At 67.2% G+C, this 53,637-nt stretch carries 61 protein-coding genes and 1 pseudogene (1 of these 62 only partly in view); 26 read left to right on the plus strand and 36 right to left on the minus strand.

Annotation, left to right across the window (positions count from 1 at the left end; all coding sequences use genetic code 11):
- Positions 1-203 (plus strand): annotated as a pseudogene (locus RKE40_RS17290) (C4-dicarboxylate ABC transporter); the annotation flags it as partial.
- Between the two features lie 106 nt (positions 204-309).
- On the opposite strand, the gene RKE40_RS17295 reads toward RKE40_RS17290, so the two are convergent.
- Both RKE40_RS17295 and RKE40_RS17300 read right to left on the minus strand, forming a co-directional pair.
- Positions 310-699 (minus strand): porin family protein, encoded by a 390-nt coding sequence (locus tag RKE40_RS17295; RefSeq protein ID WP_316019473.1) that lies wholly within the window; start codon positions 697-699, stop codon positions 310-312.
- 51 nt (positions 700-750) lie between these two features.
- Entirely contained in the window at positions 751-1,209 is a 459-nt protein-coding gene (locus RKE40_RS17300; protein ID WP_316019474.1) for an Lrp/AsnC family transcriptional regulator, read from the minus strand.
- A gap of 112 nt (positions 1,210-1,321) precedes the next feature.
- Here RKE40_RS17300 and RKE40_RS17305 point away from each other — a divergent pair, with 112 nt between their 5' ends.
- On the plus strand, positions 1,322-1,633 hold the full coding sequence (locus RKE40_RS17305) for a cupin (protein ID WP_316019475.1): 312 nt from the start codon (positions 1,322-1,324) through the stop codon (positions 1,631-1,633).
- Positions 1,634-1,756: 123 nt separating this feature from the next.
- Here RKE40_RS17305 and RKE40_RS17310 read toward each other — a convergent pair whose 3' ends face one another.
- Positions 1,757-2,851: a TRAP transporter substrate-binding protein gene (locus tag RKE40_RS17310; protein ID WP_066470518.1), complete on the minus strand. Its 1,095-nt coding sequence runs from the start codon at positions 2,849-2,851 to the stop codon at positions 1,757-1,759.
- A 276-nt stretch (positions 2,852-3,127) separates the two neighbouring features.
- A complete protein-coding gene (locus tag RKE40_RS17315; protein ID WP_316019476.1) occupies positions 3,128-4,213 on the minus strand; it encodes a TRAP transporter substrate-binding protein in 1,086 nt (361 codons plus the stop codon).
- Positions 4,214-4,547: 334 nt separating this feature from the next.
- Here RKE40_RS17315 and speB point away from each other — a divergent pair, with 334 nt between their 5' ends.
- Positions 4,548-5,600, plus strand: a complete 1,053-nt coding sequence (gene speB, locus RKE40_RS17320) for an agmatinase (protein WP_316019477.1) — start codon at positions 4,548-4,550, stop codon at positions 5,598-5,600.
- A 327-nt stretch (positions 5,601-5,927) separates the two neighbouring features.
- Positions 5,928-7,157 (plus strand): MFS transporter, encoded by a 1,230-nt coding sequence (locus RKE40_RS17325; RefSeq protein ID WP_390893417.1) that lies wholly within the window; start codon positions 5,928-5,930, stop codon positions 7,155-7,157.
- A gap of 12 nt (positions 7,158-7,169) precedes the next feature.
- Here the strand turns inward: RKE40_RS17325 and RKE40_RS17330 are convergent, their stop codons facing one another.
- Positions 7,170-7,772, minus strand: a complete 603-nt coding sequence (locus RKE40_RS17330; protein WP_316019478.1) for a TetR/AcrR family transcriptional regulator — start codon at positions 7,770-7,772, stop codon at positions 7,170-7,172.
- A gap of 216 nt (positions 7,773-7,988) precedes the next feature.
- Here RKE40_RS17330 and RKE40_RS17335 point away from each other — a divergent pair, with 216 nt between their 5' ends.
- The 8 genes from RKE40_RS17335 (at position 7,989) to RKE40_RS17370 (ending at position 12,929) form a co-directional block, all read left to right on the plus strand.
- Entirely contained in the window at positions 7,989-8,168 is a 180-nt protein-coding gene (locus RKE40_RS17335; protein ID WP_316019479.1) for a hypothetical protein, read from the plus strand.
- Between the two features lie 119 nt (positions 8,169-8,287).
- The gene (locus tag RKE40_RS17340) at positions 8,288-8,866 is read left to right on the plus strand and encodes a hypothetical protein (RefSeq protein WP_316019480.1); all 579 of its coding nucleotides are present in this window, start codon (positions 8,288-8,290) and stop codon (positions 8,864-8,866) included.
- 204 nt (positions 8,867-9,070) lie between these two features.
- Positions 9,071-9,613 (plus strand): hypothetical protein, encoded by a 543-nt coding sequence (locus RKE40_RS17345; RefSeq protein WP_316019481.1) that lies wholly within the window; start codon positions 9,071-9,073, stop codon positions 9,611-9,613.
- Positions 9,614-10,021: 408 nt separating this feature from the next.
- Complete coding sequence (locus tag RKE40_RS17350; protein WP_316019482.1) at positions 10,022-10,795, plus strand: transporter substrate-binding domain-containing protein; 774 nt, start codon at positions 10,022-10,024, stop codon at positions 10,793-10,795.
- 71 nt (positions 10,796-10,866) lie between these two features.
- Complete coding sequence (locus RKE40_RS17355; protein WP_316019483.1) at positions 10,867-11,577, plus strand: ABC transporter permease; 711 nt, start codon at positions 10,867-10,869, stop codon at positions 11,575-11,577.
- The gene (locus RKE40_RS17360; protein ID WP_316019484.1) at positions 11,574-12,290 is read left to right on the plus strand and encodes an ABC transporter permease; all 717 of its coding nucleotides are present in this window, start codon (positions 11,574-11,576) and stop codon (positions 12,288-12,290) included. The genes RKE40_RS17355 and RKE40_RS17360 overlap by 4 nt, the downstream gene beginning before the upstream one ends.
- A 97-nt stretch (positions 12,291-12,387) precedes the next feature.
- On the plus strand, positions 12,388-12,642 hold the full coding sequence (locus tag RKE40_RS17365) for a type II toxin-antitoxin system ParD family antitoxin (protein WP_316019485.1): 255 nt from the start codon (positions 12,388-12,390) through the stop codon (positions 12,640-12,642).
- Positions 12,642-12,929, plus strand: coding sequence for a type II toxin-antitoxin system RelE/ParE family toxin (locus RKE40_RS17370; protein WP_316019486.1), 288 nt, complete (start codon positions 12,642-12,644; stop codon positions 12,927-12,929). The genes RKE40_RS17365 and RKE40_RS17370 overlap by 1 nt, the downstream gene beginning before the upstream one ends.
- A gap of 24 nt (positions 12,930-12,953) precedes the next feature.
- Here RKE40_RS17370 and map read toward each other — a convergent pair whose 3' ends face one another.
- Positions 12,954-13,706, minus strand: coding sequence for a type I methionyl aminopeptidase (map, locus tag RKE40_RS17375; RefSeq protein WP_316019487.1), 753 nt, complete (start codon positions 13,704-13,706; stop codon positions 12,954-12,956).
- 178 nt (positions 13,707-13,884) lie between these two features.
- On the opposite strand from map, the gene RKE40_RS17380 reads away from it, so the two are divergent.
- Positions 13,885-14,751 carry an NAD(P)-dependent oxidoreductase gene (locus tag RKE40_RS17380; protein WP_316019488.1) on the plus strand — a complete coding sequence of 289 codons (867 nt, stop codon included), beginning with the start codon at positions 13,885-13,887 and terminating at the stop codon, positions 14,749-14,751.
- A gap of 85 nt (positions 14,752-14,836) precedes the next feature.
- Here the strand turns inward: RKE40_RS17380 and RKE40_RS17385 are convergent, their stop codons facing one another.
- Genes RKE40_RS17385 through RKE40_RS17405 form a run of 5 tightly spaced genes read right to left on the minus strand, consistent with a single transcriptional unit; the run spans position 14,837 to position 17,451 of the window.
- Positions 14,837-15,478, minus strand: a complete 642-nt coding sequence (locus tag RKE40_RS17385; protein WP_316019489.1) for a uracil-DNA glycosylase family protein — start codon at positions 15,476-15,478, stop codon at positions 14,837-14,839.
- A gap of 10 nt (positions 15,479-15,488) precedes the next feature.
- The gene (locus tag RKE40_RS17390; RefSeq protein ID WP_316019490.1) at positions 15,489-15,854 is read right to left on the minus strand and encodes a VOC family protein; all 366 of its coding nucleotides are present in this window, start codon (positions 15,852-15,854) and stop codon (positions 15,489-15,491) included.
- Positions 15,855-15,904: 50 nt separating this feature from the next.
- Positions 15,905-16,366 carry a hypothetical protein gene (locus RKE40_RS17395; protein ID WP_316019491.1) on the minus strand — a complete coding sequence of 154 codons (462 nt, stop codon included), beginning with the start codon at positions 16,364-16,366 and terminating at the stop codon, positions 15,905-15,907.
- A 5-nt stretch (positions 16,367-16,371) separates the two neighbouring features.
- Positions 16,372-16,836 (minus strand): hypothetical protein, encoded by a 465-nt coding sequence (locus RKE40_RS17400; RefSeq protein WP_316019492.1) that lies wholly within the window; start codon positions 16,834-16,836, stop codon positions 16,372-16,374.
- A gap of 3 nt (positions 16,837-16,839) precedes the next feature.
- Positions 16,840-17,451: a glutathione S-transferase family protein gene (locus tag RKE40_RS17405; protein WP_316019546.1), complete on the minus strand. Its 612-nt coding sequence runs from the start codon at positions 17,449-17,451 to the stop codon at positions 16,840-16,842.
- A gap of 190 nt (positions 17,452-17,641) precedes the next feature.
- Here RKE40_RS17405 and RKE40_RS17410 point away from each other — a divergent pair, with 190 nt between their 5' ends.
- Positions 17,642-17,791, plus strand: a complete 150-nt coding sequence (locus RKE40_RS17410) for a hypothetical protein (protein WP_316019493.1) — start codon at positions 17,642-17,644, stop codon at positions 17,789-17,791.
- Positions 17,792-17,797: 6 nt separating this feature from the next.
- On the opposite strand, the gene RKE40_RS17415 is transcribed toward RKE40_RS17410, so the two are convergent.
- Together RKE40_RS17415 and RKE40_RS17420 are read right to left on the minus strand one after the other, a co-directional pair.
- Complete coding sequence (locus RKE40_RS17415) at positions 17,798-18,721, minus strand: AEC family transporter (protein ID WP_316019494.1); 924 nt, start codon at positions 18,719-18,721, stop codon at positions 17,798-17,800.
- A 186-nt stretch (positions 18,722-18,907) separates the two neighbouring features.
- On the minus strand, positions 18,908-19,573 hold the full coding sequence (locus tag RKE40_RS17420) for a thermonuclease family protein (RefSeq protein ID WP_316019495.1): 666 nt from the start codon (positions 19,571-19,573) through the stop codon (positions 18,908-18,910).
- Between RKE40_RS17420 and RKE40_RS17425 the strand changes: the two genes are divergently transcribed.
- Positions 19,544-21,064, plus strand: a complete 1,521-nt coding sequence (locus tag RKE40_RS17425) for a sensor histidine kinase (RefSeq protein ID WP_316019496.1) — start codon at positions 19,544-19,546, stop codon at positions 21,062-21,064. The two genes, RKE40_RS17420 and RKE40_RS17425, sit on opposite strands and share 30 nt — an antisense overlap.
- Positions 21,065-21,085: 21 nt before the next feature.
- Here RKE40_RS17425 and RKE40_RS17430 read toward each other — a convergent pair whose 3' ends face one another.
- Positions 21,086-21,433 (minus strand): winged helix-turn-helix transcriptional regulator, encoded by a 348-nt coding sequence (locus RKE40_RS17430; protein ID WP_316019497.1) that lies wholly within the window; start codon positions 21,431-21,433, stop codon positions 21,086-21,088.
- 211 nt (positions 21,434-21,644) lie between these two features.
- On the opposite strand from RKE40_RS17430, the gene RKE40_RS17435 reads away from it, so the two are divergent.
- Positions 21,645-22,349 carry a glutathione S-transferase family protein gene (locus RKE40_RS17435; RefSeq protein ID WP_316019498.1) on the plus strand — a complete coding sequence of 235 codons (705 nt, stop codon included), beginning with the start codon at positions 21,645-21,647 and terminating at the stop codon, positions 22,347-22,349.
- A gap of 47 nt (positions 22,350-22,396) precedes the next feature.
- Here RKE40_RS17435 and cobT read toward each other — a convergent pair whose 3' ends face one another.
- A complete protein-coding gene (gene cobT / locus RKE40_RS17440) occupies positions 22,397-23,419 on the minus strand; it encodes a nicotinate-nucleotide--dimethylbenzimidazole phosphoribosyltransferase (protein ID WP_316019499.1) in 1,023 nt (340 codons plus the stop codon).
- 114 nt (positions 23,420-23,533) lie between these two features.
- On the opposite strand from cobT, the gene RKE40_RS17445 reads away from it, so the two are divergent.
- Both RKE40_RS17445 and RKE40_RS17450 read left to right on the plus strand, forming a co-directional pair.
- Complete coding sequence (locus tag RKE40_RS17445) at positions 23,534-24,379, plus strand: adenosylcobinamide-GDP ribazoletransferase (protein WP_316019500.1); 846 nt, start codon at positions 23,534-23,536, stop codon at positions 24,377-24,379.
- Entirely contained in the window at positions 24,376-24,576 is a 201-nt protein-coding gene (locus RKE40_RS17450; protein WP_316019501.1) for a DUF1289 domain-containing protein, read from the plus strand. Before RKE40_RS17445 ends, RKE40_RS17450 begins: the two co-directional genes overlap by 4 nt.
- Here the strand turns inward: RKE40_RS17450 and RKE40_RS17455 are convergent.
- Both RKE40_RS17455 and RKE40_RS17460 read right to left on the minus strand, forming a co-directional pair.
- A complete protein-coding gene (locus RKE40_RS17455) occupies positions 24,533-24,937 on the minus strand; it encodes a GNAT family N-acetyltransferase (RefSeq protein ID WP_316019547.1) in 405 nt (134 codons plus the stop codon). The genes RKE40_RS17450 and RKE40_RS17455 overlap by 44 nt on opposite strands.
- 77 nt (positions 24,938-25,014) lie before the next feature.
- Complete coding sequence (locus tag RKE40_RS17460) at positions 25,015-25,848, minus strand: sulfite exporter TauE/SafE family protein (protein ID WP_316019502.1); 834 nt, start codon at positions 25,846-25,848, stop codon at positions 25,015-25,017.
- Positions 25,849-26,184: 336 nt separating this feature from the next.
- Here RKE40_RS17460 and RKE40_RS17465 point away from each other — a divergent pair, with 336 nt between their 5' ends.
- Positions 26,185-27,828, plus strand: a complete 1,644-nt coding sequence (locus tag RKE40_RS17465; protein WP_316019503.1) for an arylsulfatase — start codon at positions 26,185-26,187, stop codon at positions 27,826-27,828.
- Positions 27,829-27,915: 87 nt separating this feature from the next.
- On the opposite strand, the gene RKE40_RS17470 is transcribed toward RKE40_RS17465, so the two are convergent.
- The 10 genes from RKE40_RS17470 to RKE40_RS17515 form a co-directional block, all read right to left on the minus strand.
- A complete protein-coding gene (locus RKE40_RS17470) occupies positions 27,916-28,374 on the minus strand; it encodes a PaaI family thioesterase (protein WP_316019504.1) in 459 nt (152 codons plus the stop codon).
- 14 nt (positions 28,375-28,388) lie between these two features.
- Positions 28,389-29,390 carry a tRNA dihydrouridine(20/20a) synthase DusA gene (dusA, locus tag RKE40_RS17475; RefSeq protein ID WP_316019505.1) on the minus strand — a complete coding sequence of 334 codons (1,002 nt, stop codon included), beginning with the start codon at positions 29,388-29,390 and terminating at the stop codon, positions 28,389-28,391.
- Between the two features lie 196 nt (positions 29,391-29,586).
- On the minus strand, positions 29,587-29,892 hold the full coding sequence (locus RKE40_RS17480; protein ID WP_316019506.1) for a hypothetical protein: 306 nt from the start codon (positions 29,890-29,892) through the stop codon (positions 29,587-29,589).
- Positions 29,893-29,939: 47 nt separating this feature from the next.
- Positions 29,940-31,487 carry an aspartate ammonia-lyase gene (locus tag RKE40_RS17485; protein ID WP_390893418.1) on the minus strand — a complete coding sequence of 516 codons (1,548 nt, stop codon included), beginning with the start codon at positions 31,485-31,487 and terminating at the stop codon, positions 29,940-29,942.
- 17 nt (positions 31,488-31,504) lie between these two features.
- Entirely contained in the window at positions 31,505-32,185 is a 681-nt protein-coding gene (locus RKE40_RS17490; RefSeq protein ID WP_316019507.1) for an orotate phosphoribosyltransferase, read from the minus strand.
- The gene (gene pyrC, locus RKE40_RS17495) at positions 32,182-33,276 is read right to left on the minus strand and encodes a dihydroorotase (RefSeq protein ID WP_316019508.1); all 1,095 of its coding nucleotides are present in this window, start codon (positions 33,274-33,276) and stop codon (positions 32,182-32,184) included. Before pyrC ends, RKE40_RS17490 begins: the two co-directional genes overlap by 4 nt.
- Positions 33,273-34,568 (minus strand): Zn-dependent hydrolase, encoded by a 1,296-nt coding sequence (locus RKE40_RS17500; protein WP_316019509.1) that lies wholly within the window; start codon positions 34,566-34,568, stop codon positions 33,273-33,275. Before RKE40_RS17500 ends, pyrC begins: the two co-directional genes overlap by 4 nt.
- Positions 34,565-35,551, minus strand: a complete 987-nt coding sequence (locus RKE40_RS17505) for a dihydroorotate dehydrogenase (protein ID WP_316019510.1) — start codon at positions 35,549-35,551, stop codon at positions 34,565-34,567. Before RKE40_RS17505 ends, RKE40_RS17500 begins: the two co-directional genes overlap by 4 nt.
- The gene (locus tag RKE40_RS17510; protein ID WP_316019511.1) at positions 35,548-36,426 is read right to left on the minus strand and encodes a dihydroorotate dehydrogenase electron transfer subunit; all 879 of its coding nucleotides are present in this window, start codon (positions 36,424-36,426) and stop codon (positions 35,548-35,550) included. The genes RKE40_RS17505 and RKE40_RS17510 overlap by 4 nt, the downstream gene beginning before the upstream one ends.
- 20 nt (positions 36,427-36,446) lie before the next feature.
- Positions 36,447-37,694 carry an MFS transporter gene (locus RKE40_RS17515; protein WP_316019512.1) on the minus strand — a complete coding sequence of 416 codons (1,248 nt, stop codon included), beginning with the start codon at positions 37,692-37,694 and terminating at the stop codon, positions 36,447-36,449.
- Positions 37,695-38,130: 436 nt separating this feature from the next.
- Here RKE40_RS17515 and RKE40_RS17520 point away from each other — a divergent pair, with 436 nt between their 5' ends.
- Both RKE40_RS17520 and RKE40_RS17525 read left to right on the plus strand, forming a co-directional pair.
- Positions 38,131-38,841: an orotate phosphoribosyltransferase gene (locus RKE40_RS17520; protein ID WP_291634963.1), complete on the plus strand. Its 711-nt coding sequence runs from the start codon at positions 38,131-38,133 to the stop codon at positions 38,839-38,841.
- 11 nt (positions 38,842-38,852) lie between these two features.
- Positions 38,853-39,494: a TIGR00725 family protein gene (locus tag RKE40_RS17525; protein ID WP_316019513.1), complete on the plus strand. Its 642-nt coding sequence runs from the start codon at positions 38,853-38,855 to the stop codon at positions 39,492-39,494.
- Here the strand turns inward: RKE40_RS17525 and RKE40_RS17530 are convergent.
- The 8 genes from RKE40_RS17530 to RKE40_RS17565 form a co-directional block, all read right to left on the minus strand.
- Positions 39,480-40,406: a helix-turn-helix domain-containing protein gene (locus RKE40_RS17530; RefSeq protein WP_316019514.1), complete on the minus strand. Its 927-nt coding sequence runs from the start codon at positions 40,404-40,406 to the stop codon at positions 39,480-39,482. The two genes, RKE40_RS17525 and RKE40_RS17530, sit on opposite strands and share 15 nt — an antisense overlap.
- 123 nt (positions 40,407-40,529) lie before the next feature.
- Positions 40,530-41,288 (minus strand): precorrin-6A synthase (deacetylating), encoded by a 759-nt coding sequence (cobF, locus tag RKE40_RS17535; protein ID WP_316019515.1) that lies wholly within the window; start codon positions 41,286-41,288, stop codon positions 40,530-40,532.
- Positions 41,289-41,474: 186 nt separating this feature from the next.
- Complete coding sequence (locus tag RKE40_RS17540; protein WP_316019516.1) at positions 41,475-42,620, minus strand: amidohydrolase; 1,146 nt, start codon at positions 42,618-42,620, stop codon at positions 41,475-41,477.
- Positions 42,621-42,725: 105 nt separating this feature from the next.
- Entirely contained in the window at positions 42,726-43,748 is a 1,023-nt protein-coding gene (locus RKE40_RS17545; protein WP_316019517.1) for a DNA topoisomerase IB, read from the minus strand.
- Positions 43,749-43,907: 159 nt separating this feature from the next.
- The gene (locus tag RKE40_RS17550) at positions 43,908-44,738 is read right to left on the minus strand and encodes an ABC transporter permease (RefSeq protein ID WP_316019518.1); all 831 of its coding nucleotides are present in this window, start codon (positions 44,736-44,738) and stop codon (positions 43,908-43,910) included.
- 4 nt (positions 44,739-44,742) lie between these two features.
- Complete coding sequence (locus RKE40_RS17555; protein ID WP_316019519.1) at positions 44,743-45,633, minus strand: ABC transporter permease; 891 nt, start codon at positions 45,631-45,633, stop codon at positions 44,743-44,745.
- Positions 45,630-46,703 (minus strand): ABC transporter ATP-binding protein, encoded by a 1,074-nt coding sequence (locus RKE40_RS17560; protein ID WP_316019520.1) that lies wholly within the window; start codon positions 46,701-46,703, stop codon positions 45,630-45,632. Before RKE40_RS17560 ends, RKE40_RS17555 begins: the two co-directional genes overlap by 4 nt.
- Before the next feature lie 102 nt (positions 46,704-46,805).
- Positions 46,806-47,996, minus strand: a complete 1,191-nt coding sequence (locus RKE40_RS17565) for an extracellular solute-binding protein (RefSeq protein WP_316019521.1) — start codon at positions 47,994-47,996, stop codon at positions 46,806-46,808.
- A gap of 166 nt (positions 47,997-48,162) precedes the next feature.
- Here RKE40_RS17565 and RKE40_RS17570 point away from each other — a divergent pair, with 166 nt between their 5' ends.
- Positions 48,163-48,858 carry a GntR family transcriptional regulator gene (locus RKE40_RS17570; RefSeq protein ID WP_316019522.1) on the plus strand — a complete coding sequence of 232 codons (696 nt, stop codon included), beginning with the start codon at positions 48,163-48,165 and terminating at the stop codon, positions 48,856-48,858.
- A gap of 55 nt (positions 48,859-48,913) precedes the next feature.
- Positions 48,914-50,110 carry a mannonate dehydratase gene (uxuA, locus tag RKE40_RS17575; RefSeq protein WP_316019523.1) on the plus strand — a complete coding sequence of 399 codons (1,197 nt, stop codon included), beginning with the start codon at positions 48,914-48,916 and terminating at the stop codon, positions 50,108-50,110.
- A 33-nt stretch (positions 50,111-50,143) separates the two neighbouring features.
- Here the strand turns inward: uxuA and RKE40_RS17580 are convergent, their stop codons facing one another.
- Positions 50,144-51,286 carry an alpha-D-ribose 1-methylphosphonate 5-triphosphate diphosphatase gene (locus tag RKE40_RS17580; RefSeq protein WP_316019524.1) on the minus strand — a complete coding sequence of 381 codons (1,143 nt, stop codon included), beginning with the start codon at positions 51,284-51,286 and terminating at the stop codon, positions 50,144-50,146.
- Positions 51,287-51,464: 178 nt separating this feature from the next.
- On the opposite strand from RKE40_RS17580, the gene RKE40_RS17585 reads away from it, so the two are divergent.
- The 3 genes in view from RKE40_RS17585 to phnE are tightly spaced (each overlapping or abutting the next) and all read left to right on the plus strand, a layout consistent with a single transcriptional unit that may run on beyond the window.
- The gene (locus RKE40_RS17585) at positions 51,465-52,334 is read left to right on the plus strand and encodes a PhnD/SsuA/transferrin family substrate-binding protein (RefSeq protein WP_316019525.1); all 870 of its coding nucleotides are present in this window, start codon (positions 51,465-51,467) and stop codon (positions 52,332-52,334) included.
- Complete coding sequence (locus RKE40_RS17590; protein WP_316019549.1) at positions 52,334-53,161, plus strand: phosphonate ABC transporter ATP-binding protein; 828 nt, start codon at positions 52,334-52,336, stop codon at positions 53,159-53,161. The genes RKE40_RS17585 and RKE40_RS17590 overlap by 1 nt, the downstream gene beginning before the upstream one ends.
- Positions 53,158-53,637, plus strand: the 5' portion of a protein-coding gene (phnE, locus tag RKE40_RS17595) for a phosphonate ABC transporter, permease protein PhnE (RefSeq protein WP_316019526.1). 327 nt of this gene lie beyond the right edge of the window; only the first 480 of its 807 coding nucleotides appear in the window; it begins with the start codon at positions 53,158-53,160; the stop codon falls past the right edge of the window. Before RKE40_RS17590 ends, phnE begins: the two co-directional genes overlap by 4 nt.

The following is a 53,637-nucleotide window of genomic DNA, read 5'->3' on the forward strand; positions in this document are numbered from 1 at the left end:
TGATCCAGTGCATCATGGTCGCGCTCGTCTGCCTCTTCCCGCAGATGGTCATGCACTACAAGTCATCCGCCGTGCAGCTCGACCAGCAGCAGATCAACAAACAGTTCGACTCAATCCAGATACCGGGGCTGGGCGGCAGCGGGCCGGGCGGCGGGCTGCCGGGGCTCGACCTCAACGCGCCGCCGACGCTCAACCTGCAATAGGCTGGACAGGCAGAAACGAAGAAGCCCCGGATCGCAGCGATCCGGGGCTTTTCCTATTCGAAGAGTTCGCTGACGGCCGGGTCGGCCGGGCGGCAGATGCCGCCGCTCACCAGCGCTGCCAGCTGCCGTCGTTGAGATTGTTGTCGCGCCGGACACGGCCGCTGATCACGGCGCGCATCTCGCCGACCGGCGTCGGACTGCGCGCCTCGCCATAGAGCATCGCGTCGGCCGACGAGCCAAAGCCGTTGCGTGAGCTCTTGCCGAACTCGGCACGCACGCCACCGCCGATCCGGACGCAGGAGGTCGAACCCTCGATCCGGACGAAGCCCGGCCCATATTCGGGACAGGGACGGGTCGCCTGTTTCGACGGCAGCGGCGCCGCGGCGGGCTTGGTTTTGGCTGGGCCACGGCCCGGGATGGGTTCGCCGATGGACTGGGCCGCGGCGAGCGCAGGCAGGCCCAGGGTCGCGAGGAGGATGGCGACTGGCAGCTTCATGAGAGCCCCTATTGCGAAGGCGACCAGTGTAGCGCGTCAAACAAGGCCCTGCTAGGACAGCCCGCGACCACCTCTTGCGCCCCCTGCCAGGATCGGCGCCGTCTCGATCTCGCCGACACCGGGCACGGCGCTCAACCTATCGACAAGCGCGGACAGCGCCGGGGCATCCTCGGTCTCGACGACCAGCATTGCGTCGACCGGGCCGGCCAGCGAATAGCAGGCGAGGATCTCCGGCCAGTTCCTGAAACGATCGAGCACGGTCGCGCAGGGCCTTGTGCGGATGCGCAGCGAGAGCATTGCGCGCGTCATCGGCGTCTTTTGCCGGTCGGCGAGCCGCACCGTGTAGCCCAGGATGACGCCGTCGCGCTCCAGCCTCGCCATGCGCTCCTGGATTGCGGTGCGCGAGAGACCGGCCTCGCGCGCCAGAGCCGTGAAGGAGGCGCGGGCGTCGACCTCGAGCAGCGCGAGCAGCTTCCGGTCGATGGCATCGCGCTCACCGTCGTTTCGCACGCTACCTCCCCCCAGAAACCGCCGAACGCAGGTGCAACCGGCGTCTTGCCTATGGCACGGGCCCTGCCGCCCGTGAAGATTCAGGGCCTCTTCCAACAACGGAGAAGCGGGAATGAGGACGATCAAGCCGCGGGAATTCAGCGGCATCCGCGCCTGGCAGGCGCTCGACATCGAACGCATCGACGACGCCACCATCCGGCTGCACTGGACCGACCAGCCTTACAAGTGGCACGTCAATGACGGGCCGGAGGTCTTCGTCGTCCTCGACGGCGCGGTCGACATGCACACCCGCTCCGGCGGCGTCGAAAGCGTGGAACGACTCGCGCCCGGCGACATCTTCCATGCCCAGGACGGCGACGCCCATGTCGCCCACCCGGTCGGCCCGGCGCGTGTCCTGGTGATCGAGCGCGCCGGCAGCGTGTAGGGCGGGCGCAATCCGGGAAGAGGAGCCGCTGCGCGCTCCCGCCGGCACGGCACCGGAACGAAAAACCCCGGCCTTGCGGCCGGGGCATCAAGTTGGCCGGCGAACCGGCAGTCGCCTCCGGCTTCAGAGCTGATTGGCGGCGCGGGCGCGGATCAGGAAATTGTCATAGGTGTATTCGGCGATCTGGAACCAGAGATACTCGTCGCCGCGGAAGGCCGACATCGCCTCGTAGACCTTCTTGAAATCGGGGTTCTTGGCGCTCGCCTCGGCATAGACCTCCTTGGAGGCCTTGAGGCAGGCTTCGAGGATCTCCTGCGAGAACGGTCGCAGCTGCGCGCCGCCGCCGACCAGCCGCTTCAGCGCCGCCGGATTGCGGGCATCGTATTTCGCCTGCATGTCGACATTGGCGAGGCCAGCCGCCGTGGTGAGGATCGACTTGTAGATCTTGGGCAGGGCCTCCCATTTCGCCGTGTTGATGAAGAAGTGCAGCGCGGCGCCGCCCTCCCACCAGCCGGGATAATAGTAATAGGGCGCGACCTTGTTGAAGCCGAGCTTCTCGTCATCGGCCGGCCCTACCCATTCGGCCGCGTCGATCGTGCCCTTTTCCAGCGCCGGGTAGATGTCGCCGCCACCGATCTGCTGCGGCACGACGCCGAGCTTGGAGACGACCTGCCCGGCAAAGCCGCCGATGCGCATCTTCAGGCCCTGCAGGTCGGCGACCGTCTTGATCTCCTTGCGGAACCAGCCGCCCATCTGGCAGCCGGTATTGCCGCCCGGGATCGCGTAGATGTTGTGCTTCTTGTAGAAGTCGTTGAGCAGGTCCATGCCGCCGCCATGGTAGAACCAGGCGTTCTGCTGGCGCGAATTCAGGCCGAACGGCACCGCGGTGCCGAAGGCGAAGGTCGGGTCCTTACCGACATAGTAGTAGGACGCCGTATGGCACATCTCGACCGTGCCGTTGGTGACGGCATCGGCCGCCTGCAGCGCCGGGACGATCTCGCCCGCCGCGAAGACCTGGATCTGGAACTTGCCGTCCGTCGCCTCGGAGACTGCCTTGGAGAGGACCTCCGAGGCGCCGAAGATCGTGTCGAGCGATTTGGGGAAGGACGAGGTGACCCGCCATTTCACCTCCGGCATGGACTGCGCGACGGCCGGGGCGGCGATGGCGCTTGCTGCGGCGCCGGCTCCGGCGACCTTCAGGAATTGACGACGCTTCATATGGCTGGCTCCTCCCAGAGCTGTTCCAGGCGCGCCGGGCTTCCGGTTCGCGCGAGACCCCGAGCAAAGCGGCAGCGACAAAAAAGCGCAAGCAGAAAAGCATGACTACCATGCGTTTGACGCATGTCGTACGACTTTAGTATGGTCTTGCTCCGTGAGCTTTCAGCCCGGCACGACCGATCGAACCGGGCCGTAACCATGAAAAAAGCCCGGCACAGGGCCGGGCTTTCGCAGTCTCTCGAATGCCGCGATCGCACGCGGCGATCGCCAGTGCGCTCAGCGCGCGCGCGAACGGACCTGGAAGATGTCGAAGGTCAGCTCGGCCACCTGCCACCAGAGATACTGGTCGTTGCGGAAGGCCTGCATCGCGTCGATCGCCTTCTTGAACTCCGGGTTCTTGGCCGAGATCTCGGCATAGAGCTCGTTCGAGGCCTTGAGGCAGGCCTCGAGGATCTCCTGCGAGAACGGACGCAGCTGCGCGCCGGCGCCGACGAGGCGCTTCAGGGCCGCCGGGTTCTGGACGTCGTACTTCGCCGTCATCGAGTTGGTGGCGTAGGCGCAGGCCGCGTTCAGCGCCGCCTGGTAGTTCTTCGGCAGCGAAGCCCACTTCTCGGTGTTGATGAAGGCGTGGACCGCCGGGCCGCCCTCCCAGAAGCCGGGATAGTAGTAATACGGGGCGACCTTGGCGAAGCCGAGCTTCTCGTCGTCATAGGGGCCGACCCACTCGGCGCCGTCGATGGTGCCCTTCTCGAGCGCCGGGTAGATGTCGCCGCCGGCGAGCTGCTGCGGCACGACGCCGAGCTTGGCCATGACCTGGCCGGCGATGCCGGCGATGCGCATCTTCAGGCCCTGGAGATCGGCCGCGGTCTTGATCTCCTTGCGGAACCAGCCACCCATCTGGGCGCCGGTCGAGCCGCACTGGATGGCGTGGACGTTGTACTTCTTGAAGAACTCGTTGAAGAGCTCGCCGCCGCCGCCATGCGAGAGCCAGGCGTTCTGCATGCGGGTGTTGAGGCCGAACGGCACCGAGGACGGGATCGCGAAGGTCGGGTCCTTGCCGACATAGTAATAGGCGACCGTGTGGCACATCTCGACGGTGTTGTTCGTGACCGCGTCGAGCGCCTGCAGGCCGGGGACGATTTCGCCGGCGGCGAAGACCTGGATCTGGAACTTGCCGTCGGTCAGCTCCGAAACCATCTTCGACAGCGTCTCGCCGCCGCCATAGATGGTGTCGAGCGACTTCGGGAAGCTCGACGTCAGGCGCCACTTCACTTCCGGCGACGACTGCGCGATCGCGGGCATGGCGATGGCGGAGGCGGCCGCGCCGGCGGTGGCGGCCTGGATGAATTGACGACGCTTCATTGTGGGCATCTCCTCGGTAGGACCTTTTTTACAGCAAGCGCCGGCGATGGCACCGCTGCGTGCGAATTTAGGCTGTCGGTCGTGGCGTGATGCAGTAACAAAAATGAGCTGGAGCGCCGGGTTGATCCACGATCACCTTCATCAGCTTCGAATCTATACTTGCACGTAATGTGCGCAGCACCCCCCGTCGTCGCAGGACCGTCAACCAACCCTGGGTGCTCGACAATTGCGCCCTCGGCATGGCACGGCTGCATCAGAAGCGCATGGTCCATTCGGCGATTTCAGTCAACCTCGCCCTTTGGCGGATCAGCGCAAACGGCACGGAGTCACGGCAATGGACCAGGACAAGCTGGCGAAACTGAGGGCTCGCTATGCCGGCGGCAGCGGCGCCGACATCCATGACCCGCGCTTCGCCAAGGTGGCTGCCGACCAGTTCAAGGGTGACCGGCGCAAATGGCCCTTCGCCGACGTCGCGACCTTCATCAGCGCGCCCTACCGGCCCGACGCCCTGTCCCAGCCCGATCTCGGCGGGCTCGACGTCGCGATCATCGGCCTGCCGATGGATCTCGGCGTCACCAACCGGGCAGGTACCCGGCTCGGGCCGCGCGCCGTCCGCGCGGTCGAGCGCATGGGGCCGATGGACCATGTCACCGGCGTGGCGCCGTTCGGCCAGCTGAAGGTCGCCGATATCGGCGACGTGCCGTTCCGGTCGCGCTATTCGCTGGAAAGCTGCCACGAGGACATCGAGGCGACCTTCAAGACAATCGTGAAGGCCGGCGTCTCGACGCTCGCGGTCGGCGGCGACCATTCGATCACTTACCCGATCCTCAAGGCGGTCGGCGAGAAGCGCCCGGTCGGCATGGTGCATATCGACGCCCATTGCGACACCTCCGGCCCCTATGAAGGCTCGAAATTCCACCATGGCGGCCCCTTCCGGCAGGCCGTGCTCGACGGCGTGCTCGACCCGGAGCGGGTGATCCAGATCGGCATCCGCGGCGGCGCCGAATATCTCTGGGAGTTCTCCTACGAGTCCGGCATGACCGTGATCCATGCCGACGAGGTCGACCGGATGGGGCTCGATGCGGTCATTGCCAAAGCACTGGACGTGATCGGCGACGGGCCCACCTACGTCTCCTTCGACGTCGATTCGCTCGATCCGGCCTTCGCCCCCGGCACCGGCACGCCCGAGGTCGGAGGGCTGACGCCGCGCGAGGCGCTCGCCATCCTGCGCGGCCTGCGCGGCAGGAACATCGTCGCCGCCGACGTGGTCGAGGTCGCACCGCAATACGATGCGACGAGCAATACGGCGCAATGCGCGGCGCAGGTGCTGTTCACCGAGCTCTGTCTGATCGCCGAGGCGCGCGCGGCCGGCAAGGGCCGGCCCTGACGCGGAAGACCTCTGGCCAGGGCGCGATGCGTCGCGCTCTCGCCCGTTGCGCGCTGTCGCGGGCGCGCCGGGCGATCTTGCCGAGCTGACCAGCGCCGTTCGGCACCGGCTCCTAAGCGCAAGCACGCCTCGTGCAGAGCCAACCGACGAGAAGGTGCTCGCTGACTGCGCGCGAAAGCGATCGCCATGCTCAACAAGCATGATGATCGCACGCCAACGTTCCAGCCATGCAAAACGCTTGCATTGAAGGCAGCGCGACGGCACTATGTTGCGACGCAGCACGCAGGACGTGCCGCACCAACAACATCCCATTTCCGGACGAAACACATGACCCCCGCCAGCACGGGCGACGCCGCCATGCGTCCGCTCGCCGAACCGGTACGGCGCACCGGCCTGATCCTGTTCGCCCTCGCTTTGGGTGGCTTTGCCATCGGCACGGCCGAGTTCGCGGTGATGAGCCTGCTGCCCTATTTCTCGGCCGGGCTCGGCATCGACGAGCCGACGGCGGGACATGTGATCAGCATCTATGCGGCCGGCGTGGTCGTCGGCGCCCCGATCATCGCGGTCCTGGCGACCAAGCTTTCGCGCCGCACCCTGCTGATCGCGCTGATGGCGTCTTTCGCCATCGCCAACGGTCTTTCCGCGCTCGCCCCGTCCTATGGCTGGATGCTGCTGTTCCGCTTCCTGAGCGGCCTGCCGCATGGCGCCTATTTCGGCGTCGCCGCACTTGTCGCGGCCTCGCTGGTGCCGGCGAACCAGCGGGCGCAGTCGGTCGCACGTGTCATGCTGGGCCTGACGGTCGCGACAATTCTCGGCGTGCCGTTCGCCAATCTCCTCGGCCAGACGCTCGGCTGGCGCTGGGGCTTCGGCACGGTCGCCGTGCTGGCGCTCGCGACCGCCATCATGGTCGCCGCCTTCGCGCCCAAGGATGCGCCGCAGCCCGGCGCGAGTCCGCTGCGCGAGCTCGGTGCGCTACGCAGCCGGCAGGTCTGGCTGACACTGGCGATCGGCGCCGTCGGCTTCGGCGGCCTGTTCGCCGTCTACACCTATGTCGCCTCGACCTTGATAGAGGTGACCGGGGCCTCGCCCGCGACTGTGCCAGTGGTCCTGGCGATCTTCGGCCTCGGCCTGACGGCGGGCACGCTCGTCGCCGCCTGGGCGGCAGACCGGGCGCTGATGCCGGCGATCGGCGCGATCCTGCTCTGGAGCGCAGCCTCGCTGGCCTTGTTCCCGCTGGCGGCGGGAAGCATCTGGGCCGTGTCGGTGGTGATCTTCATGATCGGCTGCGGCGGCGGGCTCGGCGCCGCCTTGCAGACCCGGCTGATGGACGTCGCCGGAGAGGCGCAGACGCTGGCAGCGGCGCTGAACCACAGCGCTTTCAACACCGCAAACGCACTTGGCCCCTGGCTCGGCGGGATGGCGATCGCGGCCGGCCATGGCTGGACGTCGACGGGCTGGGTCGGCGCAGGTCTGGCGCTGTCCGGCTTCGCCATCTTCCTGGTGACGCTCTGGGATGCAAGGACGAGCGAGCAGGCCATGCCCGCGCCGGCAGAGTAAGCCGAGGCCGCGTCAGCTCCTGAGCTGCGCCGCGACGAGGCGCATCGCTGCCGGAATCGCCGCGCGCCCTTCGTCCAGACTGTCGGTCAGCACGTAGTACCAGTTGAAGCCGACATAGAGTGCGAGCCGCGTCTCGACCTCGTCGGCCGCAATCTCGCCGCGCGACACCGCGGCCGCGAACAGGGTCCGCACGTCGAGCAGGCGCTCCGGCAGGAATTTGTCCCGCAAGCCGTCGAGCGCCGCGGCATCGTTCTGGGCCTCCGCGATCAGCGCGCGAAACGTCCGACCTGACGGCGTGTCGCGCCAGAAATCCCAGAGCGCCGCGGTATAGAGGGCCAGATCCTCGGCCAGGTTGCCGGTCTTCGTGGCTTTCACCCGCGCCTTCTCGGCGGCGTAGACCTCGATCAGCAGCTCGGCCTTGTTCTTCCACCAGCGGTAGATCGTCGGCTTGCCCGCCCCGGCGCGGCGCGAGACGGCGTCGATCGAGAAGCCGGCATACCCCTCTTCGGCCAGCACGGCACGAGCCGCTGCGAGGATCGCCGCCTGCGAGGCCGGGTTGCGCCGCGCCCCGATCGAAGCGCGGCGGGCCGGCTGCTCGGCTTTCGCGGTCGTCATGCTCTGCCCTCTCCCGTTCCCAACCCTGTGGCGCCCCTGTCGGTTCGCCCCTGCAGGCCTCTCCGGTGCAAGCACAATCTTGCAGCAGGCTGCTTGATATCGAAACGGATCGTATCTATCAATCCTAACGAAACGATACGTTTCGTTATGGAGAGAACGATGACCGGACCAACACCCACCCCCTCTCTCGCCCGTCTCCGATTCCTGGGAACGCTAATGCTCGGCGCCTATCTGCTGATCAACGCCCTGCTGCTGGCCCTGACGCCTGTGACCGGCGGATGGCCGGTCTGGTCCGTCACCGCCCTCGCCGTGCCACCGATGGTGCTCGGCATGGTCTATCTGGTGATGCCCCTGGCGCGCCGCGTCGCCGCTTGCGGGAATGAGGCGCGCTCATGATCGCCGCCCGCCTCGCAATCCCGTTGGTCGGCGCGCTCGCGCTTCTTGCCAGCCAGTCAGCCGCCGCGGCCGGCGGCGCGCATGCCCTGACGCCCCCGAAGACAGGAACTCCCGTGACAATGACAACGCTTGCCGCCCAGCCCGTCGCGACGACAGTCGGTGCCTTCATACCGGCCGGCTATGCCGAGGCGGCGCGGCGCCGGGTCGCGGTCGACGACGAACCGGCCGAGCTGGTCCGCCATCAGCGAACCGATGGCCGCAACGCCGCCCTCGGCGGCGAGCATTTCAGCACGGTGATCGCCGCGGACGGCCGCCTGAAGGGTTTTGCCCGCATGGACCTCGACCTGGTCGGCGGCCGACTGCCTTCGCGCGATGAGACGCGAGCCATCGCCATGGACTTCCTGAAGCTGGCAGCGCCGGATCTGCTGCCGGTGCTCGAGGTCAGCTGGATCGAGCCGCATGACGAACCGCTCCGCGTCTCGCGCGGCGGGAAGACCGCGAACCTCACGCTCACCGGGATGAAGGTGAAGATGCGTAACAGGGCCGACGGGCGCTGGATGTGGGTCATCGTCGGAGGCGATCGAAAGGTCATGGTGTTCGAGCGCGATATCGTCTGGGTCACGTTCCCCGGCCACCGCAAGACGGAAAAATGGCTGCACGACACCTGGCTCGCCGAGAACGGCGCCGGCCTGTTCTGAGCGACATCGACAGGCGGGAGATCGCCCACCGCAGCCGGGACGTCGCCAAGGCGACAGGTCCCGGCTGCAAGCGCGGGTGCTGCTTGACGGCCGACGCGGCGGCGGCGTTCACTGCCGGATGGAGACCGTCGCCAAGGGCCTCGATTGCGCGCGGAAACCATTCCGGCCCGGCGCTCCGGGAAGCGAAGTCGCGGGACGCGGGCCATGCCTCGTCTGAGCAGGTCAGTCGCAGCGCTGCTGGCGGCCATCTGGATGCTCTGCGCCCCGGTGCCGGATATGGCACTTGCGAGTGAACCGCGCTTCAGGGTCACCCTGCACTGGTCCGGCAAGGAGGTCTCGCCCCTGCAGCGAACCTTCCGGACTTACTTCGAAGTCAATTTCGCCCTCATCGGCGGCCGCGGCGTCGAGGAGCGCGTCACCAACGACGCCTCGCCATTGAACAAGAGGTGGAGCCCGAACCGGACGAAGACACTGGCCTTCGGCGACGAATATGCGGTGGCCCGTTTCCCTGCCGTCTGGCGGGTCATCGACGATCGCACGCTGATCCGGATCGTAGCCTATCCAACGCATTCCTGGATCGTTCGCGTCAGCACGGACGGAAGATCAACGTGCTCGGTCAGCTTCGAATGGCGTCTCAAGGAAGGCCTCTCGGAGTTCCGAGGCTGGTCGAACCAGCGCAAGGCGGAAACCCGCTGGGTCGATCCCGTCATTCGTTCCTCACAATGCGAAGTTCTACGGCAGACATGAGAGAAGCCCCGGCGAGCATTCTCGCCTCGTGATGGAATCGGTTGCGACGGCCGCCGGCGCAAGGGGATGTGTCCCAAATTTGCCCCCTTCCGGCACGCCGCATCGGGGCTTCTGATGCGCGGGGAGGCGCGACCGAAGCGCCACAGCAACCAGTTTGCTCCGCCAAAGAGCCGTGAGCCGCTGGCGAATTGCGCTTTCGTCGCAAAATCGGACGGGGGCTCGGGCCAAGAAAATTCTCAAATAACCAAGTTATGGCAAAGCTTTGCGGTGCATTTTTCTTGCACCGGATCGCTCAGAAAAGCTGCATGGCGCCCCTTGCGGGCGAGGCCTGTGATCGCACAATCTGCGCGCACAAGCCGAAACGGGAACTCGAAACGCCCGAGCCGGCAAACCTCAAGGGGAGGCACCATGAAAGGTTTCGTTCGCTTCATCGCCGCTGCGGCACTCACTGCCATCGGCGCCACCGGTGCCCTGGCGCAGGCCAAGGAATGGAAAGAGGTCAGGATCGGCACGGAAGGCGCCTATCCGCCCTACAACAACCTCAATGCCAAGAAGGAGCTCGAGGGCTTCGAGATCGATTACGGCAACCTGCTCTGCGAGAAGATGAAGGTGAAGTGCACCTGGGTCGTGCAGGACTGGGACGGCATCATTCCGGCGCTGCAGGCCAACAAGTACGACATCATCATCGCCGGCATGAACGCCACCGAAGAGCGCAAGAAGCAGGTCGACTTCACCTCGCCCTACAGCAAGACCCCGATCTGGATGGTCGGCCCGAAGGCCACGACCTCGACCGACATCTCCCCCGCCGCCCTGAAGGGCAAGGCGATCGGCGCGCAGGGCTCGACGATCCACGCGAACTTCCTCGAGAAGTTCTACAAGGACTCGACCGCGCGGCTCTATCCCACCCAGGAAGAGGCCAATCTCGATCTGCTGAACGGCCGCCTCGACTACATCGTCGCCGACGCGCTGGCGCTGGCCGATTTCCTCAAGGGCCAGGGCAAGGATTGCTGCAAGAAGATCGCTGAAGTGAAGCGCGATGACGCGATCCACGGCGCCGGCGTCGCCGGCGCGGTGCGCAAGGCCGACACCGCCCTCAAGGCGATGTTCGACAAGGCGATCGCCGAGACCATCGCCGACGGCTCGCAGAAGAAGATCGAAGACAAGTGGTTCAAGTTCGACTGACCCTTGGCTGACGCCTGCCCGCCGGCCGCAAAAGGCCGGCGGGATCCAGTTCCTCGCGCGCCGGCTCTCCCATGCTCGACAAATTCGCGCTGCTCGGCTTCGGCCCCGGCGGCTGGGGATGGGCCCTGCTCCAGGGCGCCGCCATCACCATCTCGATCGCCCTCGCCACCCTGCCCTTCGGATTGGCGCTCGGCCTGATCGTCGCGCTCTGCAAGCGCTCCGAGAGCATCATCCTGCGCGCCTTCGCGACGGTCTACACCACGGTATTCCGCGGCGTGCCCGAGCTGCTGACGCTCTACATCATCTATTTCGGCATCCAGATCCTGGTGCAGAAGATCTGGTCGGGCTTCTCGATCCCGCCCTTCGTCGCCGGCATGGTGGCGCTCGGCATGGTGCTCGCCGCCTTTTCCAGCGAGGTCTGGGTCGGCGCGCTGAACTCGATCCAGAAGGGCCAGCGCGAGGCCGCCGCCGCGCTCGGCCTCTCCAAGCCGCAGGCCTTCCGGCTCGTCGTTTTCCCGCAGCTCATCCGCGTCGCCCTGCCCGGCCTCGGCAATAACTGGATGGTGCTGCTGAAGGAGACCTCGCTGGTCTCGGTGATCACGCTGCCCGACATCATGTTCATCACGACACGGGCCAATGTCGTGACCAAGGAGCCCTTCCTGTTCTTCGGCGCGGCGATGCTGATCTATTTCGGCTTCTCGCTGATTTCCGCCTGGGGCATCGGCAGGATGGAGAAGCGCACCAATCGCGGCTACGCCGCCTTCGGCGGGACGACGCGATGAACTGGTGCGAATATCCCGGCTATCTCGTCGGCTCCGAGGTCTTCCAGAACTATGGCTGCCGCATGTTCAGCGGCCTCTGGATCACCCTGCAGCTCGTGGTGATTTCCGTCGCCGTTGGCTTCGCATTGGCCATCGGGCTGGCGGTCGCCCGGCTGTACGGCCCGCGCTGGGCGCAGGTCGCGATCAACGGCTACACCACCTTCTTCCGCGGCACGCCGCTGCTCTGCCAGCTCTTCCTAGTCTATTACGGCTTCGGCCAGTTTCGCCTGTTCTGGCAGGATGTCGGGCTCTGGTGGTTCTTCCGCGAGCCATTCTACTGCGCCGTCTTCACCTTCACGATCAACACCGCCGCCTACCAGGCCGAGATCCTGCGCGGCGCGATCCAGTCAATCCCGCGCGGGCAGTTCGAGGGCGCCCTGGCGCTCGGCCTGCACCGCTGGTCGAGCCTGCGTCACGTCATCCTGCCGCAGGCGATGATCCTGGCGCTGCGCCCGCTCGGCAACGAGCTGATCGTAATGATCAAGGCGAGCGCGATCGCCTCGCTGGTGACGCTGTTCGACCTGATGGGCGCGACGCGGCTCGCCTTCGCGCGCTCCTTCGACCTGTCGATCTACCTCTATGCAGCCTTGATCTATCTCGCGCTGACCGAGCTGATCCGCCGGGTCTGGGACCGGCTGGAGCTCAGGCTGACGAAGCATCTGGCGATGCGGTGAGGGCTGCCCGGCACCGCCGCCGTCCCAGCCCTCAAGTGTCCAGAAAATTGACAATCTTTGCCAAAATTTGCCATGCTCAACCTGCGCGGAGATCGACATGGCCACGATGAACATATCCCTGCCCGCTTCGATGAAAGAATGGGCCGAGGCGCAAATCGAAACCGGCCGTTACGCCAATACGAGCGACTATGTGCGTGACCTGATCCGGCGGGATCAGGACCGCAACGACAAGATCGCCGCCATGCAGCGTTTCGTCGACGAAGGCGTGAGAAGCGGAGCCGGCACGCAATCCAGCGATGCGCTCTTCGCGACAGCCCTTAAGCGCACCACCACATCGCCCGGCAATCGATAGTGGGCTTTCGACTTTCGCTGGCGGCGGAAGAAGACATCACCGGCATTGCCGAACAGGGAATACACTTGTTAGGCCCGATCCAAGCCAAACGCTATCATGACGAGCTATTCGCGCTGTTTGACGCGATCGCCGCCTACCCGCGCATGGCGCGAGAACGCTTTGAGCTATCGCCGCCGATGCGCATCCATCCGTTCAAGGCGCATCTCGTCGTCTATAGTCTTGAAGAACACGGCGACGTCCTGATCGTACGCGTCCGTCATGCGCATGAGGATTGGAGCGAGGCTTGACCGCTGTGCTGAGCGGCGCTCTGCTCACGCCGGCAGGGTCAGGATCAGCGGGCCGTTCGTAGTCGCGACCACGGTGTGCTCGAACTGAACGGTCGGGGCGCGCGGCTCGGAATAGAGGGTCCAGCGGTCGTCGCCCTCATGGTCGGCCCAGTCCGCGCCCAGCGACAGGAAAGGCTCGACCGTAAAGACCAGCCCCTTCTGCATGATGCGGCGCTCGGAACGCTCGGGCCAGGTGGCGATCTCCTTCGGCTCCTCATGGAGCGAGCGGCCGATGCCATGGCTGGCGAGATTGCGGACCAGCGAGTAGCCGTTCTTCTGCGCGAAGCGGCCGACGGCCTGTCCGATGCCGGCGAGCGGCTTGCCGGCGCCGACCTGGCCGAGGCCGGCCCAGAGCGCCCGCTTGCCGTCGCGGCACAGACGCTCGATCCTGCGGTCGACCGGAGGCACCGTGAAGGAAGCGCCGGTATCGGAAAAATAGCCGCCCTTCTCGGCGGAGACGTCGATGTTGACGAGGTCACCAGCGGCGATCCTGCGCTCGCCGGGGATCCCGTGCGCGACCTCCTCGTTGACGCTGATGCAGGTGGCGCCCGGGAAGCCGTAGACAGTCTCCGGCGCTGAACGCGCACCCTCGCGCTCGAGGATGCCGCGGCCGATCGCATCGAGCTCGGCCGTCGTCATGCCCGGCTCGAGCGCCTTGCCCATGGCCGCAAGCGCCTCGGCGACGATGCGGCCGATCTCGCGCAACGCCTGAAGCTCGTCGTCATTGTTGATCGTCATGGCCGGTTTCCTGCCGGATTTCCGGAGGCCGGGCAAGACACTGGCGCCGCCGCTCCTGATGTCGTGAGCGCAGGCGTGCATTTAGGGCCAGGCCGGCGTGGCGCCATGCACCTTCCCTCCTCCGCCCCCGCGCGCTACACGCGATTCGGAACCTTACGAACCGGAATGGAGCAGTCCCATGGCCAAAGTCGCTTTCCTCGGTCTCGGCGTGATGGGCTACCCCATGGCCGGCCATCTCAAGGCCAAGGGCCATGAGGTCACGGTCTATAACCGTTCCCCCGCCAAGGCGCAGGCCTGGGTCGCGCAGCATGGCGGCGCCTCGGCGCCGACCCCGGCGGACGCCGCCAAGGGCCAGGAGATCGTCTTCTGCTGCGTCGGCAATGACGACGATCTGCGCTCGGTAACGACCGGTGAAGGCGGCGCCTTCGCCGCCATGGGCAAGGGCACGGTCTTCGTCGACCACACCACCGCCTCGGCGAATGTGGCGCGCGAGCTTGATGCCGCGGCGAGCGCCGCCGGCTTCGGCTTCATCGACGCTCCGGTCTCGGGCGGGCAGGCCGGCGCCGAGAACGGCGTGCTGACCGTGATGTGCGGCGGCGACGAGGCGACCTATGCGCGGGTCGAGCCGGTGATCGCGAGCTTCGCGCGCATGTGCAAGCTGATGGGCCCGGCCGGCTCCGGCCAGCTGACCAAGATGGTCAACCAGATCTGCATCGCCGGCCTCGTCCAGGGCCTGTCGGAAGGCGTCCATTTCGCCAAGCGCGCCGGACTCGATGTCGAGGCGATGCTCGAGGTGATCTCGAAGGGCGCCGCCGGCTCCTGGCAGATGGAGAACCGCGGCAAGACGATGAACGCCGGCAAGTTCGATTTCGGCTTCGCGGTCGACTGGATGCGCAAGGACCTCGGCATCGTGCTCGACGAGGCGCGCCGCAACGAGGCGACGCTGCCGGTCACCGCGCTGGTCGACCAGTTCTATGGCGATGTCCAGAAGCTCGGTGGCGGTCGCTGGGACACCTCCAGCCTGCTGAAGCGCCTGGAGAAGTAAGGGCTCGCCAGCCCTCCCGCGTCGTCATTCCGGACGAGTCGCCAAGCGGCGCAGCTCCGGAATGACGGTTCATCGTGACATCGGGCTACCCCGCCAATCGCACAACTTCGGCGCGCAGGACCGGCAGCAGCTCGGCCTCGAACCAGGGATTCTTCCTGAGCCAGCCATTATTGCGCCAGGAAGGATGCGGCAGCGGCAGGATGCGCGGCCGGCGCTCTCCAGCGAAGATGCTGCGCCAATCCGCGACGGTCGCGGTCAGGTCGGCCGCCGCCTTCGGGCCGAGATGCCAGGCTTGCGCATAGCGGCCGATCACCAGGATCAGCTCGATATCGGGCAGATGGGCGAGCACGCGATCCTGCCAGGTCGGCGCGCATTCGCGGCGCGGCGGCAGGTCACCGCCCTTGCCGTCCGGGCCCGGAAAGCAGAAGCCCATCGGCACGATCGCCACCCGCGCGGCGTCGTAGAAGCGCTCCTTGTCGAGCCCGAGCCAGTCGCGCAGCCGGTCGCCCGAGCGATCGGTGAAAGGCCTTCCACTGGCATGGACACGGGTCCCCGGCGCCTGGCTGGCGATCAGCAGCCTTGCGCTCGCTGCCGCCTGGATGACCGGCCGCGGCTCATGCGGCAATCGCGGCGGATAGAGCGGCGCATCGCGGCAGAGCCGACAGGCGCGCAGTTCGGCGAGGACGACGTCGAGAGACTGGGCCGGATCATGGGGAGAATCGGGCACGTTCTTCCGATCATGCGGTTTGAATCGCGATACGATTGCCTTCGCTGTCGGCGATTTCGGCGACGAAGGCCCCCCCTCCGATCGGCGTCTTCGGAAACAACAGCTCGCTCCCCTGCTCGCCGGCCCTGGCCAGAACATCGTCGATGTCGCCGACGCTCAGATAGATGACCGCGCCATTGATGGTCGGCACATAGATCTCCCCTTCGGCGAGTGCGCCGCTCGCGCCATCCTTGCCTTGTTCGAACGGGAAGTAGGCCATTCTGTTGCCGTGGATCGTGACGATCTCTCCGAAGGCCACCCCGAAGACAGCCGAATAGAAGCGCATCGCCCTCTCAAGATCGGCAACCGGTATTTCGACATGGGCGATCCAGTTCATGCGTGCACCATAGGATCAGATTTCGGGCCGCCGTCGGAGGCTCAAGCTGCTCACCGCCCGGCGAGTTGCTCCCGGCCAGGGCGCTGCGAGATCAGCCCGTCGCAATTCCAGGCAGGGACCTTCTCGGTATGGCGCTGTGGATCGCCCGGCTCGATGGTGGCGACGCCATTGATGCGACCTTCGCGCTGCGTGCGTAGCACATAGAGTTCGCCGCTGCGCTCGACGGTGAAGCAATAGGTCCGGCGCGTCTCGTGCGGGCCGTAATAATAGCAGACCGCCTCTTGCGTGGTGGTCCAGCAGGCGTCGCGGTTGAGGACGTGCCGGTTATGGCCAGTGGCCCGGCCGTCCTTGTGGTGGAATTCGCTGAACGGGCGGCCATTATTGTAGCGGCCGCTGACCGTGTTGCCCTCGAAGAGCTGGCGAATCGCCTCACCGGACAGGCGTTCTGCGGCGGAAGCGGGCATGGCCAACGAGGCCAGCGCGATCAGCGCAGCGGCGCGGCTGCGCGCCATTCGGGTCACCGCGCAGCCATCAGGCGACGCGACATCGGCACGTCCGGCGCGCGCGAGATCAAACCGTCGCAATACCAAGGCTGGCCGCCATCATTGTGCTTGCGCGGGTTGGCGAGCTCGACGGTCGCGATGGCGTTGATCCGGCCATTGTCGAGATTGCGCAGCACATAGAGCCGCTCGTTCATCTCGACAGTGAAGCAGTGGATCGTGCGGTCGCTCGGCGGGCCATAATAGTAGCAGACCGCATCGTCCTTGATGATCCAGCAGGCGTCGCGGTTCTCGTGCCAGCCATTATGGCCCAGCGCCCGGCCATCGGGATCGTGGTACTCCGTGAAGAAGCCGCCGCCCGTGTAGCGGCCGCTGACCGTGTTGCCGGTGAAGGCCTGCTTGATCTGCTCTCCGGTCAGCCTTTCGGTCGCCAGCGCCGGCAGGGCGAGCAGCAGCGCGAGCAGGATGGCGATCCCGCGCACCCCTCAGGCCTTCCAGCTCGGGCGGGCGGAGAGTTCGCCGTGCCAGCGCCGGACATTGGCGAAATCCTCGGGCAGCGGGATGCGCGACGGCTTCATGAAATCGATCGCGATGCCGGCCGTGATGTCGGCGACGCTCAGCTCATCACCGCAGACGAAACGGTTTCCGGCGAGCTGCAGATCGAGCAGCATCAGATGGTCATCTATCATTTCCCGGTTCGCCTCGGCCCATTCCGGCACCTGATCCTCGAGCTCGGCCATCGAGGGATGGCTGTGGCGGAAGACGGCGGCGACGCTCGAGAACAGACCGAGCTCGATCCTCCGGTTCCACATCTCGATCAGCGCCACATCCTTCGGGCCGTCGCCGAACAACGCGGGCGTCGGGTGCATCCCTTCGACATAGCGGCAGATCGCCATGGTCTCGGCCAGCGCCGTGCCATCTTCCAGCACCAGAACCGGCAGGCGTTGCGATGGGTTGATGCGGGTGAACTCCGGCGTCCGATGCTCCTTCTTGGCGATGTCGACCGGCACCAGCTCCGGCAGCGGCACCCCCTTCTCGGCAAAGAAAATCCGAACCCGCCGGGGATTGGGCGCCCGCCCACCGTCATAGAGCCTCATCGCCACCTTCACCCCCGCTCTCGTCTCAGCCGCATTCCTGACAGCCGCATTCATGGCGGCAAATCGGCCCTGTCAAGACAAAGCCCGACAAGAGGGCGCGAGCATGGCCTTTGCAATCGGAGCCGACAGGACGCGGCGTCGCGGAACCGCAGGCTGCAGTTTCGGTTGAAAGGACGAAAGGAGCGCCCGCATGGAACGGAGCTGGAGTTTCGTCGTCTGGATCGTGATCCTCGCGATCCCCGTCGGCCTGGTGCTGGCGAGCTTCTGGTCGCGCTCCAGGCGTGCGGGCGCGGCGCGGATCGAAGGCCCCAGCCTCGACGACCCGCGCGAGCCGCGATAGCCGCCCCTAAAGGGCTGGCGCTAGCAGCAGGAGCGCGATCGGCACAGTCAGGGCCGCCAGCACCGTCTGCAAGGCACAGATGCCGGCCATGAGCGGGGCGTCGCCCCCGAGCTGGCGTGCCATGACATAGGACGACGAGGCCGTCGGCAGCGCGTGAAAGAGGATGGCAATGAAGGCCGCCTGGCCGCCGAGCCCGACCGCCTTGAGCATGAGGAAGGTCACGAGCGGCATCAGCACGAACTTGGCGAAGGAGGCGGCGAGCGCGGGGCGCAAGCCCCGACCGAGCGCGCCCCAGTCCAGCGCAGCGCCGACGCAGAGCAGGCCAAGCGGCAGCGAAGCCTGGCCGAGCGCCTTCATGAAGCTGTCGATACCTGGCGGCAGGCCGAGGCCGCTTGCCTGCAGCAGGATGCCGATCAGGCAGGACATCAGCAACGGGTTGAGCGCGAGGCCGCGCAATACGCCGCGCAAGGTCGGCTGGGCGACGCCCCAGCGCGCGAAGATCAGCACGCAGAGCAGATTGACCGTCGGCACGATCGCGGCATTGGCGACGGCGGCCATCGACAAGGCGGGCGCGCCGAGCAGGCTTACCGCGGCGCTGAGGCCGACATAGTTGTTGAAGCGGATGCCGCCCTGGAAGACCGAGGTGAAGGCAGCGTCGCTATAGCCGAGCCAGCGCTTGGCCAGCACCAGCAGCCCGGAGACCACGATGATCGGCACCATCAGCGTCACTGCGAGGCTCGCGACCGGAACACCGCGCAGATCCGCCATTGCGAGCGCGTGGATGAACAACGCCGGCAGCAGCACGTAGTAGCAGAGGCGCTCGGCCTGCGGCCAGAAGCTGTCCGGCAGGAATCGCCGGCGATGCATGAGATGGCCGAGCGCGATCAAGAGGGCGATCGGCGCGAGCGCGAGAAGAATGGCGCCGATCATCGGCCTGCTCCGGCTGGCCTCCAGGGAGAGAAGGATTTCCTTTAGAGCGGAGGCGGCTGCGACGAAATTCCCCGCGACAGCCCGCCGTCATGCACCTGTCGCATGCCCTCGCACGCCTCCAGAGTCGGCTGCCAGCCCGAACCTCGAGCCAACCGCCGGCATCAGCCGGTTTTTCTTTCCCCCGACCTAGCGCGGGTGGCTTTGCCGCCATTCCGAGGGCCGCTGGAAGTTCAGCGCCCAGAGGCCGCGTCCCGCGGCCTTCGCCTCGTCCTCCTCGGCCCGATATTCGCCATAAGCCAATGCCTGGCCATTGCGGACCATGGCGGCGTTGATATCCGCGTCGCCCTGGCGACAGCGCGCGAGGCCCCGGCCATAGCGGTCCGGCCGCGAGATCGTGCAGCTGACATTGCCGAGCGCCAGCATGCCTGCGAGCGCGCGCCTAGCCTGGCGGCCGCAGGCGACATCGCGTCCGCCCTTGTCGCGGCAGGTCTGACGGTATTCGGGCGCGTCGATCCCCTCCAGCCGCAGCTCCTCGCCAGCGAGCCTGATCGAATCGCCATCGATCGCCTCGGCAGCGCCGGCGAGGTTCCTCGCGGGCCCCAGTCGATATTGCAGGACCGCGCCCGCGACCGCCAAAAGCCCAATGAAACCAAGCGCCACGACGAGATCGACCGCGCGGCCGACACGCCGCCAGCCAAACGGGCCGTAACCATTCGTCCTGAATCCAAAGCGAGCCATCAGCACAAGCTTAACGATTTCCTGCTCATCATGGCGAGCCGGCGCGCAAGGTGCGCGACCGGTCAGGAGCCGCTTTTCTCGGGTATGCCGGAACTCACCGCCGAACAGGTCCAACGTGGTCGCGGACCCGACCCGTCGGCGCTGGCGCGCCGAAAGCTGATCAGCCGCGAGGTGCGATCGGCCCGCGAGCGGCTGACTTCGACGACCGGCCTCGACCGTGCCTTCGATTATGAGCTCGTCCGGCTGTTCGCGCAGTACCGTCTGAACGGGACGGCGGGCACGCTCGTGCTCGCATTGCTCGTCGGTGCTGCGGCCGGCGCCTGGGTGCCGCTCTACAAGGTTTCGGGCTGGTTCGCCTTCGTGGCAATCTCGTGCGTCCTGATGTTCGCGCTGTGCCGGCGTTTCCTGGCCGAGCCATCGGCGGAGGCGCGGATCAGTTTCTGGCGCAAGACGATGCCGCTCGCGGAGATGCTGCACGGCATCTCCTGGGCGCTTCTGCCGATCCTGTTCATCGGGGTCGAGGCACCGGGCGCGCGCTTCTTCCTGACGACGACGCTGCTGATCGTCAGCGCGATCACCGTGATGCTCTGCGCGACCATGCCGATGGCGGTCTATGCCGGGCTGGTGCCCATCACCGGCGCGCTGGTGCTGTTCTTCTCGGGCCGTTCCGACATCGACAGCGTGACCATGCTGATGATGGCGGCCTGCGCCCAGCTCTTCTTCATCTTTCTTTCCAACCGGCTCTACTCGACCTCGGTCGCAACCATCGAGTTCAGGGCGGAGAAGGACGCGCTGATCGCCGAGCTCGGCACAGCGAAAGCCAACTCAGACGAGGCGCGGCGCAAGGCCGAGGAGGCCAACCTCGCCAAATCCCGCTTCCTGGCGACGATGAGCCATGAGCTGCGAACCCCGCTCAACGCCATCCTCGGCTTCTCGGAGGTGATGAAGAACGAGGTCTTCGGCGAGCACGCCAACGGCGCGTACAAGGAATATTCCGGCGACATCCATGGCTCAGGCCAGCATCTGCTCAACCTGATCAACGAGATCCTCGACCTGTCGCGGATCGAAGCCGGCAAATACGAGCTCAACGAGGAAGCGCTCAGCCTCGCTGGGATCGTCGACGACTGCGTTCACATGCTGAACCTGCGCGCCAAGGCCAAGAGCCAGAGCATCCGCGAGGCGGTGGAGCCCGAGCTGCCGAAGATCTGGGCGGATGAGCGCGCGATCCGGCAGGTCGTCCTCAACATCCTCTCCAATGCCATCAAGTTCACACCGCAGGGTGGCGATATCTCGGTGAAGGTCGGCTGGACCGCGACCGGCGGGCAATATGTGACGGTGACCGATACCGGCCCGGGCATTCCCGAGGACGAGATTCCGGTGGTTCTGCAGAGCTTCGGGCGCGGTTCGCTCGCGATCAAGACGGCCGAACAGGGCTCGGGCCTAGGCCTGCCGATCGTCAAGGGCCTGATCGACCTGCACAATGGCGGCTTCACCCTGAAATCGAAGCCGCGCGCCGGCACGGAAGTAACGATCACGCTACCGGCAGAACGCGTGATGGATACGCTGCCCGCGCTGCCGGAGCCGGGCGAGCGCTCGGCCGCATAGCGTCCGGGCGGAGCGGACGCCTCAGGCGACCCTGGGCAGGACCTCGACGTCGCGGCCGCCCTGCTCGACCTCCTCCCACCAGTCGCCGAGCGCATCGATCAACGGCACGAGGCGAAGCCCTGCCGGCGTCAGCTGGTAGTCGACCCGGCGCGGATAGCCTTCATGGTCGATGCGGCGGACGATGCCGGCCGCCTCCAGCTTGCGCAGCTCCAGCGCCAGCATGCGATGCGAAACCGTCGGATTGTCGCGCCGGAGCTCGCTGAAGCGCTTGGTGCCGTCCTTCAGATAGTAGAGCAGCAAGGTCGGCCAGCGGCCACTCAGCACCCGCATGACGCTTTCGATCGCGCAGTCGGACACGACGTCCTTCATGCTCCGTTCCCGGCTAGATCGCCGCGCGTCCGTTCGTACGGGGTCATGGCGATCTGTCTCTTCGTTGTCGCATCCGAGTTGTCCGAAAAATAGATCCCACTTTTCGGTCCGATGCTGTGGTTACAGAAAAGTGCGTAATTTACATGGGGCGACGGCTGACTAGGTTCCAGCCCGCTGCGCAGCGTTTCCCAACCCGAATGGAAAACGCAAGATGGAACCGATTCTCGTTTATGGCTACCCGGCCGGCACCTCGATGGGCCTGGTCGCGGCGCTCGAATGGCTTGGCCAGCCTTATAGACTCAGCCGCATAGACATGCTCGGCGAGATGCGCGAGCCGCCCTACAAGCGGATCAACCAGCGCGTCGAAACCCCGGTGCTGATCACGGAGAAGGGCCGCCCGCTGACCGAGACGATGGCGATCGCCGCCTATCTCGAGGCGCGCGACAACGAGCGACGCATCAGCTTCGATCCGCTCTCGCCCGAGGCCGACCGGATGCACCAGCTGATGGGCTTCCTCAATACCGGCTTCACCGGCGCCTTCACGCCGCTCTGGGTCGCGCTGGAGCTGCCCGAGCCCGACCCCGATTTCGAGGCGGCACTGCGCCGTTTCGGACGCGAGCGGGTGATCGAGCGCCATGACAGGCTGGAAGAGATGCTCGACGGCGGCAACTGGCTGGTCGGCGGCAAGCACAGCCTCGCCGACGGGCTGCTCGCCGGGGTGGCGCGCTGGCTGGAGTACCATGAGGTCGCCGACCTCTCGCGCTGGCCGAAGCTGCAGGCACTGCGCCAGCGGGTCGAAGCCGACCCGGCAGTGGTCTTCGCGGCCGCGCTCGAAAACGGCGAGACGCCGGCCGGCAAGGGCGCCTTCAAGGGCCATGTGCCGCTGGCCGAGGTGATCGAGCACTTCGGCGCCTGACACGCGAAAGACGCGCCGGGTCGGACGCCCGGCACGCGCTTTTCGCGTTACTCGCCCTTCTGCGAGACCTGCGCCTGCACGAAGGTCGCCATGCCGGAATGGACGCCGGCGGCGGCCTTGACGAGGCCGGCAGCGAGCGCAGCGCCCGTCCCCTCGCCCAGGCGCATATCGAGCGCCAACAACGGCTGCTTGCCGATCCGGACAAGCGCCTGCGCATGCGCACCCTCGGCCGAGAGATGCCCGGCGAGGCAATGGTCCAGCGCGGAGGGTTCGAGCGCGTGCAGGATCGCGGCGGCGGCGGTGACGACATAGCCGTCGAGGATCACCGGGATGCGCTGCAGGCGAGCGGCGAGGATCGCGCCGCAGATCGCCGCGATCTCGCGCCCGCCGAAGCGGCGCAGCACTTCCAGGGGATCGCCGAGATGGGCGGCGTGCAGCTTCAGCCCGGCCTCGACAGCCGCGACCTTGCGCTTCAGCCCGTCATCGTCGACGCCGGTGCCGCGGCCGCACCATTCGGCAGCGCTGCCACCATAGAGCGCTGCGAAGATCGCAGCGGCCGAGGTCGTGTTGCCGATGCCCATCTCGCCGAGCGCCAGAAGATCGGCGCCGCCGGCGAGCGCTTCCATGCCGAAGGCCATGGTGGCCACGCAGGCGCGCTCGTCGAGCGCGTCCCCTTCCGTGAAATCGCCGGTCGGCAGGTCGAGCGCGAGATCGAAGACCTTGAAGCCGAGATCATAGGCGGCGCAGATCTGGTTGATCGCGGCGCCACCGGCGGCGAAGTTCTCCAGCATCTGGCGCGTCACCGACTGCGGATAGGCCGAGACGCCCTGGGCGACGACCCCGTGATTGCCAGCGAAGACGCAGACGAGTGGTCGGTCGACGCGCGGCGGCGCCTTGCCCTGCCAAGCGGCGAGCCATTCGGCGATCTCCTCGAGCCGGCCGAGGCTGCCGGCCGGCTTGGTCAGATCCTTGTCGCGGGCGCGCACGGTGTTGGCGGCGGCCATGTCGGGGCCGGGCATGCCGGCGATGAGCTGGCGGATATCGTCGAAAGGCAGGCCGGAGGAAGACATCGCGTCTCGTCTCTTTGCAAACTTTTGGAATCCGGCGGCTGAGCCATCGCCGCCTGCTTGCCGCTGCTGCTATAGGCTGAGGCGAGCGAAGACAATCTGGGATATCGACGCGGAATGGCCGAAGCAGAAAGCGAGAATGCGCCTGCCGCGCCACCGGCCTGGCCGGGCTGGCTCGCCGCGACGGCCGCCTGCATCCGTTTCTATTCGCGCCTGCCGGTGCCGGAGAGGCCAGGCGAGAACGCGCATGCGACGCCCGATTTCCGGCTGCTGCCGCGTGCTTTGCCCTTTGCTGCCCTGCTGATCGCGCTGCCCACCGCACTCATCGTGCTCGCGACCGGCCTCGCCGGGCTCGACGACCTCGTCGTCGCATCCCTCGGCGTCGCCGTGCTGGTCTTCACCACCGGCGCCTTCCATGAGGACGGGCTGGCCGACAGCGCCGACGGGTTGTTCGGTGGCTGGACGCCCGAGCGCAGGCTCGAGATCATGAAGGACAGCCGGATCGGCAGCTATGGCACGCTGGCGATCGGGCTCGCACTGCTGCTGCGCGTCTCCGCGCTGGCTGCGATCCTCGATGGCGCCGGCGCCCTCGCCGCCGCAGCCGCCATTCTCGGGGCGGCCGCCTGGTCGCGCATCGAGGGCATTCGCGTGGTCGCAACGCTGCCGCCGGCACGCGTCGACGGCGCCTCTGCGGCTGTCGGCACGCCGGAACGCGCGGTGTTGCCCTTCGCTTACGGCCTCTCCGCCTGCATCGGGCTTCTGCTCGGGCTCGCCGGTAACCTGCCGCTCGCGGGCCTCCTGATCGGCATCGGCCTCTCGGCCCTGGCGAGCGGTTGGCTGATGCGCACCGCCAGGCGGCTGATCGGCGGACAGACCGGCGACATCGCCGGCGCCTGCCAGCAGCTCTCCGAGATCGCGATCTATCTCGGCATCGCGCTCGCCCTCGGCTGGAGCGGGCAGTGAGCGGCGCATCGAGCCCCTGCATCCGCATCTGCGTGATCGATCCGGCGAGCAAGCTCTGCGAGGGCTGCGGGCGCACGCTTCAGGAGATCGCCCAATGGTCGCGCCTCACCGAAACCGAGCGGCTTTCGATCATGGCGACGCTGGAAGAGCGGCTCAGCTCTCTGCGAGACGACGCAGCTCCTCGCCGCTCAACCTGAAGAAGACCTTCTCCGGCTGCGGCGATGCGCCGAGGCTTTCATAGAAGTGCAGCAGGCGGACATCGTCGCGTGCCGCCGTCCAGTCGACGCGGCCAAAGCCTCGCACCAAGGCGAGGCGCGCCAGCTCGGCCATCAGGCGCCGCCCTGCCCCGAGACCCCGCGCCGCCTGCGCGACGTAGAGCTCCTTCAGGAAGAAGCCGGCCCGCAGGCCGGGACCGGGATAGATCGCAGCGAAGGCGGCGAAACCGACGAGGGCCTCGCCGTCTTCCGCAACCAGGAGCTCGGCTCCGGCCGGGCGGCCGGCAAGCCCCGCCCGGATCTCGGCATCCGACGGACAGGGCACGCGATAATGCGCCTGCATCTCAGCCATCAGCCGGGCGAGTGTCGGATGATCGGCTTCGGTGCCTGCGCGGATGGAAAGCACGGCTCCTCCTCCGATCAGAAGACCAGCGACCAGAAGAAGCGGGCGCAGACCAGGAGGAGGAAAATGCCGAAGGCGACTTCGAGCTTGCGCTTCGACAGACGATGCGCCTGGCGTGCGCCGATAGGGGCCGTCCAGATCGAGGTCGGGATGAAGAGCAGGAAGCCGATCAGCGAGACGTATCCGAGCGAGAGCGGCGGCAGGAGGTCCATCTTCGGCCAGCCGGCGTAGATGTAGCCGAGCGCACCGGGGATCGAGATCAGCACGCCGAGGCCGGACGAGGTCGCCACCGCCTGATGGATCGGGCGGCCGTAGAAGGTCATGAACAGGCTGGAGAGCTGGCCGCCGCCGATGCCCATCAGCGCCGAAAGCACGCCGATGACCAGGCCATAGACCCGCATCAGGAATGGCCCGGGCATATCGTCGCCGAGCTTCCAGCGGTCGGAGGCGAAGAGCAGGCGCATGGCGCTGACGAAGGCGACCGCGACGAAGACCGCCTTGAACACGTCCGGCGGGGCGTAGCGCGCGACCAGGCTGCCGAGGCCGACGCCGAGCACCACGGGCAGCGCCCAGATCCTGATGATAGAGGTGTCGACCAGGCCCTTGGCCCGGTGCGCATTGAAGGAGCGGATCGAGGTCGGGATGATGACGGCGAGCGAGGTGCCGACGACGAGGGGCATGCGCACCTCCTCGGGCACGCCGATGACCCGGAAGACCTCATAGAGCACCGGTACGATCACCGCCCCGCCGCCGACGCCGAACAGGCCGGCGAGCAGGCCGGTGACGGCCCCCGCGGCGATCAGCGAGACGGCGAGAAAAATCAGGTCGTTGATGGGAATGCCGGCAATCATAATGTTTCCGAATACGGGAAGGTGGGGCTGCTCTTAGGGATTCGCCGGGAAAGGGCAAGGTTGGTGCGGCAGGGCCGCCATGCGCGCAGACACAGCCATGGACCGGCGGAGCAAGAACTGCCCCGTCGGCTCGCGGGCTCGACGGAAGTGCGACGGCATCCGGGCCGGGCGAGACGTGGCGAACGGAGGTCGGGCACCTCTGCAAGTGCGTAACTGTTACGAACTTGCCGGCTGCCGCCGCGTGCTTTCAGTCTCTTGATCCCGAGCGCGAGCGTCAGAAGCTATGGCGAAACAGGGCCTCCGCTCACGGTTCCGATCAATGCGCGAGGTTTCTCCATGCCCCCGAAGCAGGACGTCTCCGGCACGAACCCATCTCTCGACAGGCGCAGCATCCTTCTGGGCGGGACCGCCCTGGCTGCGGCAGCATCCTATCTCTCGGCAGAGGTCAAGCCGGCCCAGGCGCAGCAGCCGGCAGCCCCGGCCGCCGGGCGCAAGCCAAACATCCTCGTGATCTTCGGCGACGATATCGGCATCCCCCAGATCAGCGCCTATACAATGGGGATGATGGGCTATCGCACGCCCAATATCGATCGCATCGCCAAGGAAGGCGCGATCTTCACCGATGCCTATGGCCAGCAGAGCTGCACCGCCGGTCGCGCCTCCTTCATCCTCGGGCAGGAACCTTTCCGTACCGGCCTGCTCACCATCGGCATGCCGGGCGATCCGCATGGCATCCAGGATTGGATGCCGACGATCGCCGATGCCCTGAAGACCGCCGGCTACGCCACCGGCCAGTTCGGCAAGAACCATCTCGGCGACCGGGACGAGCATCTCCCGACGCGGCACGGCTTCGACGAGTTCTTCGGCAATCTCTACCATCTCAATGCCGAGGAGGAGCCGGAAGGCTACTTCTATCCGAAGGACCCGAATTTCCGCAGGCAGTTCGGCCCGCGCGGCGTGCTCAAGACCTCGGCGGACGGCAAGATCGAGGATACCGGGCCGCTCAACACCAAGCGCATGCCGACGATCGACGAGGAGTTCCTGGCCGGCGCCAAGGATTTCATCGACCGTCAGGCCAAGGCGAACAAGCCGTTCTTCTGCTGGTTCAACTCGACCCGCATGCATGTCTTCACCCATCTGAAGGCGGAGTCGATGGGCAAGACGGGCAAGGGCATCCATGCGGACGGCATGGTCGAGCATGACGGCCATGTCGGACAGCTGCTCAAGCAACTCGACGATCTCGGCATTACCGACAACACCATCGTGCTCTACACGACGGACAACGGCGCGGAGATCGCGCTCTGGCCAGACGGCGCCATGACACCGTTCCGGGGCGAGAAGGGCACCACATGGGAAGGCGGTTTCCGTATCCCGATGATGGTGCGCTGGCCGGGCGTGGTGAAGCCCGCGACGGAGGTCAACGAGCCGATCGCATTGATCGACTGGTTCCCGACCTTCTGCGCTGCCGCCGGGCTTGGAGATGTCAAGGAGAAGATGAAGACCGGATTCCAAGCGGGGTCGAAGAGCTTCAAGGTTCATCTCGACGGCTACAATTTCATGCCCTTCCTCAAGGGCGAGACGAAGGAGCCTCCGCGAGACACCGTCTTCTACTTCGATCAGGGTGGCAATTTGAACGCCATCCGATGGAACGATTGGAAGGTCAGCTTCGCCGTCGCCAGCGAGGGAAACATCGCAACAGCGACGCGCGAGGTTCCATCCTGGGCCAACATCACCAACCTACGGATGGATCCCTATGAGCGCGGCACCAAGGAAGGCGGCGAAGCCATGAAGTTCTTCGCCCAGCAGATGTGGCTGCTCGTGCCGATCCAGGCCAAGGTGAAGGAGTTCTTCTCGGACTTCGCCGAGTATCCTTTCCAGACCGGCAGTTCGCTGAACGCGTCCGGCATCAACTACGGCCTGCTGCAGCAGCAGGCCGCAATGAAGCGGCTGGGCGAGCTGGAACGGTTGAGGCCACGCTAGAGCAGGCTTAGAACCGCCGGCACCGTCATTCCGGACAGGCCGCGAGAGGCGCAGCTCCGGAGTGACGATCCGGCGGATCTAAAGCCGCTAGTCGGCGACACCCTCGCGGCCAGCGATCGTCATGCAGGTCGCCGTCATCATGGCGCAGAGCTTGCGCGCCCCGCCCGAGACCGCGAAGACCTCGGCGGTGGCGAGCGTTAGCGTGCGACCGGCCTTCACCACCTTGCCGAGCGCCCGCAATTCCTCGCCGGTGGCGGGCGCCAGCAGGTTGATCTTGAACTCTGCCGTGAGGATGCCGGCTCCGGCCGGCATCGCGGTCAAGGCGGCATAGCCGGCGGCGCTGTCGGCGATGGTCGAGACCGCGCCGGCATGGACGAAGCCGTGCTGCTGGCAAAGATGGGCTGAAACCGGCAAGGCGATCTCGACCTCGCCCGGCGCGACGCGGACCAGCCGGGCACCGAGCGTCGCCATGAAGGCCTGCTTGGCGAAGCTCGTCTCGATCCTGGTAATCAGCGCGGGATCGACGGCGGCGGGTTCACCCGTCATCGGCAAGGCCTCGTTCATTCGGCAGCGATCGCGGAGGGTGCCTCGCGCTCGACATGGGCGATGGCGGCGCGCAGATCGGCGAGGCCGGCGCCGGCGGCGACGCAATGCTCGGCGAGATGGCGGCGGAACAGGCGCGAGCCGCGCCGACCGGGAAAGAGCCCGACGAGATGGCGGGTGAAGGCGTGCAAGCGCCCGCCCCGCTCGAGATGCGCGGCGATGAACGGCTCCAGCGCCTCCAGCATCTCGAAGGCATCGGCGACCGGCGCCGCCTCGCCGAACAGCAGCGGATCGACGGAAAGCAGCACTTCCGGATTCTGATAGGCCTCGCGGCCGAGCATGACGCCATCGACATGGGCGAGATGCGGCAGCCATTCGGCGGGCGCACGGATGCCGCCATTGAGCGAGACCGGCAGATCGGGATTGGCGGATTTCAGGCGATAGGCCCGCTCATAGTCGAGCGGCGGGATCTCGCGGTTCTCCTTGGGCGAAAGTCCCTGCAGCCAGGCCTTGCGGGCGTGCACGATCAGCGCATCGACGCCCGCGGCCCGGACCGCCGCGGTCAGGGCGTCGAGCGCGACTTCCGGGTCCTGATCGTCGACGCCGATCCGGCACTTCACGGTGACGGGGATCGAAACCGCCGCCTTCATCGCCGCGACGCAGTCCCCGACCAAGTCGGGCTCGCGCATCAGGCAGGCGCCGAAGGCCCCGCCCTGGACGCGATCGGAGGGGCAGCCGCAATTCAGGTTGATCTCGTCATAGCCGAAATCGGCGCCGATCTTCGCCGCCTCGGCCAACAGGATGGGATCATTGCCGCCGAGCTGCAGCGCGACCGGATGCTCGACCGCGTCGAAGCCGATCAGCCGCTGCCGGTCGCCGCGGATCACGGCCTGCGCCGTCACCATCTCCGTGTACAGAAGGGCGCGACGCGACATCAGGCGATGGACCACCCGGCAATACCGGTCAGTCCAGTCCATCATCGGCGCCACGGAAAACCTAATGTACTGATATTTCGTCATATTTTACCTTGAAACCGGCATATGCGCACGGAGCGCGCAAGGTTCCCTGCCAGCCATCCTTAAGCCGGCCTCTGAGCTTCAGCGGCTCTACTAACCCAAAATCCGGCTTTTGATGAGCCCGGACAGCAAACAACCCGGCCGGGGCCGGGTTGCATGGTCGGCATCGCTGCCAAAGGAAACTCCGAAAGCCGCGGCCTCAGGCGAGTTCGGCTGCGCCGATCCGGTTGAGCAGTTCCAGCCGGTGCGCCGGGTCGGCAGCGCCGGGAGCCAGCGCCTGCTCGATCAGCCCGGTGAGCCGCTGCAACGCGCCCTCGGCGACGTCGAGCGGCAGCGGGCGGCGGTCATAGGCTTCGGCGAAACGGCCGGCGAGATCGGCGAGCAGGCGCAATAGCGCGGCATGCTCGGGCTCGGCGGCGCGCAATTCGAGGGCGCGGCCCTGGAATTCGAGATAGGTATTCATGCTGCCCTTCTGCTGGAGCAGCCAGTTCAACAGCTCGTTCATCATCCTCTCCGGGTAGGCGGCCGTCCGACCTTGCGGCGGCCGATCGTTCAGGCCCGCGCCTTTCCGGCGGGCTTCGGGCGCGACGGGGCCGTCATCGCCTCGATCTTCAGGAGCTCGTCGAGCTCGGCCCGGCTGAGCAGGCCTTCCTCGAGCACGATCTCGGCAACCTTGCGCTTCTCGGCGAGGGCGCGGCGCGCCACCCGCGACGACGCCTCGTAGCCGAGCCGCGGTCCGAGCGCCGTGACGAGGCCGATCGAATCCTCGACCAGCGCCAGGCAGCGCTCGCGATCGGCCTCGATGCCAGTGACGCAGCGCGTCGTCAGGGTCGTCACCGCCGCGGTGAGATGGCGCAGCGAGGAGAGCAGGCAATAGCCGATGGTCGGCTCGAAGGCGTTGAGCTGGAGCTGGCCGCCCTCGGCGCAGAGCGTCACGGTGAGATCGTGGCCGATGACGAGATAGGCGACCTGGTTGACCACTTCCGGGATCACCGGGTTGACCTTGCCCGGCATGATCGAGGAGCCGGCCTGGACCGCCGGCAGCCGGATCTCGCTGAAGCCGGCGCGCGGGCCGCTGGAGAGCAGGCGCAGATCGTTGCAGATCTTGGAGAGCTTGACCGCGACGCGCTTCAGCACGCCGGAGAACAGCACGAAGGCGCCCATATCCGAGGTCGCCTCGATCAGGTTCGTCGCCGGCACCATGGGCTGGCGGGCGGCGCGGGCCAGCTCCTCGATGGCGAGGGAAGCATAGCGGGCGTCGGCGGTGATGCCGGTGCCGATCGCGGTCGCGCCGAGATTGACCTCGCGGAACAGGGCCGCCGCCTCGCGCAGCCGCGAGACATCCTCCTTGATCGTGGCGAAGAAGGCGTCGAACTCCTGGCCGAGCGTCATCGGCACTGCGTCCTGGAGCTGGGTGCGGCCGATCTTCAGCACATCGGCGAACTCGACCGCCTTGGCCTTGAAGGCGAAGGCGAGCTCGTCGAGCGCCGCGATCATCGGCTCGGTGGCGAAGATCACGGCGAGGCGCAGCGCCGTCGGATAGGCGTCGTTGGTCGACTGCGCCATGTTGACGTCGTCATTCGGATGGAGCGCGGCGTAGTCGCCCCTGGCCTTGCCCATCAGCTCGAGCGCGACGTTGGCGATGACCTCGTTGGCGTTCATGTTGGTCGAGGTGCCGGCCCCGCCCTGCACGGCATCGACGACGAACTGATCATGGAAGCGGCCTTCGACCGCGATCAGGTCGCAGGCCCGCTCGATCGCCTCGGCTTTCGCGGCAGGAAGGTTGCCGAGGCGGCGATTGGCGCGCGCCGCCGCCTGCTTGACCAGGGCCAATGCCCGCACGAATTCCGGGAAATGCCCGACCGGCACGCCGGTGATCGGGAAATTGCCGACGGCACGCAGCGTGTGCACGCCCCAATAGGCGTCGGCCGGCACGTCGGCATCGCCGAGCAGGTCATGCTCGCGCCGCGTCCTGATTTCGGCCAGCGCGATGGTCTGCGTCGTCGCGAGCTGGACGCTGTCGGCCTGCGGCGGTGCGGTGATCGGCGTTGCTGCTGCGAGATCGGCCATGGTGGAATCCTCGCGGGATTTGGGCTTCATCGCAGGCTCCTTCCGGATCAGACGCGCGGCGAAAGGCTGACGCGGCCGCCATGGCGCGTCGACCAGGCGACGGGGTCGGCCAGGAAGCGCTCGATCTCGGCGCGATCCTCTGCCGCAAGCTCCTGGCCTGCATCGGCACGCAGGACATCGGCCCAGGTCGCGAGCGGATGCAGGACAAGCCCCGCCTCCTGCAGGCGCTCGCCGGCGCCCGGAAAGACGTCGTGGTAGAAGATCGTCAGGACGTGCTCGACGCTGGCGCCGGCCGAGCGCAGGCCGCGGGCGAAACCGAGCTTGCTGCCGCCATCGGTCGTCAGATCGTCGACAAGGAGCACGCGCAGCCCGTCGACCGGCCCGCCCTCGACCTGTGCGTTGCGGCCGACGCCGAGCGGGCGCTTGCGGACATAGCGCAGCTTCAGCGCTGTCCGATCGGCGAACCAAGCCGCGAAGGGAATGCCGGCGGTCTCGGCCCCGGCGACGGCATCGAAGCTGCCGGCGGGAAAGGCCGCCTCGGCATAGCGCACGGCGAGATCGGTGACGGCGCGGCGCAGTTGCGGGTCGCCGAGCAGAAGGCGGACATCGACATAGACCGGGCTCGCCCAGCCGGCGGCGAGCACATAGGGCTGCTGGCGGCTGACATGGATGGCGCCCGCCCGGAACAGCAGCCGGGCGACCGCCTCGCCGATCTCGCCGGCGCTCACGGGCGAACCTCGCCGATCGACCAGGGCAGGTTCTCGGCGCCGCGGAAGATCACGACCTCGCTATCCTCGACCTCGACGGCGGCGAGCGCCCGGCTCGGCTTGCGCTCCAGTGTGATCGTGCCCTCGTTCAGAGGCAGCCCGTAGAAGCGCGCGCCGTTCTCCGAGGCGAAGGCCTCGAAACGGTCGAGCGCGCCGGCCTCGTCGAAGACCTGGACATAGGTCTGCAGCGCGGTGGCGCCACCGAAGACGCCGGCCGAACAGCACTCGGCCTGCTTGGCGCCGCGCAGATGCGGGGCGGTGTCGGTGCCGATGAAGAAGCAGGTATCGCCGGATGTGACGGCCTCGCAGAGGGCGAGGCGGTGGCTCTCGCGCTTGGCGACCGGCAGGCAGTAGAGATGCGGGCGCAGGCCGCCCTGGAAGAGCGTGGTGCGGTTGATGATCAGGTGATGCGGCGTGATCGTGCCGGCGGCGCGACCGGCATGGGCGCGGACGATCGCGACCGTCTCGGCAGTGGTGACATGCTCGATCACGACCTTGAGCCCCGGATGGCGCTTCAGCAGGGGCAGCATCTCCTGCTCCATGAAGACGGCCTCGCGGTCGAAGATGTCGACGGCCGGGTCGGTCGCCTCGCCATGGACGAGGACCGGCATGCCGATCTTCTCCATGCGCTCCAGCACCGGCGCGAGCTTGGGAATATTCGTGACGCCGTGATGGGCGTTGGTGGTGGCGCCGGCGGGATAGAGCTTGGCCGCGGCCCAGACGCCCTCGCGATAACCGCGTTCGATCTCGTCCGGCACAGTCGTGTCGGTGAGGTAGCAGGTCATCAGCGGGGTGAAGTCGCAGCCCTCGGGCCGGGCGGCGAGGATGCGCTCGCGATAGGCGGCAGCCGCGGCGATGGTCGTCACCGGCGGCACGAGGTTCGGCATGATAATGCCGCGGGCGAACTGAGCGGCGGTGAAGGGCAGCACCGCCTTGAGCATGGCGCCGTCGCGCAGATGGACGTGCCAGTCGTCGGGCCGGCGGATGGTGAGCGAGAGCGGCGCCTCGGCTTCCGCAGCCGGCGCAGCATCGAAGAGTTGCGAAACGCTCATTGTACCGCCTCCCGGATGGCCGCCCGCATCACCGCGATACCGGCTAGGAAATCATCGATCGCCATCGCTTCCCTGGGATTATGCGATCCGTGCTCGTTACGCACGAAGATCATGGCGCTCGGGATGCCGGCATTGGCGAAGACCGCCGCATCATGGCCGGCGCCGCTCGGAATCTCCTCGTCGGGAAGGCCGAGCCCGCGCGCCGCAGCCTTCAGCCGCGCGATCCAGCCAGGATCCATCACCGCCGGGGCCGATTCGAGGCGGCGATCGAAGCTGAATTCGACCCCCCTCTCCTCGCCGACCAGCCGGCATTCCGAGAGGAACAGGTCGTAGAACGCCTCCAACGTCTCGCGGTTCTGGCTGCGCACCTCGAAGGAAAAGCTGACCTTGCCGGGTATGCGGGCGATGGCATGCTCCTGCGGGTCGGTGCCGAGCACCCCGGCGGTCACCACGACGTCGCGGCCGCGCTCCAGCAGGGTGCGCCAATGCCGGTCGAGATGGGTGATCAGCTCGGCCGTGGCGAAGACCGCATCGCGCCGCAGCCAGCGCGGCACCGCGCCGGAATGGCCGGCTTCGCCGATGCACTCGACATTGCGATGGCGGACATTGCCGCGGATGCCGGTGACGATGCCGACCGGCAGATCGCGGGCGACCAGAACCGGCCCCTGCTCGATGTGGAGTTCGATCCAGGCCGCGACAGTCGCTGGGTCGAGCAAGGGCTCGCTCTTCTCGACGCGGGCCATGTCGACGCCGATATCGGCCATGCACTGCGCCAGGGTCCGACCGGTCGCATGGTCGCGCACCGCAAGGTCGGCAGCGGTGAGTTTCCCGAACAGCGCGCTCGAGCCCATATAGGCCTTGCCGAAGCGGGCGCTCTCCTCGCCGCGCAGCGCATAGACCTTGATGGCCCGGCGCGGCACGAACCCCTCCTCCTTGAAGCGGGCGATGATCGCGAGGCCGGCGATGACGCCGGCGGCGCCATCGAAATTGCCGCCCTGCGGCACCGAATCGAGATGCGAGCCGCAGGCCAGGAAGGGCAGCTCCGGCTCGGCGCCTTCAAGCGTGACCACCAGATTCGCGCCGGCGTCGCGCTCGGTCGCGAGACCGAGCTCGCGCGCCTTGGCCTCGACGAGGTCGAGCGCCAGGGATTCGCGCTCGCTATAGGCTTCGCGGGTGATGCCGACGCCGTCGCCAGTCGCCTCGCGCAGCACGTCAAACAGGGCTTCCGACAACGCGCGGTCGCCCTCGTTGCCGCTGAAGACGTTGCGCAGATCGGCAGGGTGCGCGGTCACGATACGGGATCCAGCCAGGCGAGTTCGGACTCGTCGGCCTCCTCGATGACGACGCCGCGGATCAGGTCAGTGACGCGCGGAATCTCGCGATGCAGGCAGAAGCTCCTGAGTCCGTCGATGATCGTGGTCATCGACGCCGGCTGCAGGAAGGTCGCGGTGCCGACCTGCACGGCGCTGGCGCCGGCGAGCATGTATTCGATCGCGTCCTCGGCGGTGGAGATGCCGCCGCAGCCGATCACCGGGATCTTCACCGCCTTGGCGCATTGGAAGACCTGGCGCAGCACGATCGGCTTGATCGCCGGACCGGAGAGGCCGCCCATGATGTTGCCGAGGCAGGGCTTGAAGGTCTTGAGGTCGATCGCCATCGACAGGATCGTGTTGGCGACCACGACCGCATCGGCGCCGGCAGCTTCGGCGGCGCGCGCCACTTCCGGCACATCGCCGGTATTGGGCGTGAGCTTGACCCAGAGCGGCAGGTTCGTCGCCTCGCGCAATTGCCGCGTCACCTTCTCGGTCGATTCGGCGCGCATGGCGAAGGCCTTGCCGTCCTCCTCGATGTTCGGACAGGAGATGTTGGCCTCGATCGCGGCGATGCCGGGGATCGAGAGCTCGGCGGCGAGGCTGGCAAAGCCCTCGGCAGTCGGCGCGGAGATGCTGACCACCAGTGGCGTGTCATAGGCCGCATAATGCGGCATCGTCTCCTCGACGAAATAGCGCACACCCTTGGAGGGAATGCCGATCGCGTTGATCAGGCTGCCAGGCCGTTCGACGACGCGCGGCAGCGGGTTTCCGGCGCGCAGTTCGCGGGTGATCGTCTTGGTGACGAAGGCGCCGAGCCGGTTGAAATCCATCACCTTCTCCAGCCCCTCGGCGAAGGTGCCGGAGGCCGGCATGACCGGATTACGCAGTTTCAGCCCGCCAATGCTGACGGAGAGATCGACATCCGGCGCCGCATGCGCGGCTGCGTTCATCACCGGGTTCATGGCAGCGCTTCCATCAGGTCGAAGACCGGCCCGTCCCAGCAGACGCGCCGGTGGACGATCTCGCCATTGACGTTGAAGTCGCGCACGCAGCAGTAGCAGAGGCCGATTCCGCAGGCCATCTGCTGCTCCATCGCGACCTGGCCGGGCAGGCCGAATTCCTGCGCCAGCCGTTGCTGGACGCGCATCAGCCGGCTCGAGCCGCAGGTGAAAAAGGCATCGCAGGCGCCGTCGGCGATCAGCCGGCGCAGGATGCGCTCGACATTGGCCGGGCCGCTGGTCGATTCGGAATCGGTGACGGCGACGACGTCGGCGCCGTGGCTGTGGAAGAGGTCGACCGAGACGAGCAGGTCCGGCCGCCGGGCGCTGAATACCGCGGTGACGCGGGTGCCGTTGGCCTTGGCCGCCTTCGCCAGCGGGGCGAGCGTCGCGAGGCCGGCGCCGCGGCCGACGGCGACGATGCTGCGCCAGGAGGGGTCGAGCGTGAAACCGGTGCCGAGCGGCCCCATGATGTCGAGCCGGTCGCCGACCCGCAGCGTATCGAGGCCGCGGGTACCGGCGCCCGTCACCTTGTAGAGAAACTCGACCTGGCGCTTCTCCGGATCGGCCCCGTAGAGGCTCATCGGCCGGCGCAGGAAGGGCTGCTCGCCGACCGGCTGGGGGCAGAGCAGCTGGAAGAACTGGCCGGGCTCGGCCGCAGCAGCCTCGGCGCTGCAGCGAACGACGAGGTGCCGGTATTCGCCGTTGACCGCCTCATGCGAGACGACCTCGGCGAGTTCCGCGACCACGCTGGCCTTCCAGGAAGCGCAGGAACCCACGGCTCCCGCGCCGCCTGTCGTGGCGGCGAGCGAGCCTTGATGAAGCGGTTGCATCGACATGGCTCGCTCCTTTCAGCGGCTCAGGAGAGCTCGGCGCCGCGGCGCTCGGGGATCAGCAGCCACATGGCGATGATGTCGAGCACGTAGAGCGTCGCCAGCAGGCCGATCGCGACCTCGAAGCTGTAGGCGGCGGCGATCGCGCCCACCACGACCGGGCCGAAGCCACCGACACCGCGACCGATGTTGAACAGCACGTTCTGGGCGGTGGCGCGGGCCGTGGTCGGGAAGAGCTCGCTGATCAGCGCGCCATAGCCGCCGAGCATGCCGTTGACGAAGAAGCCCATCACCGCGCCGCCGACCAGGAGGTGGATCGGGTCGGTCAGCCGCGAATAGACCACGACCATCACCGCTGCGCCGAGCATGTAGCCGAAGAAGGCGGGGCGCCTGCCGATCCGGTCGGCGATATGGCCGAAGGCGAAGATGCCGAGCGCCATGCCGGCGATGGTGACCGAGGTCCAGACGGCCGACTGGGTCAGAGCGAAGCCGAAGCGGGTCGCCAGGTAGTTGGGCAACCAGATCATCACGCCGTAATAGCCGAAGTTCTGGACCGAGCAGAGGATGACCATGCCGAGGCTGAGCTTGGTGGTCTCCCAGTCCTTGACCAAAGCGCGCAGCGCGGACTCCTTCGGCTTGTCCTTGGTGCGGGCGACGAAGACGTCCGGCTCATGCAGCGAATGGCGGATGAAATAGGCGGCGATCGCCGGCAGCACGCCGATGGCGAACATGCCGCGCCAGCCGATCGTGGGCAGCAGCAGCGGCGTCGCGATCGCGGCGGCGAGCACGCCGACCTGCCAGCCGAGGCCGACATAGGAGGAGGCGCGGGCGCGCTTGGACGCCGGCCAGGCTTCGGCGACGAGCGCCATGCCGATGCCGAACTCGCCGCCGAGGCCGAGGCCGGCGATGGTGCGGTAGATCAGCAGGTCCCAATAGCCCTGCGCGAAGGCGCACATGCCGGTGAAGACGGCGAAGAGGACGATGGTCCAGGTCAGCACGCGCACGCGACCGAGCCGGTCCGAGAGCATGCCGAAGCCGATGCCGCCGATGACGGCGCCGACCAGCGTCGCGGTAACCAGCGAGGCGCCCTGCGCCGCGGTGAGGTTGAGATCGGCCGAGATCGCCCGCAGCATGAAGCCGAGGATCAGGAGGTCGAAGCCGTCCATGGCATAGCCGATGGCCGAGCCCCAGAGAGCCTTCCTGGCCTTGCTGTCGACCTCTGTCGGTGCGGAATGGGCGATTGAGCCGGCGGTTGCGGCCTGGTTGTCACTCACGGCGGAGTCCCCTGTCTGGCTTCTGATGACGTGCACAGGAACGCAAATGCATCAGGGCACGCCCCGTGCGTGCCTCTGCCTGCCGTCCCTTTGGAGTTTGGGCGTGCACCCACCTTCTCCGGACGCTTCTGCGTCACTTGACGACCGACCGCTAGGGCCTGCCGCGAGAAGCTCACCGCTGCGCGAGACATAGCCCCTCCGCGCCGCACGCCGGCATGATTGTCACGGCATTATCTCATTTGCAATCCTAAATCTCAATTTTGCGACACTTTCGGAAAGCGGCAGGTTTCCACAAGCATCGGCGTGTCGGAGCGCGATTCAGGGATTGACCTCGACCGTCATCGCGCTGAGAAGGGGCCGTTTGCGAACCCGACATTGCCCCGCCCGAACGCCGCAACCGGCGAACGATGGCGCTCAGCCCCTGGAGAAGAAGACCATGCCCAATCTCTACATGCCGGTCGACAGGGACACGATCGCCCTCGAGGCGGCCAAGATGCTGCTCGAGATCAAGGCCGTCCATTTCTACAAAGACAAGCCCTTCATCTTCACCTCGGGCTGGGCGAGCCCGGTCTATATCGACTGCCGCAAGATCATCTCCTTCCCGCGACTGCGCTCCTCTCTGATCGACTTCGCCGCGACGACGATCGTGCGCGACATCGGCTACGAATCGATCGACATCGTCGCCGGCGGCGAGACGGCCGGCATCCCCTTCGCCGCCTGGATCTCGGACCGGCTGGCGCTGCCGATGCAGTATGTGCGCAAGAAGCCCAAGGGCTTCGGCCGCAATGCGCAGATCGAAGGCGAGGTGGTCGAGGGCGCCCGCACGCTGCTGGTCGAGGACCTCGCCACCGATGGCGGCAGCAAGGTGAACTTCTGCAAGGCGCTGCGCGACGCCGGCGCCAAGGTCGATCACTGCTTCGTGCTGTTCTACTACGACATCTTCCCGCAGGGCCGCGAGATGATGAAGGAGATCGGCGTCGGCCTGCATTATCTCACCACCTGGTGGGACGTGCTCAAGGTCGCCAAGGCGAGCGGCCATTTCGAGCCGAAGGTGCTGGACGAGGTCGAGAGCTTCCTCAACGAGCCGGCCAAGTGGTCGGCCGCGCATGGCGGCATCTCGGACTTCAACCAGGCCAAGCAGGGCTGAGCCACCACGCCATGCGCCTCATCCTCGATCGGGCGCATGGCCGCCTCAGTGACGACCGCGGCAGCAGATTCGATGCCGCGACGCGGCAATGGCAGCCGGACACGGCGTCCGCCAAGGGCGAGCCGGTCACGCCGATCGAGGCGCTGCATTGGCTCCAGCATGCGAGCGGCCGGCCACTGCGCACGCCGGTCGCGGTCATCGGCACGCGGACACCCACGCAGGAACAAGAGCAGGCGGCCGAACAGACCGGCCTCCTGCTCGCCCGGCACGGGCTGACGGTGCTGTGCGGCGGCCGCGCCGGCGTGATGGAAGCCGTCTGCCGCGGCGTCGCCAACGGCGGCGGCCTTTCGATCGGCCTCCTCCCCGACACCGAGCCGGAAGCCGCCAATCCCTATGTCACCGTACCGCTCGCGACCGGGATCGGCGTCGCCCGCAACGCCCTGATCGCGCGCGCAGCGCACAGCCTGATCGCGATCGGCGGCGGCTATGGCACGCTGTCGGAGATCGCCTTCGCGCTGCAGTTCGGGCGGCCGGTCTTCCTGCTGGAAGGCGCGCCGGCCGTGGACGGCGCGACACGCTGCGCGAACCCTGACGAAGCCCTCGAACAGGTCGCCCGCGCGGTGCTGCGCCTGCCGGAATCAGCCGCGGGCTGAAGCCGATTTCGGCGCGCGTTCGGCCGTCGCGCCGGAGCGTGCCAGCGCCGCGCGCAGCAGCGCCCCGGCCTCACTGCCCTTGCGGGCCCGGCGCCAGAGATCATCGGCCAGCGCCTCATAGAGCCGCACCGGCTGCTCGTCCGCCGTGAGCATGGCGATGCCGGAACGGAGGTTCGGCAATTCTCCGCCGAGCCGGAACGGGCTGAGGCCCAGCAGCGTCTTCTCGGCGGTCCGGAAGAGCTGGAAGGTCATGTTCGGCAGGGTTTCCTCGATCAAGCCGATCTGGATGCCCATCGGCTCGCTCTCGATCAGCGCCAGCAGATGCTCGACCTCGGTCCGCGCCGCGAGGCGCCGCCGGGCGAGCTCGTCCTCGGGAAGGTTGAACCGGCCGACGATGCCGAGCTTCAGCCAGCGCTCGATCTCCAGCACATTGACGAAGTTAACGACGCTGAGGCGACGGCGCTCGCGGGCCTTGCGGCGTTCGTCGAGGATGGCGATGACCGCGTCGATCTCACCCTCGGCCTTGTCGCGGTCCTCGACATGCGGCGGCAGGGCCTCGACCAGTGTCCGCCGGAGATAGGAGGCGTAGTCGCCGGAGGTCAGCAGATAGGAGAGCGGCGGGAAATGGGCGACGACCTGGTCGGCCTCTTCCTCGATCTGCCGCATCCGCTCGAAATAGGCGACGGGGCTGGCATAGTATTCGACCCCCGCCCCGAGCAGCGAGGCGACCGTGGTCTCGAGCACGCCTGCCAGCCGCTCGAGCGTCTCGATCTTGACGACGCCGCCGCCCTCGATGCGGTAGACCGCGGCGCGCGAAATGCCGAGCCGCTCGGCGACCTCCTCGGCCATCAGGCCGCGCCCGAGCCGGTAGGCCTTCAGCCGGTGGCCGATCTCGTCGAAGCGGATAGCCATCGGGTCGGCCCTGTCGTCACCTAGAATCTCAGATTTTAGACAAGCTAGCCCAGTTCGCAGCGCTTGCGAAGCAGCCCGACTGACGCAGCAGGCCGCTTCGCCGGCCGCACCTCGTCTTTGGCCTCAGCCTTTCCGGCGCAGGAGATAGGTATCCATGATCCAGCCGTGGGCGGCGCGGGCCTCGGCGCGGCGCTCGACGATCTCTCCAGCGACCTCCGAAAGCGGGCCGGAAGCGAGGATTTCCTCCTCCGCGCCAAGATAGGCGCCCCAGTAGATGTCGAGTTCCTCCGGCGGGATCTTGGCAAAGGCCTGCTCGCCATCGAGCATGACAACGACGCTGCCCTGATCGTCCGGCATGCCGCTCTCCGCCAGCTTCCGTCCGGTGGTGATCAGCACCGGCTCGCCGATGCGGTTCAGCACCAACCGGTGCGCCGCCGCCAGCGCCTGGACGCTGCTGATTCCGGGAATGACGTCGTAGTCGAGGGCGAAGCCGCGGGCACGCACCGCCTCGATGATCCGCAGGGTGCTGTCATAGAGCGCCGGATCGCCCCAGACGAGCAGGCCGCCGACCTCACCCTCGCCGAGTTCCTCGGCAAAGAGACGCTCATAGGATTCGGCCAGCGCCGCATGCCAGTCATCGACGCTGCCGCGATAGTCGGAGCCGGCAGGAGCACGCTGCGGCACGCGCAGCGGCACCATGCGATAGGCAGGCTTCTCGATATAGCGCCGGCAGATCTCCTCGCGCAGTTCGCGCAAGGCGGCCTTCTCCTCCCCCTTGTCGGGCACGAAGAAGACATCGACCTCGTTCAGCGCCCTGACCGCCTGGAGCGTCAGATGCTCCGGGTTGCCGGCGCCGATGCCGATGATCCTGATCCTGCGCATGGGGTCCCTCGTGCCTGCGACTCGATCCGGCCATAGCACGGTCTTCCGGTCCGCACAGAAGGCGCCGTCATTCCGGACAAGCCGCGCGAGCGGCGCAGCTCCGGAATCCATCGAAGGGCTCCTGCGCACTGGGATGGATTCCGGCGCTCCGCTTCGCTGCGGCCGGAATGACGGGAGAGGCTTTGCCTACCCCAGCAGGTTCCGGATCGTGCGCATGAAGACGCGGGCGCCGGGGGCGATCAGCGCATCGGGGAAATCATAGTCCGGATTGTGCAGGGGCGGCGTATCCTCGCCGGAGCCGAGCAGGAACATCGCCGATTTCGAGGAGCGGCCGAACAGGCCGAAATCCTCCGAGCCGCGCTGCGGCGGCGTCTCGCCATGGGCGATGCCCTCATCGTCGAGCGCCCGGCGCAGATGCGCTACCGCCTCGGGATGGTTCTCGCAGTGATGGAAGACGTCGAAGTAGTCCATGGTGACCGATAGCCCGCCGGCTTCGGCCGCCTCGCGCGCCAGCGCTTCCGCTTCGCTGCAGAGCGCGCCCATCAGCGAATCGTTCAGGGTCCGTAGCGTCGCCCAGATCTCGGCCCGGCCGGGCGTGATGCCGAAGGCCTGCTCGCCCATGCTGGCATGGGTGACGGTGACGAGGCGGTAATTCGCATCGAGAGCCCCGCCCGGACCGAGCGCCGTCAGCTCCGGCAACAGACGGGCGAGCGCCTTCATCGGCGAGATCGCGTGTTCCGGCGTCGCCGCGTGCGAGGTGCGGCCGCTCAGCACGATCTTGAGGCCGCGCGAGGCGCAGTTCGCGGCGCCCTCGGACAGGCGGATGGCGCCGAGCGGCATGCCCGGCTTGTTGTGCAGTGAGAAGGAGAAGTCCGGCGCGATCTCCTCGAACTTCGGGTCCGCGATGACGGCGGCGGCGCCCGCACCGGTCTCCTCGGCCGGCTGGAACATCAGGATCGCCCTGCCCCGCTGCGGTCTCTGGCGGCCGAGCCCGCGTGAGAGCGCGGCGAGGATGGTCATGTGGCCGTCATGGCCGCAGAGATGACCCTTGCCTGGCACCTGCGAGGCGTGCGCGACGCCGGACAAATCCTCGATCGGGAGCGCGTCGAGCTCGGCCCGGACCAGCACGGTCGGTCCCGGCTCGCTACCCTCATAGATCGCGGCGACGCCATGGCCGCCGATCCCGGTAACGACCCGGTCGGGCGCGCTGGGCGAAAGGAAGCCGACGATGGCCTGCGCCGTCTCGCGCTCCTCGCCGGAGAGCTCGGGCGCGCGGTGCAGCGCATGCCTGAGCTCGATCAGCTCGACCATGTCGGAATTGGTGAGAAACATGCTGGCGCTTCCTCGGATGATTTTGTCCGAGCTTCACCACTGAGCGCCGCATCGCAAGCCCCGGCCGCCGGATTTGTCGGGCGGCGGCCATGCGTTGCGGTCAAGTCATGCCGCCAGCAATCCCAGCGCCCGTTCGATGCGCGAGCAGCCGCCGCGCGCCCTGGCCCGGCGGTAGACCCGCTGCAGCTTGCCGCTGGCATAGGAGCTGACCACGATCGCGTGGACATAGCTCTTGCGAACCACCGCCGGTGTATTGACCAGCCGCTCCGAGATGGCGCGCATGATGTCGGCGAGCTGGCGCTTGCGGCCGCGCTCGCTGGTGGCAATGTCGGTCGCGAGCAGGAGTTCGGCCGCGGCGGCATTGGCGGCGAGCATGCGCAGATCCTTGCTCGACGCCGGCAGGCCGGCGGCCTCGCGCAGATAAGCGTTGATCTCGGCGGCACTGATCAATGCGACCGCGCCGTCCTCGTCGCGATACTGGAAGAGCCGCCGGCCCGGCAGCGTGGCAAGGCGCGTCAGGGCGCGGGCCAGCGGCGCGTCGTCGCGAGCGCAGGCGATGTCCTTGCCGCCCTTGCCGCGGAAGGAGAGCGCGACATGGCTGCCGGTGACGGCGATATGGCGCTTGAGCAGGGTCGAGGCGCCATGGCTGCCATTGTTGCGGGCATAGACCTCGTTGCCGACGCGGATATGGCAGCGATCGATGATCGCGGCGGCGCAGGCCAGCGCCTTGGCACGCGAAAGTTCCCTTCCCTTCAGATCGGCGGCGATGCGCTCCCGCAGCCGGGGCAAGGCCTCGACCAGTTGCGCCAGCCGCTTCAGCTTGCGGCGCTCGCGCACCTTTTCCCAATCGGGATGATAGCGATGCTGGATGCGCCCGGCCTCGTCGCGCCCGACGGCCTGGAGATGGCCGCGCGGGTCGCTGGCGATCTGGACGTCGCGATAGGCCGGCGGGATCGCCAGTGCGCGAATGCGGGCGAGCGTCGGCTCGTCGGCGATCTTGCCGCCTTCGGCATCGCGATAGCCAAAATTGCGGCCGACGCGGATGCGGGTGATCGAGAGATCCTCGGGAGCGGTCCGGCGAAGCCGGCCCGAAGCACTGGCCTCGCCTGTCTTGCGCCTTGCGACCATGGCACCCTCCGCAGCTCGAACGGCTGCGGAGGAATGCGGCAGGCGGCAGGATGTTCCCTCTCTCGTCGTTGCGAGCGCAGCGAAGCAATCCAGGAGCGGCGAAGCTCGACGTCCCCTGGATTGCTTCGTCGCTGCGCTCCTCGCAATGACGGGAGTGGCCTACCGCTTGGCCCGCGCCACGATCTGCGTCGGATTGACGAAGCGCAGCGCGATGACGAGCCAGATCAGCGTCGTCGCCATGTAGATCACCGCCATGGCGTCGATCGACTGCACGGCGCGCACGCCGGCGGCGAAGACCGCGTAATAGAGCGCCACCACCAGTGTCTGGCTGGTCGGCCCCGCCGTGAGGAAGGTCAGCTCGAACATCGCGATCGTCCGGACCAGCACGAGCAGGAGCGCGGCGAGGATGCCGGGCATCAGCAGCGGCAGCAGGACATGGATGAAGAGCTTGAAGGTGTTGGCGCCGAAGACCCGCGCCGCCGCCTCGATCTTGGTGTCGATCTGCTCGATGAACGGGATCATCACCAGGATGACGAAGGGCACCGTCGGCACGAGATTGGCGAGCACGACGCCCGACATCGAGCCGGCGAGCCCGGTGCGATAGAGCACCGTCGCCAGCGGGATGCCGAAGGTGATCGGCGGCACCAGGAGCGGCAGCAGGAAGAGCAGCATGACGAGCTTCTTGCCGGGGAAGTCGCGCCGCGCCAGCGCATAGGCTGCCGGCACGCCGATCAGCCCCGAGAGGAAGACGACGAGGAAGACGATCTGGAAGGTGACCGTCAGCACGTCGCCGAGCTGGAACTCGGCCCAGGCGGCGCCGTACCAGCGCGTCGTCCAGCCATCGGGCAGCCAGGAACGCAGCCAGCGCGTCGAGAACGAGCTGGTGATCACCGTCGCGATCATCGCGAACAGGTTGACGATGAAGAAGCCGATCAGCGTCCAGTTGGCCGCAGCCCAGAGCTTGGTCGAGAGACGTGTATCCTTGACCATCGGATCAGCCCTTCCCGCCGCCAGCCGGGCCGCGATAGAGCATCCCGCGCAGGCCCAGCACCGCGACGACGATGGCGAGTTGGACCACGCCCATGATCATCGCGACGGCCGAGGCCATCGAATAGTCGTACTCCTCGAAGGCCGCCTGATAGGCCGCGATCGAGATCACGCGGGTCGGCCCGGCCGGCGCTCCGAGCAGGACCGCCGAGGGAAAGACCGAGAACGCCTGCACGAACGAAAGACAGAAGGTGATGGCGAGCCCAGGCAGCAGCAGCGGGAAGAGGATGTGCTTGAAGCGCTGCCAGGGCCCGGCACCGAGGGTCGCGCCCGCCTGCTCCAGCGCCGGGTCGACGCCAGTCAGATAAGACAAGGTCAGGAGGAAGGTGAAGGGAAAGCCGGTGATCACCAGCGAGAGCATCACGCCCCAGTAATTGTGCAGCAGCTTCACCGGCGATGAGATCAGGCCGATCGTCATCAGCGTGCGGTTGAACCAGCCCTGCGGGCCGAGATAGTTCAGGAGCCCCTGGGCGACCAGCACGGTGCCGAGCGTGATCGGGATCACCAGGATGGTGGTGAGCAGGCGCTGGTTCTTCATCAGCCGGACGCGGAAGGCGATCGGGATCGCCAGCAGCAGCGTGACGATCGTCACCGGCAAAGCGAGCCAGAGCGTGGTCGCGATCGTCCCGTAAAGGAAGGAATCGGAGAAGAAGCGCTGGTAGTTCGCCAGCGCCCCGCCGGCCTTGGGCGTGAAGGAGAGGAACAGCCCGTAAAGGAACGGGTAGATGAACAGCGCCAGCAGGAAGATGACCGCCGGCAGGACCAGCAGGGTCAGGCCGTCGAGGCCGCGCGCGGCGAGGCGCTGTGAAAGCGGGATATCGGTGGATGCCGGGCTCATGCGGCGCCCCCGAAGACCAGCACCCGCTCCTTGTCGGCGGCGAGGCGAATGTCGGTGCCTGGCGCGATGCGGCGATCAGCCAGGAAGGTCAGCGGCGTATCGTCGGCCATGCGGGCGAAGCCGACGAATTCGCGGCCATGGAACTCGGTCGAGACGACCTTCGCCTCGAGCCCTGCCCCGCCCTCCGGCACAGGATGCAGGTCCTCGGGGCGGATCGAGAGATGGGCGACCTCGCCAGGCGCCGCCTTGGTGCGGACGCGGCCGGTAACGCCGACATTCCCGACGGTCACGGTCGCAAGATCGTTCGCCACGCTCGCGACCTTGCCGGAGACCTTGTTGCGGAAGCCCATGAACTCGGCGACGTCGAGATGGTCGGGCCGCGAGAACAGGTCCTCCGGCCCGCCGACCTGGCGGATCTCGCCATCGCGCATCACCACGATGCGATCGGCGAGCGAGAGCGCCTCCTCCTGGTCGTGCGTGACATAGATGGTGGTGGCGCCAAGAGCGTTATGGATGCGCCGGATCTCGGCCCGCATCTCGAGACGCAATTTTGCGTCGAGATTGGAGAGCGGCTCGTCCATCAGCACGAGCGGCGGCTGCACGGCGATCGCGCGGGCGATGGCGACGCGCTGCTGCTGGCCGCCGGAAAGCTGGCCGGGGAGCTTGTCCTCCTGGCCCTGGAGCCGAACCAGCGCCACCGCCTCGGCGACGCGGCTCTCGCTCTCGGCCTTTGGCATGCCGCGCATCTTCAGGCCGAAGCCGATGTTCTTGCGCACGCTCATATGCGGGAAGAGCGCATAGCTCTGGAAGACCATGCCGAAGCCGCGCTCTTCGGGCCGCAGCGGATCGATGCGCTTCTCGTCTAGCCAGATGCCGCCGCCGGTCGCCGGCAGGAGGCCCGCGATCAGGTTCAGCGTCGTCGACTTGCCGCAGCCGGACGGTCCGAGCAGCGCGATGAACTCGCCCTGCCTGATGGTCAGCGAGACGTCCTTGACGGCGTTGTGGCTACCGAAATCGCGGCAGAGCCGGTCGAGCCTGAGTTCGCGGAAGTTCGCAGCATGTATCGTCATGAGGACCATCTGGTTCGGACGGACGGCTGGCGTCCGGAGACAGGCGACAGCAAGGCGACAGGCCGGTCAAGGACCGGCCTGTCGGGCAGCGGATGGGCCGGCTTACTTGCGCTTGGCGCCGCCGACCTGCTCGTCCCACATGCGGAAGGCGACGACCATCTTGTCGGGGTCGAGCGGGGTTTCCATCGGGTTCTCGGCGATCAGCTTCTCGTATTCCGGGCGGCCATATTCCTGGATCGCCTTCTGGCTCGATTCCGGCGCCATCGAGAGCGGCACATCCTTCACCGCCGGGCCCGGATAGAAATAGCCCTCGTCATAGGTGTAGGCCTGCTGCTGCGGCGTCAGCATGTGGCGAATGAGGTCGAGCAGCACGGCGAGCTTCTCGTCGGAGACGCCCTTGGGGATCATCATGTACTGGGCGTCGGTGACCCAGTGGAAGCCCTTCAGCGTCTGGATCTTGGCTTCCTTCGGCACGACGCCGAGGACGCGCGGATTGATGTCCCAGCCGGTGGTCGAGACGATGATGTCGCGCGTGCCGTCGCCAAGCTCCTTCATCGTCGCGCCGGTGCCGCCCGGATAGTACTCGATGTTCTCGCCCAACGCCTTGAGATAGGCCCAGGTCTTGTCCCAGCCCTTGGCCGGATCCTTGGGATCGCTGTCGCCGAGGATGTAGGGCAGGCCCATGATAAAGGTGCGGCCCGGGCCGGAATTGGCCGGGCGGGCATAGAGGAAGCGGTTCTTGTTCTGCTTCGTCCAGTCGAGCAGTTCCTGCGCGGTGGTCGGCGGAGTCTTGACCTTGTCGGGCATGTATTCGAGCAGCGGGCCTGACGGGTAATAGACCATCGCCATGCCCTGCCCGGAGCCGAGATTGTGCATCGCGAGCGCGGGCTTGAGGTAGATGTCATCGGGCTTGGGCAGCTCGGCCGCGAAGCGCGGCAGCAATTCGACCCAGAGCTTCTGGTCGATGCCGGCCGAGAGCACATCGAGGCCACCGATGACGAAATCGATGTCGACGCGACCGGCCGCCTGCTGGGCCTTCAGCTTGGCCGGCAGCTCGGGCGCCGGCGCCTTGGTGAAGGTCATCCGCGAAACGAGCTTGGGGTTCGCCTTGGAATAGTTCTCCAGCGGCGCCTGCACCAGAGCGAGCGCCCCGCCGACGTCGATGATGCTGATCGCGAGCGGCGACGACGGCAGCTTGAGCGCCTGGGCGAAAGCGGCCGGCGCCTGCGCCAGCCCGGCGACGCCGGCAACGCCGCCAAGGAACGTGCGCCTGTTGATGCTGTCCTGGACCATTTTTCCCTCCTCGCGGCGGCTTTGCCGCTTCTTTGCTTGCACCGAAACCGGCACCGGCCATCTTGTGCCGGCCCCTGCTCGACTCTTATCGCACGCAAGGCATTCGGAGTTGACGCCTCCCTGCCTCGACCGGTATCCTAGTATACTAGTGAACAAGAGCTTGGCAATGGGCATCGCAGCGGCACGGCAGACCACGGACCAGATCTATCGCGCCTTGCGGAGCGACATCCTGAACGCAGTGCTGCGCCCTGGGGAAGCGATTTCCGAGGCCCGCATGGCGCTGCAGTTCGGCGTCAGCCGCACGCCCGTGCGCGAATCCTTCAAGCGCCTGGTCGAGGAAGGCTTTCTGCAAGTCGTGCCGCAGGTCGGCACCTTCGTCGCGCCGATCGATCTCGCCGCCGTCTATGACAGCCAGTTCGTGCGCGAGACGCTGGAGTGCCGCACCGTCGCCCTCGCCGCCCAGCGCATCGACGCGGAAGGCAAGGCGAGCCTCGCAAAACTGATCCGCCAGCAGGAGCAGGCGCTGGCGGCGGGAGACCGCGCCGGCTTCTTCCGCAGCGACGAGGCCTTCCATGCCGAGCTGTCGCGCCTCTCCGGCCATCCTTCCGTCTGGGGATTGATCGAGGGCGTCAAGGCCCAGCTCGACAGAGTGCGCTGCCTGTCTCTCGAGACCGGCGGATGGTCCGACATGATCCTCTCCGAGCATCGTGAGATCGCGGCCGCGGTCAGTGCCGGCGACGAAGCCGCTGCCGAGAAGACGATGCGGGCGCATCTGCGCACCGTGTTCGACGCGATCGAGACCATCGCCCGCAACCAGGTCGACGCCTTCGCCGCCACCGGCGGCCTGAACAAGCCCGCCTGAGCATCGGCAAAGCCAAGCCTGCAACAAGACGAAGCCTGCAAGAGGACACCCGACAATGGAACAGACCTGGCGCTGGTTCGGCCCGGACGATGTGGTGACGCTGGCCCAGGCGCGGCAGGCAGGTGCGCGCGGCATCGTCAACGCCCTGCACCAGATCCCCTACGGCGTGGTCTGGAGCGTCGAGGAGATCGAGAAGCGCAAGGCGATCATCGAGGCCGACAAGAGCCTCGGCCTGCGCTGGGCGGTCGTCGAGAGCCTGCCAATCCATGAAAGCGTCAAGATCGGCGAAGGCGATCTCGAGCCGGTCTTCGTCAACTACCGCCAGTCGATGCGCAACCTCGCCGCCTGCGGCATCGAAGTGATCTGCTACAATTTCATGCCAGTGCTGGACTGGACCCGGACCGAGCTCGCCGAGCCCCTGCCCGGCGGCGGAACGGCGTTGCGCTTCAACCTGCACGAATATGTCGTCGTCGACCATTTCATGCTGCGGCGTCCGGGCGCCGACCAGGGCCATCCGGCCGAGGTGATGAACAAGGCCAAGGCCTGGTTCGAGCGCTCCTCGGAAGCCGACCGGACCCGCCTGCTCGCCAACATCATGGCCGGGCTGCCCGGCGCCTATGATCGCTATGACGTGCCGGGACTGAAGCGCATGCTGGAGCGCTATCGCGGCATGAGCCATGAGCGCCTGCGCGCCAATCTCAAGCGCTTCCTCGAGGCGGTGATCCCGACGGCGGAGGAAGTCGGCATCCGGATGTGCATCCATCCGGACGACCCGCCGCGCCCGCTCTTCGGCCTGCCGCGGATCTGCTCGGACGAGGACGACATCGCCTTCATCCTCGGTGCGGTGGACTCGCCCTCGAACGGGCTCACCCTGTGCTCCGGCTCGCTCGGCGCCAATCCGAAGAACGATGTGCCGGGAATCGCCCGCCGCTTCGCCGACAGGATCTGGTTCGCGCATCTGCGCAATGTCGCCAAGGACCCGGACGGTTCGTTCATGGAAGCCGAGCATCTCGGCGGCGACACCGACATGGTGGCGCTGGTCGACGCGCTGATGAACGAGCAGACCCGCCGCAAGGCCGCAGGCTGGAAGCACTGGCGCATCCCGATGCGGCCCGACCACGGCCACGAGCTGCTCGACGACGCGGGCAAGGGCTCGTTTCCGGGCTATCCGGCGGTCGGGCGGCTGCGTGGCCTGGCGGAATTGCGCGGCGTGATGACGGCGCTTTCGAGCGTGAAGGGCTACGCCGCCTGACGGCCGACGATCTGCGGCCGGCGACGCCCATGCTCAGGCGAGGATGCGCTGATCAGCCAGATGGACCAGCCGCCCGCCGGCGATGGTCGCGACAATGCGGGGCTGCGGTTCGGGCGCGATCAGCACGAGATCGGCCCGCTTGCCGGGCGCGATGACACCCCGGTCCGTGAGACCGAGCGCCTCGGCCGGCCCCTGCGAGACCAGCTTCCAGGCAGCTTCGAAGCTCGCCGCCCCACGCTCGGCGAGGAGGAAGGGCGCGAGCGGCAACGCGGGATAGTAGTAGTCCGAGGCGAGGATGGTGCAGAGGCCCTGGCGCACCATCTCCTCGGCGGCCGGGCAGCCGGTGTGCGAGCCGCCGCGCACGACATTGGGCGCGCCGAAGACGATCGGCTCGCCATGGGCAGCGGCTTCGCGCGTCGTCTCCTCGTCGATCGGGAATTCGGCCACTGCGACGCCGAGCCCGCGGTACCAGCGGCGCATCTGCGGGGTCATGTCGTCATGCGAGAAGGTTGGTACCCCGGCGCTACGAGCAGCTGCTGCCAGCCGCTCGATGGAGCCGGACACCTCGTCGCGGCGGCTATGGACGTTCTCGACCAGCAGCATGAAATCCTCATGCGAGAGGCCGGTGCGCTCGACCATCTTGCTAACCTTGTCCGGCCGGCTGCGCGATTTCAGCGTGCCCTCCATATGGTCGTTGAAGGCGAGAACCCCGACCCGGCCGGCGGCCAGCCAGGCGAGGATCTCCGCCTCGGCGTCGAGATTGTAGGTCTCGTGGCGCAAATGGAAGCGCGTATCGGCGCCGAGCTCAGGCCCGAGACGCTCGATCGCCTCGACCAGGCGCCGCGCATTCTCGGCGCCGCGCAGGCCCGGCTCCCAGGACCAGGTGACTCCATGGAAGGCGGTGGTGATGCCGCTGGCGAGCAGGGCCCTGTCGGCGTCGCGCAAGGCGAGCTCAATGTCGAAGGAAACGCCCGGGCGCGGCATGATGTGACGCTCGAAGGCATCGCCATGACAGTCGACGAGGCCGGGCAGCACGAGCAGGCCGGTGGCATCGAGGCGCAGGGCATTGTCCGGCAGCGGCGCATCGGCGACGGCGATCATGCCGTCGCGCACGGCGAGATCGGCCGTTTCGAAGGCCCCGGCCAGTACCCGGCCGCCTGAGATCTGTAGCGCCACCGCATCCGCTCCTTGTCACCGGCGCCCGGATCATTCGCGCCGCTTCGGGCGAAGGCGCATGCGACCGGCAGATGACAGCGGCATGACGGCACGGGCGTCATCCAGCCGTCGCGCGACCGTCACCCCAGCGTCGCATGGGCTGTTTAGCGCCGCCCTCGAACCCCGAGGGAGGACGCCCATGCTGAAGAAGCTGGCTTATGCATTCATCGCGGCCGCGGCCGCCTTCGTGTCTCCGGCCGCGCAGGCGCAGGAGACGATCCGTTTCGCCGTGACCGATGTCGACGGGCTGGAATCGCTGCAGCGCGAGTTCGGCCCGTTCAAAGCCGCCTTCGAGAAGCTTTCCGGGCTGAAGATGCAGTTCTTCGCGGTCTCCGGCCGCACCGCCGCGGTCGAGGCCATGGCGGCCGACCAGATCGATTTCGTGCTGACCGGCCCGGCCGAATACGTGGTCTTCAAGGCGCGCACCGGCGCGGTGCCCGTCGTCGGCTGGCAGCGTCCCGACTATTTCTCGCAGGTCGCCGTGCTCGCGAACGGCCCGATCAAGACGGTCGCCGATCTCAAGGGCAAGACCATCTCCTTCGGCGAGATCGGCTCGACCTCGCAGCATCTCGGCCCGGCCCAGGCGCTCGCCGATTTCGGCCTGAAGTACAATGTCGACTACAAGCCGATCTTCGTGAAGCGCAATGTCGCCGCCGAAGCGATGAAGCGCGGTGACATCGCCGCCATCGGCCTGAACCTCGGCCACCTCAACAGCATCCGCAAATCCGACCCGAAGACCGGCTTCGCGGTCGTCGCCCGCGGCCGCGACCTGCCGAACGACGTGATGATCGCCAGCCCGAAGGTGAAGCCGGAGGTGCTCGCCAAGGTTCGCAAGACCTTCCTCGACAATGGCCAGGAGCTGATGAAGGCCGTCGTCTCCGACACCGACGACAACAAGAAGTTCGCCGGCGGCATCTTCCTGCCGGAGATCAAGGACAGCGACTACGACTATGTCCGCTCGATCTACCAGACCATCGGCATCACCGAGTTCAACAAGTTCATCGAGTGATGCCGCAGAGCGCGCAGACCTTGCCGACGGCGGACGCAGCAGCGCCCGTCGTCGCCATCTCCGGCCTCGCCAAGAGTTTTGGCACGCGCCAGATCATCGGCGGGCTCGACCTCGCCATCCCGCAGGGTGAGGCCATGGCGCTGATCGGCGCCAACGGCACCGGCAAGTCGACCCTGCTGCGCATGATCGTGCGGCTCGCCGAGGCCGATGCCGGCACGATCTCGGTGCTGGGCGAGACGGTCGGCAGCCTGCGCGGCGCGGCGCTGAAGCGCTTCCGGGCCAGGGTCGGCGTCGTCTTCCAGAAGCACAACCTGGTTTCGCGGCTGAGCGCGCTGAGCAATGTCGTGCACGGCGTGCAGTCGCGCCGCTCCGGCCCGCGTACCTGGACGCAGGCCCTGGCCCCGGCCGAGATCCGCGACGAGGCGATGGCCTGCCTCGCCGCCGTAGGTCTCGCCGACAAGGCGATGCAGCGCGCGGATTCGCTCTCGGGCGGCCAGTCGCAGCGCGTCGCGATCGCCCGCATGCTGATGCAGCGGCCGCAGATCGTGCTCGCCGACGAGCCCGATGCCAGCCTCGATCCGCGCGCCGGGCGCGAGGTGATGGAGTTGCTGTTCCGGCTGACCCGGGACAAGGGGCTCACCCTCGTCTTCGTCTCGCACCACATGGCGCACGCGCTGCGCTTCGCCGATCGCATCGTAGGCCTCGGCAATGGCGGGATCGCGCTGGACCGGCGCGCCCTGCACTGCAACGAGGCGGAGCTCGCCGCGTTCTTCGAGGAGCCGGCCGAAGCGGAGCCGGCGGCGCAACCTGTTCCGGTGTTCGCATGAGCCTGCAATCCACCACGCACGGCCTCCATGCCGGCGACCGTTTCGCGCGGCCGAGCGCCGCCGCCTTCATGGGCTGGTTCCTGGCGCTGGCGCTGCTGGTCTGGTCGTTCAGCGGCTCCGAGCTCTCGGCCGAGAAGCTCGTGCGCGGCCTGCCCTATATGGGCAACATCCTCTCGCGGATGTTCCCGCCCGATCTCGCCAGGCTCGACAGCATCCTCGCCTCGCTGGCGACGACCTTTCAGATGGCGGTCTCGGGCTGCGTGCTCGGATTGATCCTGAGCTTTCCGCTCGCCGTGCTCGCGGCGGAAGGCCTGTCGCCGCACCCCATCATCCGTGTGCTGACGCGCGGGCTGATCGCCCTGTTCCGCACCGTGCCGGACCTGATCTGGGCGCTGTTCTTCGTGATCGCGGTGGGCCTCGGCCCCGCTGCCGGCGTGCTGGCGCTGATGGTCGACACGATCGGCTATGCCGGGCGC

It is taken from the genome of Allobosea rubneri (assembly GCF_032464875.1).
Taxonomy (GTDB): Bacteria; Pseudomonadota; Alphaproteobacteria; order Rhizobiales; family Beijerinckiaceae; genus Allobosea; species Allobosea rubneri.

What these genes read in the sequence shown, in the direction of transcription:
- RKE40_RS17295 (WP_316019473.1), bottom strand. Translation starts at nt 699, where the DNA reads ATGAAGCTGCCAGTCGCCATCCTCCTCGCGACCCTGGGCCTGCCTGCG.
- RKE40_RS17305 (WP_316019475.1), top strand. Translation starts at nt 1,322, where the DNA reads ATGAGGACGATCAAGCCGCGGGAATTCAGCGGCATCCGCGCCTGGCAG.
- RKE40_RS17310 (WP_066470518.1), bottom strand. Translation starts at nt 2,851, where the DNA reads ATGAAGCGTCGTCAATTCCTGAAGGTCGCCGGAGCCGGCGCCGCAGCA.
- RKE40_RS17315 (WP_316019476.1), bottom strand. Translation starts at nt 4,213, where the DNA reads ATGAAGCGTCGTCAATTCATCCAGGCCGCCACCGCCGGCGCGGCCGCC.
- speB (WP_316019477.1), top strand. Translation starts at nt 4,548, where the DNA reads ATGGACCAGGACAAGCTGGCGAAACTGAGGGCTCGCTATGCCGGCGGC.
- RKE40_RS17325 (WP_390893417.1), top strand. Translation starts at nt 5,928, where the DNA reads ATGACCCCCGCCAGCACGGGCGACGCCGCCATGCGTCCGCTCGCCGAA.
- RKE40_RS17330 (WP_316019478.1), bottom strand. Translation starts at nt 7,772, where the DNA reads ATGACGACCGCGAAAGCCGAGCAGCCGGCCCGCCGCGCTTCGATCGGG.
- RKE40_RS17335 (WP_316019479.1), top strand. Translation starts at nt 7,989, where the DNA reads ATGCTCGGCGCCTATCTGCTGATCAACGCCCTGCTGCTGGCCCTGACG.
- RKE40_RS17340 (WP_316019480.1), top strand. Translation starts at nt 8,288, where the DNA reads ATGACAACGCTTGCCGCCCAGCCCGTCGCGACGACAGTCGGTGCCTTC.
- RKE40_RS17345 (WP_316019481.1), top strand. Translation starts at nt 9,071, where the DNA reads ATGCCTCGTCTGAGCAGGTCAGTCGCAGCGCTGCTGGCGGCCATCTGG.
- RKE40_RS17350 (WP_316019482.1), top strand. Translation starts at nt 10,022, where the DNA reads ATGAAAGGTTTCGTTCGCTTCATCGCCGCTGCGGCACTCACTGCCATC.
- RKE40_RS17355 (WP_316019483.1), top strand. Translation starts at nt 10,867, where the DNA reads ATGCTCGACAAATTCGCGCTGCTCGGCTTCGGCCCCGGCGGCTGGGGA.
- RKE40_RS17360 (WP_316019484.1), top strand. Translation starts at nt 11,574, where the DNA reads ATGAACTGGTGCGAATATCCCGGCTATCTCGTCGGCTCCGAGGTCTTC.
- RKE40_RS17365 (WP_316019485.1), top strand. Translation starts at nt 12,388, where the DNA reads ATGGCCACGATGAACATATCCCTGCCCGCTTCGATGAAAGAATGGGCC.
- map (WP_316019487.1), bottom strand. Translation starts at nt 13,706, where the DNA reads ATGACGATCAACAATGACGACGAGCTTCAGGCGTTGCGCGAGATCGGC.
- RKE40_RS17380 (WP_316019488.1), top strand. Translation starts at nt 13,885, where the DNA reads ATGGCCAAAGTCGCTTTCCTCGGTCTCGGCGTGATGGGCTACCCCATG.
- RKE40_RS17390 (WP_316019490.1), bottom strand. Translation starts at nt 15,854, where the DNA reads ATGAACTGGATCGCCCATGTCGAAATACCGGTTGCCGATCTTGAGAGG.
- RKE40_RS17395 (WP_316019491.1), bottom strand. Translation starts at nt 16,366, where the DNA reads ATGGCGCGCAGCCGCGCCGCTGCGCTGATCGCGCTGGCCTCGTTGGCC.
- RKE40_RS17405 (WP_316019546.1), bottom strand. Translation starts at nt 17,451, where the DNA reads ATGAGGCTCTATGACGGTGGGCGGGCGCCCAATCCCCGGCGGGTTCGG.
- RKE40_RS17410 (WP_316019493.1), top strand. Translation starts at nt 17,642, where the DNA reads ATGGAACGGAGCTGGAGTTTCGTCGTCTGGATCGTGATCCTCGCGATC.
- RKE40_RS17415 (WP_316019494.1), bottom strand. Translation starts at nt 18,721, where the DNA reads ATGATCGGCGCCATTCTTCTCGCGCTCGCGCCGATCGCCCTCTTGATC.
- RKE40_RS17425 (WP_316019496.1), top strand. Translation starts at nt 19,544, where the DNA reads ATGCCGGAACTCACCGCCGAACAGGTCCAACGTGGTCGCGGACCCGAC.
- RKE40_RS17430 (WP_316019497.1), bottom strand. Translation starts at nt 21,433, where the DNA reads ATGAAGGACGTCGTGTCCGACTGCGCGATCGAAAGCGTCATGCGGGTG.
- RKE40_RS17435 (WP_316019498.1), top strand. Translation starts at nt 21,645, where the DNA reads ATGGAACCGATTCTCGTTTATGGCTACCCGGCCGGCACCTCGATGGGC.
- cobT (WP_316019499.1), bottom strand. Translation starts at nt 23,419, where the DNA reads ATGTCTTCCTCCGGCCTGCCTTTCGACGATATCCGCCAGCTCATCGCC.
- RKE40_RS17445 (WP_316019500.1), top strand. Translation starts at nt 23,534, where the DNA reads ATGGCCGAAGCAGAAAGCGAGAATGCGCCTGCCGCGCCACCGGCCTGG.
- RKE40_RS17455 (WP_316019547.1), bottom strand. Translation starts at nt 24,937, where the DNA reads ATGCAGGCGCATTATCGCGTGCCCTGTCCGTCGGATGCCGAGATCCGG.
- RKE40_RS17460 (WP_316019502.1), bottom strand. Translation starts at nt 25,848, where the DNA reads ATGATTGCCGGCATTCCCATCAACGACCTGATTTTTCTCGCCGTCTCG.
- RKE40_RS17465 (WP_316019503.1), top strand. Translation starts at nt 26,185, where the DNA reads ATGCCCCCGAAGCAGGACGTCTCCGGCACGAACCCATCTCTCGACAGG.
- RKE40_RS17470 (WP_316019504.1), bottom strand. Translation starts at nt 28,374, where the DNA reads ATGACGGGTGAACCCGCCGCCGTCGATCCCGCGCTGATTACCAGGATC.
- dusA (WP_316019505.1), bottom strand. Translation starts at nt 29,390, where the DNA reads ATGACGAAATATCAGTACATTAGGTTTTCCGTGGCGCCGATGATGGAC.
- RKE40_RS17480 (WP_316019506.1), bottom strand. Translation starts at nt 29,892, where the DNA reads ATGAACGAGCTGTTGAACTGGCTGCTCCAGCAGAAGGGCAGCATGAAT.
- RKE40_RS17485 (WP_390893418.1), bottom strand. Translation starts at nt 31,487, where the DNA reads ATGAAGCCCAAATCCCGCGAGGATTCCACCATGGCCGATCTCGCAGCA.
- pyrC (WP_316019508.1), bottom strand. Translation starts at nt 33,276, where the DNA reads ATGAGCGTTTCGCAACTCTTCGATGCTGCGCCGGCTGCGGAAGCCGAG.
- RKE40_RS17505 (WP_316019510.1), bottom strand. Translation starts at nt 35,551, where the DNA reads ATGAACCCGGTGATGAACGCAGCCGCGCATGCGGCGCCGGATGTCGAT.
- RKE40_RS17510 (WP_316019511.1), bottom strand. Translation starts at nt 36,426, where the DNA reads ATGTCGATGCAACCGCTTCATCAAGGCTCGCTCGCCGCCACGACAGGC.
- RKE40_RS17520 (WP_291634963.1), top strand. Translation starts at nt 38,131, where the DNA reads ATGCCCAATCTCTACATGCCGGTCGACAGGGACACGATCGCCCTCGAG.
- RKE40_RS17525 (WP_316019513.1), top strand. Translation starts at nt 38,853, where the DNA reads ATGCGCCTCATCCTCGATCGGGCGCATGGCCGCCTCAGTGACGACCGC.
- RKE40_RS17530 (WP_316019514.1), bottom strand. Translation starts at nt 40,406, where the DNA reads ATGGCTATCCGCTTCGACGAGATCGGCCACCGGCTGAAGGCCTACCGG.
- cobF (WP_316019515.1), bottom strand. Translation starts at nt 41,288, where the DNA reads ATGCGCAGGATCAGGATCATCGGCATCGGCGCCGGCAACCCGGAGCAT.
- RKE40_RS17540 (WP_316019516.1), bottom strand. Translation starts at nt 42,620, where the DNA reads ATGTTTCTCACCAATTCCGACATGGTCGAGCTGATCGAGCTCAGGCAT.
- RKE40_RS17545 (WP_316019517.1), bottom strand. Translation starts at nt 43,748, where the DNA reads ATGGTCGCAAGGCGCAAGACAGGCGAGGCCAGTGCTTCGGGCCGGCTT.
- RKE40_RS17550 (WP_316019518.1), bottom strand. Translation starts at nt 44,738, where the DNA reads ATGGTCAAGGATACACGTCTCTCGACCAAGCTCTGGGCTGCGGCCAAC.
- RKE40_RS17555 (WP_316019519.1), bottom strand. Translation starts at nt 45,633, where the DNA reads ATGAGCCCGGCATCCACCGATATCCCGCTTTCACAGCGCCTCGCCGCG.
- RKE40_RS17560 (WP_316019520.1), bottom strand. Translation starts at nt 46,703, where the DNA reads ATGACGATACATGCTGCGAACTTCCGCGAACTCAGGCTCGACCGGCTC.
- RKE40_RS17565 (WP_316019521.1), bottom strand. Translation starts at nt 47,996, where the DNA reads ATGGTCCAGGACAGCATCAACAGGCGCACGTTCCTTGGCGGCGTTGCC.
- RKE40_RS17570 (WP_316019522.1), top strand. Translation starts at nt 48,163, where the DNA reads ATGGGCATCGCAGCGGCACGGCAGACCACGGACCAGATCTATCGCGCC.
- uxuA (WP_316019523.1), top strand. Translation starts at nt 48,914, where the DNA reads ATGGAACAGACCTGGCGCTGGTTCGGCCCGGACGATGTGGTGACGCTG.
- RKE40_RS17585 (WP_316019525.1), top strand. Translation starts at nt 51,465, where the DNA reads ATGCTGAAGAAGCTGGCTTATGCATTCATCGCGGCCGCGGCCGCCTTC.
- RKE40_RS17590 (WP_316019549.1), top strand. Translation starts at nt 52,334, where the DNA reads ATGCCGCAGAGCGCGCAGACCTTGCCGACGGCGGACGCAGCAGCGCCC.